The sequence below is a fragment of the Nesterenkonia sp. YGD6 genome (assembly GCF_022565895.1).
GTDB lineage: Bacteria > Actinomycetota > Actinomycetes > Actinomycetales > Micrococcaceae > Nesterenkonia.
In genome coordinates this window covers 170,298-227,968 of sequence record NZ_JAJOYY010000005.1, presented here as the reverse complement: position 1 = coordinate 227,968, position 57,671 = coordinate 170,298, and the positions used below count along the sequence as shown (strand labels likewise).

Sequence of the window (57,671 nt, the reverse complement as noted above, 5' to 3'; positions counted from 1 at the left end):
CCGCGCCAGAGATCCGCAGCAGTCCGTGCTCGTGGGCCGCGGGAACCTCGATCTGAAGCACCGTGCCGGGCTCGAGCCGCAGCTGGGCCCCGGTCAGCGGGATATAGGTCTTCACCGGCGAGCGCCGGCCCAGCAGCTCACCGAGGAACACCTGAGCCTCCCAGCCCGGCCCTTGGACCGGCTCCGGGCGATGGGTCTCCAGCGACGGCTCCACGAATCGATGCGCATCGGGGAAGGCGTACCAGAGCTGGGCGCCGTGCAGGACTGCGGTGTCCGCAGAGGAGTACTCCGAATGGCTGATCCCGCTGCCGGCGTTCATCAGCGCCACTTCGCCGGGGCGCACGGTGGCCCAGTTTCCGGCGGAGTCCATGTGGTCGATCCGGCCTTCGAAGAGCCAGGAGACGGTGGCCAGCCCGGTGTGCGGATGCCGCGGCACCCGCATGGGCGTGGCCTCGGTGAGATCGTCGGGGCCGTAGAAGTCAAGGAAGCACCATGCCCCGACGAGTGAGCGGGCTCGCTGCGGCAGGGTGCGGCGCACGGTCATCGCCCGCGGACCGCCCAGCGGGACCGTGCGCGGCTCGAGCAGCTCGACTCCGTCCTGGGCGCGGGTCACACCGTCACGCAGACCCTCGAAGGTGTAGGGCCCGTTGATGCAGACCTGTTCCTGGGGCTCGCGCTCGGTGGTGCTCATCGCCGTCTCCTCATCCTGATGACCGGGTTCGAAGTCGAGTATTTCAATATTGAATCAATAAGCCCAGAGTTTCCGCTCCAGGCGCAGGGCGTCAGTCGTCGGTGACGGTGACCTCGACCTTGGTGTTGCCGCGGGCGGCCTTGGAACAGGGGCAGAAGGCGTGGGCCTTCTCCGCGATCGCCTCCGGCTGCCGCGGCGAATCCGCGGCACCGCCGGTCATCCCCATGGAACACCAAGCCACTGTTACTGGCACAATGGAACACCGTGCGAACTACCGATGCCGTCTGGCTTGCCCCTGGCGAGCCACAAGAGATCCAATCTGACCTGGTCAGCCGCTTCCAGCAGGAGTATGGCCGGGCAGCTTCTGGTACCTGGTTCGCCCCGGGCCGAGCCAATCTCAACGGCGAGCACATCGATTTCCACGCCGGCCGCTGCCTGCCGATGGCCCTGGCCCACGGCACCTACGTCGCCGCGGCTCCGCGCACCGACGGCCAGCTTCGGCTGCGCACGCTGGACGCCTCACTCGACGACGGGATCACCACGGTGACCCCGGACCAGATCGGACCCGCCGCGGCCGCCTCCGGACAGGATGCTTCGGGGCATTGGAGCCACTACGTCTCCGGGGTGCTCTGGGCGCTGCGCGAACTGGGCAGGTCCCAGCCGGCATTTGCGGTCGATGCGGACTTCGGCGCCGATCTGCTGGTGGTGTCCACGCTGCCCATCGGCGGAGGGCTCTCCTCCTCGGCTGCCCTTGAATGTGCCTCGATCCTCGCGTTCCTCGCTCTGGGCACTCCGTTCGGCCAGGACAATCCTCTGCAGGATCTCAACGCCGCGCTGACCCGGGAGAACCGCAAGGACCTGGCCGCCGCCTGCGTGCGGGCCGAGGTGGAGGTCGTCGGCGCCGGCACCGGAGGCCTCGATCAGACCGCAGCGATGCGCGCCCGCCCGGGCAAGGTGCTCTCGCTGGACTGCCGGGACTTCAGCGTCACCCCGCTGGACATCGGCTGCATCCTGCGCGGCTACCGACTGATCGCGGTGGACACCGGAGAGGCGCATCGGCTTGCCGACGGCCAGTTCGGGGATCGTCGGGCAGACGCCGAGGCCGCGACGCGCCTGCTGGGTCTCGACCGGCTCCGTGATGCGCTGCCCGAGCAGCCGCGCAAGGCCGATGTCTCCCACGTGCTCGAGGAGTTCGATCGGCTCGCGGAACAGCTGGAGACCCTCGACGGTCGCAGCGTCGAGGCCTGCCGGCGTCGGCTTCACCATGCCCTGACCGAGATGGTGCGATCCGAGAAGCTGCATCACCTGCTCTCGGGGGAGGCCTACGGCGTGCGTCACATCGCCTCCACGGTCGGAGACATCCTCACTGCCGGACATATGAGCATGCGCGACGACGCGGAGGTCTCCTTCGACATCGCCGACCTCGTGGTGGAGACCGCGCTGGCCCAGGGCGCCGAAGGCGCCCGGCTGATCGGCGGTGGCTTCGGCGGCTCGGTGCTGGTGCTGATCACCCCCGCGGCGATCCCCAAGCTCACCGCGGCGCTGGAGCGCATCAGCCGCCGCATCCGGCTGCTCGACGTCGCACCCTCCGCCGCGGCCCAGGCACTGTGACCTCGCCCCAGACCGCCCGCGGCACCGGAATCGCCGGTCGCGCCGCTGATCCGTGCGCCCGATGAACTCCACGCGCACGGTGCTGCTGACCGGTTTCGAGCCCTTCGCCGGGATGGACCACAACCCCTCCTGGGACGTGGTCGCCGAGCTCTCCGAGGCCGCTGGGCGAGGCGCTCTGCGGGCCCAGGAGGTCCACGGCGACGTCACGGTGCGCACGGCGCTGCTGCCGGTGGAGTTCCACGTCAGCGCCGAGCTCCTGCTCGAACAGATGGCCGTCGCCGCACCGGACCTGGTGATCTCCGTGGGCCTGGCAGCCGGCACGGAGGCGGTGCGGCTGGAGCGGGTCGGCCTGAATCTGCGCGACGCCCGGATACCGGATAACGCCGGGCATCAGCCCACCGAGGAGCCCGTCGTGCCGGGCGGGCCTCCGGCCTTGTTCGCCACCCTGCGGCTCAAGGCCGCCCACGCCGCGATCAGCGGCGCAGGAATCCCCGTGGCGCTCTCGCTCAGCGCGGGCAGCTTCGTGTGCAACAGCCTGCTCTATACGCTGCTGCACGCGGCCCCGGCATCCGTGCCCGCCGGCTTCGTCCATGTCCCGGATCTGTCCCGCGCGGGATCCCCGGTGAGCCGCGCGCAGGCCGCGCGAGCCGTGGACCTGCTCATCACCGAGTCGCTGCACCAGGGACCCGATCTCCAGGTGCCCGCCGGCCTGCTGCACTGAGCTCCGGCGCTGCCCGGCCAGGGTTTACCTCCTGCCCAGCTCATTTTCAGAGATACTTCCTAGACTCCAGGTCAGGACGCATTTCCCATCCACCCGGTACGGCTCTGCCAAGCGAGGTGCACGAATGTCATCTCATCCCGCACGTCCCACTCACCGGGAGCTGGATCACCCGGCCCCCGAACCCGCATCCGCGCGCGCCCCTGAACTCGGACGGTCCAATTCCGACGCCACCGTAGCGATCACCTTGGGCGTCGGCATCGGGGTGATCGTCTTTCTCCTGGTCCTGCCCTACCTCGGCGGCATCTGACCCAGCGCCGGGCAGCCGCTGTGAATCCCCCGAGGATCCCGGTGGATTCACCTCGCCGCTTCGGAGAGTCCCCTGGTCACGACTGACTGCCGGTACGCTGACAGGCTGTGAGCACCAGCAAGAAGTCCGCGGCCAAGAAGCCTGTCGGCAGATCCTCGGTTCCGACCAGGAAGAAGAGCGCGACGGCGGCGCGACGACCCTCCTCTCCCGCTCCCCGGGCCGGCACAGGATCACGGGCCGGCACAGCCTCGCGAAACGGTGTGAGCTCGCGCAGTGTGGGCTCGCGCGGCGGGTCATCCCGTGCTCCGTCTCGGCCCTCGGGGAAGTCCGGCTCCCGCAGCACCCGACCCAACGGCAGCCCGAGGCCCAACCGAGGCCCCCGGTCAACCGGCAGGACCCGGTCCGCGTCCGCACAGCGGAAGCAGCCCAGCGCCCTGCGGCGCATCGCCGGGGACTGGGGCCGGTATCTCTGGGCAGCGGTCGTCACCGTGGTCATCGCCGCGCTGCTCTTCGAGTTCACCATGATCTGGACCATCGGGGTGGGCTTCTACATGCTGGCCCTGGGTGAGTTCACCGGCCTCTGGATGTTGGTGGGCGGCTACGCGATGGCCTGCACCCCGGCCGCCTTCGGACTGCTCATCGCCACCGGCCAGTTCTGGAAGTCCCTGACCCATTCACTGTGGATCGGACTGCTCTACGGCACGCTGGGATTCACCTTCATCGATGTCATCCTCGGCTCCTTCTGAATCCTCGTCCGAGTCAGCAGAACCCTCGGCGGAGAATCTCGGGAATCCCTGAGACCCTGACAGTCACCAGATCACTTCTCCGGGAGGCCCGTCATGTCCGCACGATCCACATCGGCTGCTGCATCCCCACGGTTCGACCTCTCCGGGCGGGTCGCGCTGGTCACCGGGGCCACTCGTGGCGCCGGACGCGCAATCGCTCGTGAGCTCGCCGGCGCCGGGGCCGTTCTCTACTGCACCGGCCGCTCGTCCCCAGAGGCGCCGTCTGACTACGGCCGTTCCGAGACCGTGGAGGAGACTGCGCGGCTGATCTCCGACGCCGGCGGGACGGCGCATCCGGTGATCGTGGATCACCTCGAGATCGAGGCGGTCCGCGCCCTGATCGCGCGGATCGACGAGAATCACGGGCGTCTGGACATCCTGGTCAATGACATCGGCGGGGAAGCCTATGTGGAGTTCGGCAAGGCGCTGTGGGACTACGACCTCGCGGCGGGGAAGAAGCTCTTCGACACCGGATTCACCACTCATCTGAACACCAGCCACAGCGCCCTGCCGCTGCTCATCCGCAATCCCGGCGGCCTGGTGGTGGAGGTCACCGACGGGACCCGCCGCTACAACGCCTCCCACTTCCGGGAGAACGCCTTCCTCGACCTGACCAAGACCGCAGTGGATCGACTGGCTTTCGCCCAGGGCCATGAGCTGGCGCCCCATGGCGGGACCGCCGTCTCGGTCTCCCCCGGCTGGCTGCGTTCAGAGATGATGCTCGACGGTTTCGGGGTGACCGAGCAGACCTGGCGCGCCGCCGCAGAGGCCAACCGCGGGAAGACCGAGGTGGTGCCGCCGTATGAGTTCGTCATCTCTGAGACCCCGGCGATGCTCGCCCGCGGCATCACGGCCCTGGCCGCAGACCCGGCGCGGGCCGGGTGGAACACCAGGTCGACCAGTTCCTTCGAGCTGGCTCAGCACTATGAGCTGACCGACGTCGATGGGTCCCGGCCAGACGCCTGGAGCTTCATCACGGAGATGGAGACCACCGACGCCGCACAGCTCGAGGCCTCGCAGTACCGCTAGAAGTCGCGGGCCATGTCCTGGAAGCGGGCATAGTGGCCCTGGAACGCCACCGTGATGTCCCGGGTGGGACCGTTACGGTTCTTCGCCACGATGATGTCGGCCTCGCCGGCGCGCTCGGTCTCCTTGTCATAGACCTCAGGGCGGTGCAGCAGCATGACCATGTCCGCATCCTGCTCGATCGAACCGGATTCACGCAGATCGGAGACCTGCGGCTTCTTGTCCGGACGGGACTCGGACCCGCGGTTCAGCTGGGAGAGGGCGATGATCGGGACATCAAGCTCCTTGGCGAGCAGCTTCAAGGTACGGGAGAACTCGCTGACCTCCTGCTGGCGCGACTCGACACGTTTGCCCGAGGAGAGCAGCTGCAGATAGTCCAGCACCACGAGCTTGAGGTTGTGACGCTGCTTGAGCCGGCGGCACTTGGCCCGGATCTCCATCAGCGACATGTTCGGGGAGTCATCGATGAACAGCGGCACGTCATTGAGCCGGTCCACCGCCTCGGACATCTTCTCCCAGTCCTCATCACGGATATTGCCCTTGCGCAGGTCGGAGAACAGGATCCGGGACTCTGCGGAGAGCAGACGCATCGCGATCTCGTTGCGCCCCATCTCCAGGGAGAAGAAGGCTGCGGTCATCTTGTTGTTCACCGCGGCGGCGCGGGCGAAGTCCAGCGCCAGGGTGGACTTACCCATGGCCGGACGAGCGGCGATGATGATCATCTGTCCGCCGTGGAAGCCATGGGTCAGGTCATCGAGTTCGCGGAACCCGGTGGGGATGCCGGTGAGTCCCCCGTCGTGGGCGGAGTTGGTCTCGATCTCGTCGATCGTGGGGCCCAGGATCTCGGAGAGTGAGACATAGTCCTCGCTCTGCCGGTTCTCCGCCACGTTGTAGATCTCAGACTGCGCCTGGTTGACGATGCCCTCGACCTCACCGTCGGCGGTGTGTCCGAGCTGGACGATCTTGGTGCCGGCGTCGACGAGTCGGCGCAGGATGGCGCGCTCGCGCACGATCTCCGCGTAGAAGCCGGCGTTCGCCGCGGTGGGCACCGACTGGGCCAGGTTGTGCAGGTACGCCGGGCCGCCGATGCGCTGAAGTTCGCCGCGCTTGGTCAGGTGATCCGAGATGGTGACCACGTCGGCGGGCTCGCCGCGGCCGTAGAGATCGATGATCGCGTCGTAGATCAGCTCATGCGCGGGTCGGTAGAAGTCCGAGCCGCGCAGAACCTCCACGACGTCGGCGATGGCGTCCTTGGAGAGCATCATGCCGCCGAGCACTGACTGCTCCGCCACCATGTCCTGCGGGGGCGTGCGGGAGTCCACCCCCGCGGGGGATCCGGTGTTGTAGAGCTCGGTAGTCACCCCTCCACGATACTCGGTGCACGCAGTCCTTCGACCACCGCATCCAGCCAGGTGCGCATCGTCTCGCGAGCCTGTGGAGTATCGGGATAGCGGCAGCGCAGATGCAGTCCTGTCTCGTTGACCACGAACCAGATCATCACCCCGTCGGTCTGGACCACCGCGGAGACGTGCTGAGCATTGAGCGCCTCGTCCACATTGATCGGCAGTCGGCGATGATCCAGCCAGCTCATCGCGAACATCCCCGGCTCGGCGGGCATCCCGCCGTAGGGCCGCATGATCGGTGCCATCGGATGCGAGCCCAGCCGGATCGCCTCCTTGACCGCCTGATAGCTGCCGCGCAGGCTGTCGTCTTCGTTCTCCAGGACCGCATTGGTGATGAACCAGCCCACCGAGTCGAACCAGCGCGGCTCATCGCGGCTGTGCACCGGGAAGACCGTGCGCAGCGGCTGGTCGCCCAGCTCGCGGAAGATCCGGGTCATCACCGAGACCGCGACGGCGATCAGCCTGACCCCCTCTTCCCTGGCATGGGCCTCGAGCTTGTTGAGCTCCGCGGAGTCCAGCACGTCGCGGACCTCGACCTTCTCACTCACCGGCAGCGAGATATCCCCCAGCGGCAGCGGGAAGGTCGGCATCACTCCACCTCCGGCCTCCAGGATTTCTCGCCACCGGGTGACGATCTCCTCTGGGGGAAACGGCTTGGCCTCCATCGCGGTGGTGTGCGCCGCGAAGGACTCCGGCACCGGGAGCTCATGTGCCGCGGGACGGCCGGCCCGCAGGTTGTTCAGAACGGCGTTGAAGTCCCGCACCAGCACCAGCAGGGACCAGGCGTCGACGTGGGCGTGGTCAGAGCCGATGACGATCTGTGGTGACCCGGCGGTGTCCCGCACAGCCGCGGATTCTCCGTCGTCGATCACGCAGAGCCGGTGCGACGGCGTGCCGAATGGATCGCAGACGGCGTCGAAATGAGCGCGCAGGGCGGCCTTGACCTCCGCCGCGTTGAGCTGGTCGCTCGGCGCGGCCAGGTGTGCGGTCTTCAGCGCCGCACCGCGATCCACGCTGAAGCTGATCGGGCGGCGCGGCCGCTCGGGAGCAGAGAGCTGCTCCCAGGTGCCGGGCAGCATCGCGACCTCGCGCAGCAGCAGGTCACTGACCGGTCCGCCGGAATCTCCGCCAGGCCCGGTGTTGGAGTGATGCGTGTCACTGCGGCGCGGGGAATGCTCGGGCCGCCAGTCGAAGACCGTGCGCAGCGTCCCGTGGCGCTGGATCACCACCTGCCAGGCGGCGGCGATCTCGTCCAGGGAAGCCGGACCGTCGAGCTGGAAGGACACCGCCATCCAGGATCCGGGTCTGGACCCGAAGCTGACATGGCGGTTCTGGTCGAACGACACCGGGAGCCCGCCGGGGGGATCGGCGGCCGGCACCCCGGCCCCCGGGAGTCCCGCCCCGAAGCCGACGTCGGAGGTCCGCCTCGCCGCATCGTCGACGGCGAGCTGGGCCACCACCGAGTAGCTGGACAGACGTCCGGGCCTGGCGTGCATCTGTGCCACATTGGTCAAGCGCATACGGCGTAGTGTAGATGGCGTTCAGTTCGCCTGGATGTTTCCAGCGCAACTTGTTGTTCACCTGAGACTCAGGAGTCGAAGACCGTGGGGCTTTTCCAGACAGCCGGGGCGAAGCTCGCCTATGAGATCTCCGGCGACGGTCCGATCTTCGTCCAGCTGCACGGGCTGACCTCTTGTGCCTCGCGCGAGCAGCGCGCCGGTCTGGACATGACGCTCAGCCTCGAAGACTGCCGAGTCCTTCGCTACGACGCGCGGGGACACGGCTCCTCCACCGGGCGCGCCGTGCCTGAGGACTATGTCTGGCCGCGGCTCGCCGATGACCTGCTCGAGCTGCTCGATGAGCTCGCCCCCGGACAGAAGGTGCACGCCGCGGGACCCTCGATGGGCGCCGCGACGCTGCTCTATGCCGCGCTGCGCGATCCCGACCGTTTTGCCACGCTGACCCTGATGGTGCCCCCCACCGCGTGGGCCACCCGTGCCGGGCAGGCGGCGACCTACCAGAAGTCGGCCGAACTGGTGGAGGATCACGGGATCGGGGCCTTCGTGCGGGTGGGCCGACAGGTGCTTCCGCCGCCCGCCCTGGCGGACCGGCCGAAGGAGCGCGTCCCGGCAGTCAGCCAGGAGCTGCTGCCCTCGATCTTTCGCGGGGCCGGGGTCAGCGATCTTCCCGGTGCTGAGCAGATCGGCGAGCTCTCGGTTCCCACGCTGCTCCTGGCCTGGGTGGATGACTACGCACACCCGGTCTCCACCGCTGAGAAGCTGCACCAGCTGATCCCGAACTCGCAGCTGCAGATCGCCGAGACCCCGGAGGAGCTGGGTACCTGGCCGCGCCGGGTGTCACGGTTCATCGCCGCACACCCCGTGTGAGGCCCAGGCCTGTGGCGGAGATCGGATCGCCGGGGGACGCAGCAGGATCACGAGCCATGAGCGCGTGATCCCCTTCCCTTGGCCGGTCTCCCGGCGACCCGATGTGCCTTCAGATCCTGCCGCTCGGCCTCCTGCAGCGGAGCGCAGAGGTGCGGGGACCAGGATCTCCTCGGATTCTCCGAGGCCTCGGACACGTCGACCACGGGACGGCCGGCGAAACGCTTCCCGGCCCCGTGTCTCCGCTCCCGCCGCTGACTGCGGCGCCGCGTGAATGCGCGCTGGGCGGGGCCCAGCCAATATTCACGTCCGAGGGACTTTCCACACTTTAGGTCCCGAGCCCGGCAGGGGCAATAGAGCGAAATGCTGCTGCCTGTGGAGTAAATGTGGACTATGCGGCGTGTCTTGTGCACAACATGTGCAGGAAGCTGTGGATAACAGTTGGATAACCCGTGGATATCTCCACTGAGGTGCAGTTTTGTAGCAACTCACCTGTGCACGGAGGAATAGAGATACCAGTTTTTCCACCATTCCGTCGCCTTGCCGTAACCCCGCCGTTAGGTGTATGGCCCCTCCGTCGCCCTGTTTTCCACAAGTTGTCCACACCCTGGTGAGAACCCGTCCAGCAGATCCCCAGCTCCCAGCGGGTAGCGTGGGGAGACCAACCCCCGAGGAGCCACCCGGTGCAAGAATCGATCAACACGTACCTCCGCGAGGTCCTCAAGGAGTCCAGCGCGGATGTCAGCGGCAAGCTTGCCGCCTATATCCCCCGGCTGCGCGACGCCGATGAGAACCTGCAGGCGCTGGCCCTGGCGACCGCAGACGGCCAGGAATGCTCCGCCGGCGACGACGAGCACCTGTTCACCATCCAGTCGATCTCCAAACCCTTCGTCTATGCCCTCGCGCTGGATGACATCGGCCTGGACCGGGTACGCGAGATGGTCGGCATGGAGCCCTCCGGGGAGGCCTTCAACGAGCTCTCCCTCGAAGGCGGCACCGGGCGCCCGCTGAATCCGATGATCAACGCCGGGGCCATCGCGACGCACCACCTGGTGGACCACACCAGCCATGAGGAGCATCCCGGTGGCCGGGACAGCGCGTCGCGCACCTCAGAGGTGCGCAGCCGGACCACCCGGATCCTCGACGGCATGTCGGCCTTCGCCGGACGCGCACTCGAGATCGACTGGGACGCGGCGGAGGAGGAGTACTCCACGGCATACCGCAACATGGCGATCGCCCACATGCTGAAGTCCCACGGCTCGCTGGACACCGAGCCCGATGAAGCCGTCCGCGGATACATCGACCAGTGCTCGATCCTGGTCAACGTCAAAGACATCGCCCGGATGGCCGCCACGCTGGCGAACAACGGAATCAACCCGGAGAACGGTCAGCGCGTGGTCTCGGCCGAATCTGCCCGCACCACCTTGGGGATCATGGCGACCTGCGGCATGTACGACGCTTCGGGACGCTGGCTGACCCAGATCGGCATTCCGGCGAAGTCAGGGATCTCCGGCGGCATCATCGGGGTGCTCCCCGGCCAGGTCGGGATCGCCTCCTTCGCGCCGCGGCTCAATGACGAGGGCAGCAGCGTCCAGGGCGTGGCGATGTTCCAGCACCTCTCCAACGAGCTCTCGCTGCATCTGATGAGCAATGAGCGGATCAACGTCATCGAGGAACTGGAACGCCGCAGCTGAGCTGAACCTTCAGGCTCAGCCGCCGCCGGCCACCCCGAGTCCTCGGGCTCGGACCAGGGTCAGGCGGCGGCCCCTCTGCCGCCTCCTGGGACGGGGTCTCGGCCTTCAGCGCGCCGTCGGACCAGCACCGCGTGCGTAGGCGCCTCAGGGGTGCTCTGCGGGGCGCGGGCGGCCACCTCTCGCCGCAGGACCGGGACGACCTCCTCCCCCAGCAGGTCGATCTGCTCCAGCACGGTCTTCAGCGGCAGACCGGCGTGGTCGATGAGGAAGAGCTGACGCTGATAGTCCCCGGCGTAGTCGCGGAAGCTCAGCGTGCGCTCGATGACCTGGTCGGGGGTGCCCACGGTCAGCGGGGTCTGCGCGCTGAAGTCCTCCAGCGAGGAACCGCCGCCGTAGACCGGCGCCCGGTCGAAGTAGGGCCGGAACTCGCGGATCGCATCCTGGGAGTTCCGGCGCATGAAGACCTGACCGCCGAGTCCCACGATGGCCTGCTCGGCGGGCCCGTGGCCGTAGTGCGCGTAGCGGGAGCGGTAGAGGTCGATCATCCGCCCGGTGTGCTCCTTGTTCCAGAAGATGTTGTTGTGGAAGAAGCCGTCCCCGTAGTACGCCGCCTGCTCCGCGATCTCCGGGGATCGGATGGACCCGTGCCAGACGAAGGGCGGGATGTCGTCGAGGGGACGCGGCGTGGAGGTGAATCCCTGCAGCGGAGTGCGGAAGCGCCCGGAGAAGTCGACCTCGGTCTCACGCCAGAGCCGGTGCAGCAGCGCGTAGTTCTCCACCGCCAGCGGGATCCCTGCGCGGATGTCCTTGCCGAACCAGGGGTAGACCGGGCCGGTGTTCCCACGTCCCAGGGTCAGGTCGACCCGCCCCTGGGCAAGATGCTGGGCAAAGGCGTAGTCCTCGGCGATGCGCACCGGATCGGTGGTGGTGATCAGCGTGGTCGCCGTGGAGAGCTGGATCCGGTGCGTCTGCGCCGCCAGGTAGGCCATGAGGATCGGCGGGTTGGCCGGCGCCACGAAGGGCGGGTTGTGGTGCTGGCCGACCGCGAAGACGTCGAGTCCGACCTCTTCGGCGCGTCTGGCGATGGCCACCAGCGAGTTGATGCGCTCGTGCTCGGTGGAGACCCGACCGGTGCTCGGATCCGGTGTCATGTCGCCGATGCTGAATACGCCGAACTGCATGGCTGCTCCCTGCGCCGTCCTGGGTGACCCTGCCGTGCCGGCCACTGATTGAAATTTGTACGACATCAACCATAACCGGCACCCGCCATTCGGCATTCCCCGCTCCGGAGGCCCGCCAACCTTCGGAGAATGCGCCCGCGGCGCGAGAAAGCCCCGGCCTCCTGAAGGAGTCCGAGGCTTTCTCAGGTCTCAGCCGCGAACGGCTGGGATGCTGCGTGCTGCTTACTTCGAGCCGACGACCTGAAGGTCGAGGGTCGCTGAGACATCAGCGTGCAGGCGGACAGTCGCCTTGTAGTTGCCGACTGCCTTGATGCGTGCGGGGATCTCGACGGTGCGCTTGTCGATGGAGCCCAGGCCGGAGGCCTCGACTGCATCGGCGATCTGTGCGGAACCGACGGTTCCGAACAGGCGACCGGAGTCGCCGGTCTTCACAGTGATCTTCACGGGGGCAGACTGCAGCTTGGTGGCCACTGCCTGTGCTTCCTCGACCGTTGCGATCTCGCGAGCCTTGCGAGCGGAGCGCAGGCGCTCCACATCCTTTTCGCCGCCCTTGGTCCAGGCCATTGCGAAGCCACGCGGCAACAGATAGTTGCGTGCGTAGCCGCTTTTGACGTCGACCACATCTCCGGAGGCGCCGAGACCGGTCACTTCCTGAGTCAGGATGAGCTTTGCCATGGGTTGTTCCTTTCCTTCCCAGTCAGTCCTGGATCAGCCGCGGCCTGCGCCGGCGTACGGCAGCAGTGCGACTTCGCGAGCGTTCTTGATCGCCTGGGCGATCTTTCGCTGCTCCTGGACAGTCACGCCGGTCACCCGGCGTGCGCGGATCTTGCCTCGGTCGGAAATGAACTTCCGCAGCAGAGCGGTGTCCTTGTAGTCGATGACCGTGATGTCAGCAGCCTTCAGCGGGTTCGCCTTGGGCTTTGGCTTCTTGAGTTCAGCCTTTGCCATCGTGGTGCTCCTTTTCATTCTCGGAGCCCGCACCTGTGGGATGCGGGATGGTGAATAGTGTGTGAGTTCAAGCCGCTGTTCGCGGGCTTGAGGAGCGCGTGGCGCTTCTCAGGCTCAGAACGGTGGCTCGTTGTTGTCAGGGGTGCCCCAGCTTCCGCCGCCGGAGGGCTGGCCGCCCCACGGATCCTGCGGAGCGGAGTCGTTGCTCCACCCGCCGGAGCCGCCGGATGACGCGCCGCCGCCGGAGCCTCCTCCACCGAAGCCGCCGCCGGAGGCCGCGCCGGCGTTGCCGCCGGTGTTGCCTCCGCCGAAGCCGCCTCCGCCGCTCGGACGGCCGCCTTGGCCGCCGCTCGAACGCTGGACGCTGGCAGTCGCAAAGCGCAGCGAGGGACCGATCTCATCGACGTCGAGCTCCCAGGAGGTGCGGTTCTCCCCCTCCTTGGTCTGGAACGACCGAGCCTTCAGGCGGCCCTGCGCGATCACGCGGGTGCCCTTGGTGAGTGACTCAGCGGCGTTCTCTGCGGCTTCACGCCACAGGGAACAGCGGACGAAGAGAGTCTCTCCGTCCTTCCACTCGTTTGCTTGACGGTCGAAGAACCGCGGCGTAGACGCGATGGCAAAGTTGGAGACCGCGGCACCCGAAGGGGTGAAGCGGAGCTCTGGATCTGCCGTCAGGTTGCCTACAACGGTGATGATGGTCTCGCCGGCCATGGAAGTGCTCCTTGGTTGCTGGTTCGCCCTGACAGGTGGATGGACCACCTGGAGGATTATTCGATCTTCTGTTCCTCGGGGCGGGTGATCTTGGTGCGCATGATCGTCTCGTTCAGGCGCAGCAGTCGGTCGAGCTCGGCGGCGGCGTCGGGAGTCGAGTGGAAGTTGACGACGGCGTAGACCGCTTCCGTCTTCTTCTGAATCTCATAAGCCAGGCGGCGACGGCCCCAGACATCGACGTTGTCCACGGTGCCGCCGTCCTTCTTGACGACCTCCATGTACTTGCCGAGAGTCGGTTCCACGGTGCGCTCGTCAACCTCGGGGTCGACGAGCACCATCAGTTCATAGTGACGCATTGTGTTAACCCACCTCCTTTGGCCTTGCGGTCACGGGATTTCCGTAACAGGAGGGTCTATCTGCATCTGCATCTGAGCCCGTCCGTCCGACCCTCGGCATGAGGGCAGGATGAAACCAGGTCAGACAACCTGCATCATGATACCGGCTTTGCGCCAGCGTGACGAACGGGCCTGTTCAGCTGTGGAGATCGCGTGTGGGGTCGAGGGCGAGCTCAGCTGTTCAGCTCGGTGGTGAAGAAGCTCGCCACCGCGTCCCGCAGATGCTCGACGTCCTCGACCCCACACATCTCCCGGGCCGAGTGCATCGAGAGCAGCGCGATCCCGACGTCGACGGTGCGGATCCCCAGCCGGGTAGCGGTGATCGGGCCGATGGTGGAGCCGCAGGGGAGGTCGTTGTTGGAGACGAACTCCTGGGTGGGGACGCCCGCGGCGCGGCAGACCTGGGCCCACATCGCCGCCCCCGGGGCATCGGTGGTGTAGCGCTGGTTGGCGTTGATCTTCAGCAGCGGACCGCCGTTGGGCAGCGGGCGGTTCGCCGGGTCATGTCGTTCGGAGTAGTTCGGGTGCACCGCGTGTCCGGCGTCGCTGGAGAGATGCCAGGAGGCGCTCAGCGCCTGCGCCCGCTGGGTGGCGGTGGCGCCGGGCTGGCCCGCCGCACGGCCGAGCCCCTCATAGATCCGGCCCAGCACCTCTTCCAGGAACGGCCCGGCCGCACCGGAGCGCGACGCCGAGCCCAGCTCCTCGTGGTCGAAGGCGGCGAGCATCGGAATGACCACACCGGTCTCGGCCTCCTCGGCGGTCCCGATCAGGGCGCTGAGCCCGGCGTGGACCGAGGAGAGGTTGTCGAGTCGGCTCGAGGCGAGGAACTCCTGTGCCGCACCGAAGGTCGCCGGCGCCTGGGCGTCGGCGAGCACCACGTCGTAGCCGTCCACCTGGGCGGGGTCCACCCCGGCGGACTCCGCCAGCAGGGCCAGCACGTCGGCGGCCGCGGCCTGCTCGGTGGAGCCGGCGAGCCCCAGGATCGGGCTGGTGTGCGCCTGCTTGCCCAGCTTCAGCCCCTCGTTGACCTGACGGTCCAGGTGGATGGCCAGCTGCGGGATCCGGGCGACCGGGCCGGTGGCCGCCAGGTGAGTGGCCCCGTCACGGGTGACCAGGCGCCCGGCCAGGCAAAGCTCACGGTCCAGCCAGGAGTTCAGCAGCGGTCCGCCGTAGACCTCGACGCCGGCCTGCAGCCAGCCATTGCTGATCAGCGTGGACTTGGGCTTGAGCTTGAACCCCGGGGAATCGGTGTGCGCACCGAGGATCCGCAGCGGGGTGGTGGGTGCGGCGCCGGTGGGCACCACCCAGGCCAGCACGGCGCCGTCACGGACCACCACATGGCGACCCGGCTCGGTGGGCCAGTCCTGATGCTCGCCCAGCTGCGTGAATCCGGCGCTGACCAGGCGCTGCGCCGCCACGGCCGCCGCGTGATACGACGAGGGCGAGGCGCTCACGTAGGCGGCCAGATCTTCGATGAGCTCTTGTGCTGTCATGCCCGCCATCCTAATCAGCGGCCCCGACTCCGCGGAGCCGGAGCGGCACTAGAGCGGCCCGAGGAGTCCGGTCTGGAACACATAGACCACTGCCTGCACCCGGTCTCGGAGCTGCAGCTTGGTCAGGATCCGGCGCACGTGGGTCTTGACCGTGGCCTCGGAGAGGAAGAACTTCGCCGCGATCTCAGCGTTGGAGAGGCCCTCCGCGACGGCGAAGAGCATCTCGGTCTCACGCTGGGTCAGCGGCTCGCGCGGGATTCCGTCATCCATCGCCTCAGCGATCGCTCGCCCATCGGGCAGGGGTCTGGCGGCAGCGCCGGCAGCCCCGACAGTCCCGGAAGTCCGGGAAGTCCGGGAAGTCCGGGCACCGCCGCGCGCTCCGCGAGCCGCCCCGGCGCCGGGGCGCTCCGGTGCTGCAGGTTCGGTCGGGGCCCCGCCGCGCAGATAGACCTCCAGCAGCCTCTGGGTGATCCGCGGGGCCACCACCGCGTCGCCCTCTGCCACCACCCGTACGGCGTGGACCAGGTCCTCCGGGGTGACGTCCTTGAGCAGGAAGGCACTGGCGCCGGCCTGAAGCCCGGAGAAGGCGTACTCGTCCAGGTCGAAGGTGGTCAGGATGATCACCCGGGTCTGCGGGAACTGCGCGACCACCTTCGTGGTGGCCTCGATGCCGTCCATCCGGGGCATCCGCACGTCCATGAGCACCACGTCTGGACGTTGCGCCGGGGTGAGCGCCTGCAGCACCTGCAGCGCCTCGAGCCCGTCCGCGGCCTCGGCCACGACCTCCAGATCCTCCTCGCCCTCGAGGATCAGCCGGAAGCCCATCCTCAGCAGGTGCTGGTCATCGACCAGCATCACCTTCAGCGGACCCGTCCTGGGCTCCGCCTCGGGCGGTGCGGCCTCGGTGCGCGGTGGGCGTGCGGCGTCGTCGTCGATGTTTCTCACCTGGTCATCCCTTCTGCGGCGGTTCCAGCACCGCGCGCACCATCCAGCCCCGGCGCGCTGCCGGGCCTGCGTAGACCGAGCCGTTGTAGAAGCCGGCGCGCTCCTCCATGCCGTGGATTCCCTGCCCGCTGCCCACCGATTCGCGGCGCTCCCCATGGGTGGGGTGCACTCCGTCATCGGTGATCGTGAGCACCACCTGCCCGGCGGCGGGCATCCCCAGCGCGGCCTGGTCCGCGGCGCTGAGTCCCTCGCCGCGCAGCCGCCGAGCCTCTTCCGGATCCGGGCCGGGGCGGTGCTCGATCTGCACCGACACCTCGGTGACCTGGCGGCCATAGCGCAGCACATTGGTCAGCGATTCCTGGATGATCCGGTGCACGGTGAGGCCGAAGCCGGCGTCCTCGGGCAGGGAGGGTCCGGTGAGGCTCACGGTCAGCGGAAGGCCCGCCTGGCGGAAGTTCTCGTAGAGGTCCTCCAGCGATTCTCCGATCGGGCGCCGGGCGGCCCCGACGTCCTGACCCTCGCGCAGCACCCCGATCACCCGACGCATGTCCCCCAGCGCGGTGCGGCCGGTCCCGGAGAGCTCCTCCAGGACCTCTCCGGCGCGGTGCGGATCCTTGCGCGCCACGATCCGGGCACCGTCGGCCAGCGAGATCATCACCGAGAGGGAATGGGCGATCACGTCATGCATCTCCCGGGCGATCCGATTGCGCTCGGCCACCTGGGCCAGCTGCTGGCTGCGTCGGGCCCACTCCAGGACCTCCTGCTCATGGCTGCGGCCGCGGCGCACGGCCGCGCCGATGCCGGCGGAGCTTCCGACGCTGAAGAACATCGTGACCGCCAAGATGCTCAGCGACTCGAACTCGCTGAGTCCCATCGGATGGTAGTAGTTCTCCATCCACCAGCTGGGCCCGTGGCTGGAGGTCCAGATGTCGATGCGCAGAAACGACAGATAGCCCAGCACGGTGGCGGGAAGCCCGGTGATCAACCCCACCAGCAGCCCGCGCTGGAGCGCCACGGCGTAGGCGGCGAAGCACAGTCCCAACATCTGCACGCCCTGCCAGGGGTAGAAGAGCAGCAGCGCCGCCTCGGCCCCGGCGACGACCGCGAGCACGGTGAGCGGGCGGGAGCGGCGGAAGCACAGGGCCGCCGCGATGACGCCGTAGCCGCTCAGCAGCCACAGCGCGCCGCTGCCCAGATCGTAGAACGCGTAGGGGTAGACCCACAGGGTCAGCAACACATAGACACCGACGACCACCGCGTTCATCCACTTCGGATGCCGCCGGAACCATCCGCGCAGGCCGCGCCGGCGGACGATGGCGAGCTCCTCGAAGCCAGGCGGCATCGACTGCCCTGCGGGGGATTCAGACAGCGCCGGGGTGATCACGGCATCGACTCTACCGAGCCGGGCGACCCCGGGCTCAGGCATCACGTCGGGTGAACAGCAGCCATCCCGGGATCAGGACCACGCCGGCCCAGACCAGCAGCAGCGTGCCGGCCAGGGGCACCGACAGGTCTGTGGCCATCGAGGCGCTGCCGGCGATGAACTGACGCTGCAGCGCGAAGATCTCGAAGCGCATCAGCTCCTCGACCCAGCGGGCACCGTCCGTGAGCGCCAGCAGCAGACCCAGCATGATCGGTCCGCTGAACAGCAGCAGGCAGTAGCCGACCACCGCCCCGGCGGTGCTGCGCAGCAGCGCGCCGAGACCGAACCCGATCGAGGCGATGATGATCACCACCGCCCAGTGGCTGAGCACCATCCACCAGAGCTCGGGCTCCAGCAGCGCGGGCATCACGTCATGGAAGCCGGCGAGCGGCAGCAGGACCAGGAGGCACAGCGCCATCAGCGCGGCGGTGATCGCGGCGATGAAGCCGCAGACCGCGAGCAGCTTGGCGGTGAAGAACATGGTGCGGTTCGGCACTGCGGCCAGCGAGGACCGGATCGAGCCCGAGGCGTGCTCGGTGGTGATCGCGACTGCGGCGAGCGCACCCATCAGCAGGGTGACCAGGGTGAAGCTGGAGAAGGCGTTCTCGAAGAGGCCGAGTCCGGTCAGCTGGGCACCGGCGCCCTGGAGCGAGGGATCGGAGAGCAGGTAGCGGGTGCTGAACACGGTGGCGATCAGCGTGATGATCATCAGCCCGAAGGCGGCCAGGCAGAGCCACCAGTTCAGCCGCAGGCTGGTCAGCTTCAGCCATTCCGCGCGCAGCGCCCGGGAGAAGCTCACCTCGGCGGAGCCGAGCGCCGCGGCTGCGGCGTCTGCAGCCGGAAGGTCCTCGGTGGCGGGGTCGGCGCTTCCCGGGGCGCGGGAGGTGTTGGGGTTCATCTGAGTCCTCCGGAACGGTGTTCGACGTAGTCCCCGGTCAGCTTGAGATAGGACTCTTCCAGGGAGGAGTGCAGCGGGGCCAGCTCGTGGAGCACCACGCCCAGCTCCAGCGCCCGACGGCCGATGCTTCGGGCATCCATGCCGCGCACCTCGAAGGTCTCGGCATCCTGGGAGACCAGGGTGATGCCGGCTCCGGCCAGGGCGGCCATGAGCGCCTGGGAGTCCTCGGTGCGCACCAGCACCCGGGTCTCCCCGGCGGCGTCGATGAAGTCTCCCAGCGGCTGATCGGCGATGATCCGCCCCTGCCCGAGCACGATGAGGTGATCAGCGGTCAGTGCCATCTCTGACATCAGGTGCGAGGAGATGAACACGGTCCGGCCCTGGGCGGCGAGTCGGCGGACCAGCTGGCGGACCCAGCGCACACCTTCGGGGTCCAGACCGTTGATGGGCTCGTCGAAGATCAGCACCCCGGGGTCTCCCAGCATCGCCGCGGCGATGCCGAGCCGCTGACTCATCCCCAGGGAGTAGCTCTTGATCCGCCGGGAGGCCACGGAGCTGAGCCCGGTCATCTCGATGACCTCCTGGACCCGGGTCTTCGGGATGGCGTGGGTGGCGGCCAGGATGCGCAGCTGCTGCTCCCCGGTCCACCCCGGATGGCTCGCTCGGGCGTCGAGCACCGCCCCGACCTCGCGCAGCGGTGAGCGGTGTTCGGCGAAGGGTCTGCCGTTGATCGTGATCTGCCCGGCGCTGGGGCGGTCCAGCCCCATGGCCAGCCGCATGGTGGTGGACTTCCCGGCCCCGTTGGGACCCAGGAAGCCGGTGACCCGGCCCGGCTCCAGCGCGAAGCTGATCCCGTCCACCGCGGTTCGCTCACCGTAGGTCTTGCTCAGTCCGCTGGCTGTGATCATGCCTCCACGCTAGGTCCGCGCGGTGCGGGGCGCATCAGGCTGAAGGATGACTCTGCGCCGGTTTCACGGGAAACGCTGTGACGGCGTAGGTCCAGGCGCGCAGCGGAGCTTCCACGGGTCCGCGGTCGAAGAATCGCAGCCACAGGTGCGAGAGCCCGAGCTGTCCCAGCCAGAGCACGACGACGACGGCGCCCACCTGGCTCGCGCTCAGCTCTCCGGCCAGTCCCAGGCCCAACGGCGAGCCCAGCGCGGAGAAGAGCAGCGCCAGCACCAGGGACTGGCCCAGGTAGTTGCTCAGCGACATTCGCCCGGCCGGGGCCAGCACGCGCACCAGCCAGCCGAATGCCCGGTGGCGCAGGATCAGCAGCGCCGCGAGCACATAGCCGGTGGCCTGTATCGGTCCGGCGAGGAAGATCAGCCCGGCGCTGAGGGTGTCGGTGCCCAGTCCGCCGGCGCTCGCGTCCCCGCCCCAGACCATCCAGGCGGCGGTCACGCTGAGCGCACCTCCCACCACGAGAGCGGGCAGCATGATCGAGACGAGCCGCGTCGTCGTGATCTCTCCGGCGATGATGCGTTCGAGCATCCGGGCCCGTCCGATCACCAGTCCGAGCAGGAACGCGGCGAAGGCGATCGGTCCCTGCACCAGGAGCATCGAGGGCGCCACCAGCGCGTAGGCGCTGAGCTGGAAGGCCAGGTAGCTGCCCAGCCCGCCGGCATAGGCCCCGCGGGCCTCCTCGCCGGCCAGGATCAGTCCGGAGCTCTCCATCGCCTCGGGGCTCATCGCGGCGGCGTCCATCATCGGGGAAGACTCCAGCCACCAGGTCAGCGCGCCCAGGCCGAGGATCGCCAGCGCCACCACGGCCCAGAGCGCGGCGGCGAGCAGCACCGCCGCGCGGGTGCTGATCCTGCGCATGCCCAGCAGCGCGAAGCCGAGCACGGCATAGGCCAGCAGGATGTCGCCGACGAAGAGGAAGATCCCGTGCAGCACCCCGAGGATCGCCAATGCGGTGAAGCGACGCTGCGAGCGGGAGACCTCGCTGACTCCGGCGCGATGCGCGGAGCTCCACTGCAGCACGAAGGAGAGTCCGAAGAGGAAGGAGAAGATCACATAGGACTTGCCCTCGAAGATCGCCGTGGCGGCGAAGGCCACCCACTGGTCAGCACCGGCGAGCGCCCCTGCGTCCGCTCCGGTGGCGCCCTCGGTCAGCCCGGCGGAACGCCCGCCGCCGGTGAGGTTCTCCGGAAAGGCGAAGTACCAGATGTTGACGGACAGGATCCCCAGCAGGGCCAGGGCGCGCAGCGCGTCGACGGCGTGAAGTCTCTCCATCCCCCCAAAATACCGGGACCTGCGCGTATCACCCCACCTGAATCCGCTGGACACGATCCTTCTGGTGGAGCACGCAGGCCCGGAGGAGGACGTGGGGCTATAGGGTCACCAGACACCATCAAGTCTCAGGAGTTTCTTTGGGCACCATACTGACCATCACCGGAATCGTCGTGATCCTGGTGGGCCTCTGGGACATGTTTCACGAGCTTCTGCACCCCCGCGGGTCAGGTCCGCTGAGCAGCCTGGTCTTCTCCGCAACATGGAAGATCGACCGGGCGACCAGACGCCGACTGAGCTGCGCGCTCGGTCCGGGCACGATGGTCGCCGTGATCATGCTGTGGGTGCTGATCCAAGGGGTGGGCTGGGCGCTGATCTACTACCCGCATGTCCCGGACGGGCTCCTCTATGCCGATGGCGTGAACCCCGGCGACTACTCGACCTTCGCCGAGGCGCTCTACATCTCGCTGGTCTCGCTGGCGACGCTCGGATTCGGCGATGTGGTCGCCGTGGAGCCATGGCTGCGGCTGGTGGCTCCGATCCAGGGACTCACCGGATTCGCTCTGCTCACCGGAGCGCTCACCTGGTTCATGCAGATCTATCCGCCGCTGCTCCGTCGGCGGACGGCAGCACTGATGCTCAACGCGCTGGAAGAATCCGGATTTCTGGAGAAGCTCTCCGCGCTGGCCCCCTCTGCGGTCCAGACCGAGCTCGACAGGTTGTCGGAGCAGATCGCGCAGATCTGTGTGGACCTCACCCAGCACAGCGAGACCTACTACTTCCGGGTCGACTCGGCCGCCGTGTCGATCTCACAGCACCTGCCCTATGCCCTCGCGCTGAGTCGAGCCGCGGCAGACAGCGGCTCGCTCGAGGTGCGGATCAGCGCAGCCAGGCTCGACTCACTGCTGGACCAGCTGGGCTCCACGCTGAGTCCCAGCTTCGTCCCCGGCAGGGACCTGGATGAGATCTTCGCGGCCTATGCCGCAGACCACTCCAACGGCCGCTGATCGCCGTCGGAGGCCTGCCGGGACCCGAGCTGACAGGTTCCTAGCGGTCGATCTCGCCACGGATGAAGGCTTCGACCTTCTCGTGGGCGACGTCGTCATGGAACTGCTCCGGCGGGGACTTCATGAAGTAGCTCGAGGCGGAGAGCAGCGGTCCGCCGATCCCGCGGTCCAGCCCAATCCTCGCCGCCCGGATCGCGTCGATGATCACCCCGGCGGAGTTCGGCGAGTCCCAGACCTCCAGCTTGAGCTCGATGGACACCGGGGCGTCGCCGAAGTTCCGGCCCTCCAGGCGGATGAAGGCCCATTTCCGGTCGTCGAGCCACTGGATGTAGTCGCTGGGCCCGATGTGGACATCACGGTCGGCCAGCGGCGCGGAGGTGTTGGAGGTGACCGCCTGCGTCTTGGAGATCTTCTTGGACTCCAGCCGGTCGCGTTCGAGCATGTTCTTGAAGTCCATGTTTCCGCCGACGTTGAGCTGGTAGGTGCGGTCCAGGTGGACCCCGCGGTCCTCGAACAGGTGGGCCAGCTCGCGGTGCGTGATCGTCGCACCGATCTGAGACTTGATGTCGTCACCGACGATCGGGACCCCGGCGTCGGTGAACCTCTGCGCCCATTCGGGGGTGCCGGCGATGAACACCGGCAGCGCGTTGACGAAGGCCACCCCGGCGTCGATCGCGGCCTGGGCGTAGAAGCGGGCCGCGTCCTCGGAGCCCACGGGCAGATAGCAGACCAGCACGTCGGCCTGGGCCTGCTTCAGAGCGGCCACGACGTCCACCGGCTCGGCGGCGGACTCCTCGATGGTCTCCCGGTAATACTTCCCCAGCCCGTCCAGGGTCGGACCGCGCTGCACGGTGACCCCCGTAACCGGGACCTCGGCGATGGTGATGGTGTTGTTCTGCGAGGCGGTGATCGCCTCCGCCAGGTCCAGTCCGACCTTCTTCGCGTCCACGTCGAAGGCCGCGACGAAACTGACGTCTCGCACGTGATACTCCCCGAAGCGCACATGCATCAGCCCGGGGACCCGCTGATCATCGGGGGCGTCCTTGTAGTACTCCACGCCTTGGACAAGTGATGCCGCACAGTTTCCGACGCCGACGACGGCGACTCGGATGGGTTGTTCTGCCAAAGGTTTTCTCCTTGCGGGTCTTGCAGCTCGGTGGGCGTGACCCACCGGCAGCTAGAAGGTGATCTCAGTCATGACGGTGTCTCTGATCGAGAAGCCTATAGCCAGTCTGGGTCGGAGGTTATCGTGGACCCGATGATCCAGTCCCCGAAGGACGGACCCCCGGTCGCTGCGACCCGGGATGATCCGCTGCTGCGGCACCTCTCGGAACGCTTCGGCGGACCCGCGGGGACACGGCTGCGCCCACGGAACTCTCCGGCCCAGGTGCTGCTGGGCCTCACCGTGCTCGGGATTCTGCTCTCCGCGCTGACCAGCCAGTACTGCCGGATCAACGGCTGGGGCGGGGCGGAGGTCTACCACGCGGGCTGCTACTCAGACATCAGTGCGCTCTTCCACCAGCGTGACCTCAGCGATGCGCCATGGGCCCCCCTGCTCGGCCCGGGCTACTTCGAGTACCCGGTGCTCACCAGTCTGGTCGCCGCAGTCCTGGCGGCCTCGACGCGCTTCCTGCTCGCCCAGGACGGGACCGCGGCGCTGGGCTGGTCCGCCGACCGCGCCTCGCTGCTGTATTGGGATCTCAGCTTTGCCGCCGCCGCCGTGGTGTGGCTGGTCCTGGTGCTGGTGGTGATGAAGGCCGCCGGGGCACGGCCCTGGGATGCCGCGATCGTGGCGCTCTCCCCGGCGATCATCTTCGGCATCGGGATCAACTGGGACATCTGGGCGGTGACCGCGCTGGCCCTGGCGATCCTTGCCTTCCACCGCGGAGCCTGGGTCAGCGCCGGGGTGATGATCGGCGTCGGGGTCTCCTTCAAGCTCTTCCCGCTCTTCATGCTGGGCGCCGTGCTGATCCTGGTGCTGCGCCGGGACACCGGGCTGGGGTTCGACGTCTTCCTGCGCGCCCTCGCCGGCGCGGCGGCCAGCTGGCTGGTGCTCAATGTTCCCGCGATGGTGCTCAGCTTCACCGCCTGGTCCCAGTTCTTCGAGCTCTCGGTCGAGCGTGGCGCAGGGTATTCCTCCCCGTGGCACATCTGGCAGCTGATCGCGGAGGGCCGCGGGGGCTCCGGGCCGAGCCCCGAGACGATCTCGGGATTCTCCCTGGGACTCTTCGCCGCCGCCTGCGCGGGCATCCTGGTGCTGGGACTCCGGGCGAAGCACCCCCCTCGCATGGTCCAGCTGCTGTTCCTGATCGTGGCGGCGTTCCTGCTGCTCAACAAGGTCTATTCGCCGCAGTTCATGGTCTGGCTGATTCCGCTGATCGCCCTGGCGGCGCCGCGGTGGCGGGACGCGCTGGTCTGGCAGGGATTCCAGCTGCTGCACTTCTGGGCGGTGTGGATGTACCTGGCGGGCATCGTGGGGGATCACGATCCGCAGCATTCCTTCGACACCGCGCTCTACATCGCTGCGGTGCTGGGCCATATGGGCGCCACGATCTACCTGATGGCCCAGGTGGTGCTCGACATCCTGCGCCCGGACCGAGACCCAGTCCGACGTGCCGCGCGGGTCCCGCTTGGCCGACGCTCCGGGAGAACCTCGCAGACCTCGGCACAGACCCGGACCCAGGCCTCAGAGTTCCGCTGAGGCCCACTCCTTCAGGATGTCAACGGCTTCCGCCTCGGCCACCGGCCCGTGCTCCATGCGGTGTTCGAGCAGGAACTTGTACGCCCGGCCCACCGCAGGGCCCGGCGGGATCTGCAGCACGGCCATGATCTGTTCCCCGTCGAGGTGCGGACGGATCCGGTCCAGCTGCTCACGCTCGGCCAGCTGCGCGATCCGCTCTTCGAGATCGTCATAGGCATGATCGAGCCGGGCGGCCTTCTTCTTGTTCCTGGTGGTCACGTCCGATCGGGTGAGCCGGTGCAGCCGCTGCAGCTGGTCTCCGGCGTCGGTGACATAGCGGCGCACCGCCGAGTCGCTCCACCCCTGATCGCCGTAGCCGTAGAAGCGCATGTGCAGCTCCACCAGCAGGCTCACCGCGGCGATGCTGGCCTTGTCGAAGCGCAGCTCCTGCATCCGACGGCGGGTCTGCTTGGCGCCGACCACGTCGTGATGGCGGAAGCTGACCCCGCCACCGGGTTCGAAGCGCCGGGTCTTGGCCTTGCCGACGTCGTGCATCAGCGCCGCGAAGCGCAGCACGAAGTCCGGGCCGGGCACCGGGCCTTCAGTCCCGGTCTCCAGCGCGCAGGCCTGCTCCAGCACCTGCAGCGAGTGCTGGTAGACGTCCTTGTGCCGGTGGTGCTCATCGTCGGTGAGCTTCAGCGCGGGCACCTCGGGGAGCATGATCTCGGCCAGGCCGGAGTCCACCAGCAGGTCGATCCCGGCGCGCGGGTCCGCGCCGCAGATCAGCTTGACCAGCTCCTCGCGGATCCGCTCCGCAGAGACGATGCTCAGCCGCTGCGACATCTCGGTCATCGCCGCGCGCACCTCAGGGGCGACCTCCATGCGCAGCTGGGAGGCGAAGCGCGCCGCCCGCATCATCCGCAGCGGGTCATCTGAGAAGGACTCCTGCGGGGTGGCGGGAGTGCGCAGCAGCCTCAGATGCAGGTCTTTGACGCCGCCGTGCGGGTCCACCAGTTCGAAGCTGGGCAGCTTCAGCGCCATCGCGTTGACCGTGAAGTCGCGCCGGACGAGGTCCTCGTCCAGGTCGGTGCCGAAGTTGACCTGCGGCTTGCGCGAGCCCGGGTCGTAGGCCTCGGCCCGGTAGGTGGTGATCTCGATGGTGTCATCACCCTTGCGGATGCCGATGGTTCCGAAGTCCCGGCCGATGTCCCAGTGCGCCTCGGCCCAGCCGGAGACCGCCTCGATGATCTGATCCGGGGTGGCGGCGGTGGTGAAGTCGAGATCCGGGGAGGTCCGGCCCAGGAAGAGGTCCCGGACGGGACCGCCCACCAGGGACAGCTCGAAGCCGCGGGCGGCGAAGCGTTCGCCGAGTTCGACGACGACGTCGGGCAGCCAGGCGCCGTCAGGGAATCCAGAGGGAAGGTAAGGCATAGCGGAAACAGTGTCCCATATGCCCCGCCGACAGAAGCCCGCATCCGCGCCAGCACCGGCATGCACGCTCGGCGAAGTCCACCGCGACGGGATCTTCGCGGCACTCCGATTAGAGTGTTCGGTATGAACAGACCGGAGACCGGCGATGAACGGCGCACCCCATTGACAGTGTCAATGGGTGCCCGGCGCATGCCGGCTCGGCAGACCACGCGGCAGCAGGGGAGCCTTCCGACGGTCGAAGAGGTCAGCGCCGGCGGGGTGATCATCCGCCCGGCCTCCAACGGCTTCGAGGTCGCCATCATCGCCCGCTACAACCGCGGCGGACGCCTTGAATGGTGTCTTCCCAAGGGCCACCCCGAGGGCACCGAGACCTTCGAGGAGGCCGCGCTGCGCGAGGTGGCCGAGGAGACCGGCGTCGAGGGCGCCATCCTGACCTCCCTGGGCAGCATCGAGTACTGGTTCACCGTCCCCTCGCACCGGGTCCACAAGACCGTGCACCACTACCTGATGGAAGCCGTGGGCGGGGAGCTGAGCATCGAGAACGATCCCGATCATGAAGCCGTCGACGTCGCCTGGGTGAGCATGGACGCGCTGGATCGCACCCTGTCCTTCCCCAATGAGCGCCGGATCGTGAATCTCGCCCGAGCGGTGATCGATGAGTCTGTGCAGTCCAGCTGATCCGGCTATAGTCCACTGACGATGACTGCCGCTTCCCCCGGTCAGACCGAAACCGGTCCACCGCCGCCTCCGCCCTCGACTCCCTCGACCCCGGACCCCACGGCCGATCAAGGCCACCTTCCCGCCAAAGGCCTTGCCCGGGCCAGCGCGATCATGGCAGCCGGAACGCTGGTGTCCCGGGTGCTCGGCATCGTGCGCACCGCGCTGCTGGCGGTGGCGATCGGCTCGACCACGCTGGTGGGCGATGTCTTCGAGAAGGCCAACACGGTCCCCAACGTCGTCTACCTGCTGCTCGCCGGCGGGATGTTCAACGTGGTCCTGGTCCCGCAGCTGATCAAGGCCGCGCGGCGCTCGGATCGGGGCGCCGACTACACCTCCCGGCTGCTCACGCTGACCATCACCGTGCTGGCGGCGTTCACCGTGCTGCTCACCCTGGCGGCATATCCGATCATCCTCACGCTGACCCGCAACTGGACCGAACCGATGCTCGCGCTGGGCACGGCCTTCGCGATCTGGACGCTGCCGCAGATCTTCTTCTACGGGCTCTACGCGGTCACCGGCCAGGTGCTCAACGCCAACGCCCGCTTCGGCTGGTACATGTGGGCTCCGGTGCTGAACAACCTGATCGCCATCGGGGTGATCCTGAGCTTCATCATCACCTTCGGCCAGTACGCCGCCAGCGACGATCAGCTCACCGAGTGGACCGCGCAGCAGACCATCTGGCTCGCGGCCGGCCACACCGTGGGCATCATCGCCCAGGCGCTGCTGCTGCTGTGGCCGCTCTCCCGGCTCGGGCTGCGGCTGCGCCCGAAGTTCGGACTCAAGGGCATGGGCCTGGCCTCCACGGGCCGGATCGCCGGGTGGACCCTGGTGACGATGCTCATCGGCAACGTCGCCAACCTGCTCTACATGCGGCTGATCTCCGGTGCGACGGCCACCCGTGAGGAGATGGGAGAACTCGGCGCCTCGGTGCCCGGGGAGTATGCCGCCAACGTCGCGGAGCTGATCGCGATCCTGCCGCACTCGGTCTTCGTGCTCTCGATCGCCACGGTGCTGTTCAACCAGCTGGCCCGCGCCATGGATCTGGGCCGCTACGGCAGGGCCCGGGAGATCATCAACGAGGGGCTGCGGATCTTCGCCATCCCGGTGATGTTCTGCATGGTGGCGGTGCTGGTCCTCGCCGGCCCGCTGGGGCGGATCTTCGGCGGCGCCGCGGCCGACGCCAACCTCGCCGGCGCGGCCATCGGGCAGCTGCTGGTGCTCCTGGCTCTGGGCATGCCCTTCCGCTCAGCCAGCTTCTACCTGATGCGGGTCTTCTACTCGGCCGAAGACGCCAAGACCCCGATGTTGATCTACGCGATCATCGCGGTGGTGGGGCTGACCACCGCCTACGGCCTGGCCGGGGCCATCCCCGAAGAGCAGATCCCCTACCTGGTGATCGGGCTCTTCACCGCGCTGCACATGCTGCAGTACCTGATCTGCCACCTGTTGGTGGTCCGGCGCTGGGGCGGCTTTGACTTCGCCTCCGTGCTCAGCGCGTATCTGCGCTCCGGAGCCTGCGCGGGTGTGGCTGGACTCGCCGGCGCCGCCGTCCTCTGGCTGCTCGGCGGCTATGACTGGGGCTTCGCCTGGGACTCCATCTTCACCGCGGTGATCAGCTGCGCCGTCGTCGGTGTGGTGATGGCGGTGGTCTTCGTGCTGATGCTGCGCTGGCTGCGCGTGAATGAGTTCACCGCGGCGATCGCGCCGCTGGCCAGGCGAGTTCCCGCACTGTCCCGCCTGGCCCGGTAGGCTTGACCACGATGTGAAGCTGGTCGCCTGAGTTGGGCGCCAGGATGTTTCCCGGACCGAGGAGGACTTGTGGCGCAGCCTTTCGGCGTCGGAGATGTAGTTGGTGGGCGGTACCGCATCACCCATCACGTGGTGACGTCAGCTGATCAGGACATCGTCTTCCAGGCGAGCGACGAGGTCCTCGACCGAGACGTCAGCATCCTGCTGGCCTCACGGTCCAACGCCAAACAGGTGGCCACCTCCGCGCGCGAACTGGCGATGGGCTCCCGCGACTCCGACGTCCAGGTGCTCGATCTCGGCCTGGCCGAGGAGCGGACCTACCTGATCTCCTCGCTGGTGGATCCAAACACCCTGCTGGATCTGGTGGTGCCTGACACCGCGCCCTATGTGGAGCCCTTCTTCACCGATTCGCTGGGCTCCGAGCTCTTCGGACAGTCCCGCGTGATGGAGCCGGAGACCTACGAGGACGACGACGAGTACTACGCCGGACTGCATGTGGGCTCCACCGATGACCGGCCCGAGGATCACGCCCGACGCTTCCGCCGGCGTCGGCCCGCCTTCCTGGACAAGGTCTCTGACTCGCTGAACCGCCGGCTGAACACCGAGACCGACGCCGCCGCCCTGGCAGTCGCTGAGGGACAGGCTGAGCAGGGCCGTGCGGCCGCCGCAGCGTACCTGCGCAGCGACATGGAGGTCACCAGCGCAGACCCCGCAGCGGACACCCAGGAGGACTTCTCCGGCACCCGGGACACCGCCGCCCCCGCCGCCTCGGGTGCTTCTGCCGCAGCTTCCCCCGCCCCAGGCTCCGAGTCCACGGTCTCGGACGACTCCAGCGCCGCCGCGGGTGCGCCCACCGAGGACGAGGCCGCCTGGGTCGCCGAGCACGGCGACTCAGCCGCTGCCGCCGAGCCCGCGGAGATGCAGGCCTCGGAGCTGCAGGCCTCGGAGCTGCCCGACGGTGACGAGGTCGTGGACAACCCGCCGGACTCACTCGTCGATGACTACGACCTGCCACCCGCCCCGGCCCGCGCCCCGCTTCCCGGGCCGCCCAGATCCCGGCGACTCAGCGATTCGGTCTCCTTCACCGGACTGATTCGACCCGTCCCCCGCGTCGAGGACGAAGCGGCCATGCAGGCCTCCGCAGCGGCCGCTCCTGCGCTGGACCTTTCCGGCGCGGCGCGCGTCGAGCGCCCCGGCTCCGAGTCCGCAGGCCCTCCTGCTGCGGCCGCCTCCGGCGCAGCCGCAGGTCCGCCGGCCGAAGAGCCCAGCGACACAGACTTCAAGGACGAGAAGCCCGGCATCGGCCGCTGGGTCACCGCAGCAGCGCTGGCGGCGCTGCTGGTGGTCGCCGCGGTGATCGTGTTCCTGAACCTGCGCGGCGGCGAGACGCCCGACACCGCCGCCGGGCAGGATCAGGTCGACGGGACCGAGGACGCCCCCGCGGAGGAGAATGGGGACGCAGAAGGTGACCAGGAAGGCTCCACCGAGGAGTCCGCCCCTGACGAAGACGCCGGAGTGGAGCCGGAGATCGCGAACATCACCCGCGTGGTGCCCGACTCTCCAGACCTCATCGCCGACCGCGACGCTCAGCTGGCCAATCTCTTCGACGGGGACACCTCCACCACCTGGGTCACCCTGTCCTTCGCTACCGCTGATTTCGGTGGATTCAGCTCCGGCGTCGGCCTGGTGGCTGAACTCGAGGAGCCCGCAGAGGTCTCCGCGGTCACGCTCACCCAGGAGGGCGGGTCCTCCGGGGGATCCTTCGAGGTCCTGGTCAATGACACGCCGAGCTTCGAGGGCGCAGAGCAGGTCGGCGGCGGCACCCTGAACTGGAACGAGACGACCGTGGAGGTCGAGACCGAGGGGGAGGCCGCCTACGTGATCATCAACATCACCGAGCTGCCCAGTCAGGACGACCCCAACGCCGCTGGACTCCCCTTCAGCACCGAACTGGCCGAGATCAGCCTCGACTGACCCCGGTCCGCTCAGTGGGGTCCCGCGCATCGCTCCAGTAGGCTGGCGGGTGATGGAATAGGTTGAACATCGATGATGTTCAATATTCCAGACACCACGACCGTTGCTAAGGACATGTGATTGTGACTGAACAGACCCCTGACCAGGTTCACGACGTGGTCATCATCGGCTCCGGCCCTGCTGGCTACACCGCGGCCGTCTACATGGCTCGCGCAAACCTCAAGCCCATCATGCTCACCGGCTCTGTGACCGCCGGAGGGGAGCTGATGAACACCACCGACGTGGAGAACTTCCCCGGCTTCCCCGACGGCATCATGGGCCCGGACCTCATGATGAACATGGAACAACAGGCCCGACGCTTCGGAACCGACATTCGCCACGAGGACGCCACCGAGCTTCTCCTGGACCGGCCGATCAAGCAGATCACCACGGGCGCCGGAGACGTGCTGCATTCCCGCGCGGTGGTGCTCGCCACCGGCTCGGCCTACCGTGAGCTGGGCGTGCCCGGCGAGAAGGCGCTCTCCGGCCACGGAGTCAGCTGGTGCGCGACGTGCGACGGGTTCTTCTTCCGGGATCAGAACATCGCCGTGGTCGGCGGCGGCGATTCCGCCATGGAAGAGGCGCTGTTCCTGACCAAGTTCGCCTCCAAGGTCACTGTCCTGCACCGCCGACAGGAGCTGCGCGCCTCACAGATCATGATCGATCGGGCCAAGGCCAACGAGAAGATCGAATTCATCTGGAACACCGAGGTCACCGAGGTCCAAGGTGAAGGCAAGGTCAGCCGCCTGATCCTTCGCGACACCACCACCGGCGCACCCTCATCCCTGGATGTGACAGGTCTCTTCGTCGCTATCGGTCATGACCCACGCACGGAGCTCTTCAAAGATCAGATCACCTTGACCGAGGACGGCACGGCATGGGTCGACGGACGCAGCTCCAGGACCTCGCTGCCCGGCGTCTTCGCCGCCGGCGACGTCCTCGATCCGACCTATCGTCAGGCGATCACGGCCGCAGGTTCTGGCTGTGTGGCTGCCCTCGACGTCGAGCACTGGCTCGCGGACACGCTGAACTCCGACGCGGCCGAAGTGCCCTCCCCCCAGACTCACACCTCACCTGTACCGCTCTAAGGAAGGAGATCTCTATGTCAGATCTCAAGAACGTCACCGATGCAAGCTTCGAGCAGGACGTCCTGAAGGCCGATAAGCCGGTCCTCGTGGACTTCTGGGCCGAATGGTGCGGCCCTTGCCGCATGTTGACCCCGATCCTCGAGGAACTGGCCGCTGAGAACCCCGAGAAGATCGAGGTCGTCAAGGTCAACGTGGATGAGAACCCAGGCACCGCCGCGAAGTTCGGGATCACGTCGATCCCCGCTGTCTACGCCTTCAAGGGCGGCGAGCATGTCCAGTCCTCCATCGGCGCCAAGCCGAAGCAGGTCCTGGAGCAGGAATTCGCCGACCTGCTGAAGTAGGCGCTCGTCGCACTTCGTGAGGCCGAACAGGTGGGGCCCGGAACGCATCAGCGTTCCGGGCCCCACCTGTTTCACGTGAAACCCGGCCGGCTCATCAAGACTCGGACTTCATGAACGAGAACCGATCATCTCCATCAAGCGGTGCAGATCGTCGATGGAGCCGAAGTCGATGGCGATCCGGCCCTTCTTCGCCCCCAGGGTGATCTTGACCTGGGTGTCCAATCGATCGGTCAGGGCGTCGGAGAACTCCTCCAGCTGGCGCACCCGCGGACTCTTCGCCCGCTCACGGCCGAGATCGCCGCTGCCCAGATCGCGCTGCGCAAGCGTCACGGCTTCTTCTGTGCCGCGCACCGAGAGTCCCTCCGCCACGATCCGTCCGGCCAGCTGATCCATCTGCTCCTGAGACTTCAGCCCCAGCAGAGCGCGCGCATGTCCCGCGGAGAGGACCCCGGCGGCGACTCGCCGCTGCACGCCGGGGGGGAGCTTCATCAGCCGAAGGGTGTTGCTGATCTGCGGGCGAGACCGGCCGATGCGCTCGGCAAGTTCGTCCTGGGTACAGTTGAAATCATCGAGAAGTTGACGATATGCAGCTGCTTCCTCCAAGGGATTGAGCTGTGATCTGTGGATATTCTCTAAAAGAGCGTCGCGGAGAAGGTCGTCGTCGGCGGTCATCCGGACAATCGCCGGGACCGTCTCGCGGTCTGCGGCCTTCGAGGCTCGCCAGCGTCTCTCGCCCATGACCAGTTCGAAGTGATCAGGACCCGCCGGACGCACCACGATGGGCTGCAGCACACCGATTTCGCGAATGGAGTGGATCAACTCATCCATGTGCTCTTCGTCGAATTCCTGACGCGGCTGACGCGGGTTCGGCACGATGGCGTCGACCGAGATGGATCGAAACTCTGCACCGTCGACAGATCCGCCGGTTTCACGTGAAACAGAGCTGGTCCAGGCCCCCTCCGGCACAGATGCGGTCTCGACTGCGGCTGTGGGACCCGTTTCCTCGCCGACGTGCTGCTCAGCAGTCGAGCGTGGATCCGTGGCTGCAGCAGGCTTCGCGGCGGCAGGCTTGGCACCCGCTCGGGACAGCACATCTGGCATCGGTGCCCGCTGACCAGCCGTCGCGCGACGCGACGTCGTGCCTGGCTTGGAGATCGTGGCTGATTCCCGGGCAATGACCTGTCTATCGAGGTCTGCCTTCGCCGAGAAGAACACGTCGATGGGGCGAGGAGCAGCGGGGCGCGACTCGCGCGTTTCACGTGAAACCTGCTGGGCAGGTTCCCATGAGTCGCTCGGAGCGACCGATTCCGCGTCTTCAGTCGCCTCCGTCTCCCGAACCGGTTCGACGACCTCAGCCGGCTGGGCCGGCTGGGCCGGCTGGGCTGCCTGGGCTGCCTGGGCTGCTTCCGCTTCCTGAGCGTCACTATTGATCAGTGCGCCCAAGCCTCGACCAAGACCGCGCCGCTTTCGTTCTGCCATTCGGCAGCCTCCTAGGAGATAGAACTGGAACCGCTCAGTGTGAATGGCGGCGACATCTATTCTACGGAGCAAACAGGTGCGGATGGGCCAAGCGAGGGGTAATGGGTGGGAGTTTCACGTGAAACGCCGCGCATCGGCGGAACGCGGCGTTCGAGTCGAGAAGGTCAGCTGTATAGCCCCTGTTCAGACCCAGCTGATGGCCTTCTTTGCGCTCAGCAGTCCATCCGTCGGCCTGACAAGACCCTGGCATCCATCATCCGGTCGGCGTGTTCCACGTGAAACACCCCATTGTCGCTGCAGTTATGGGAAACGAGTGCGCTGCGGGGCTGGTTTCACGTGAAACGCCGCCGAATACCGGATCGCAGCGTTGCAGTCAGAGATCCGGGTGGCAGAACCCTTCTCGACGCCACCAATGGAACCTCCTGGACTCCAGTGCGTCGACCCTCGGACGAATGAGGCTCAGCCGTCCGAAGAATCTTCGGCATGTTCCACGTGAAACGTATTCGCGGCGGGACGGTCGAGAGAGTAGAACACTTCCACGGGCTGGTTTCACGTGAAACGCGCGCAGGCGCCCCTGGCGCGGCACGATCGTCAGCGTCTTCTGCTGTTCTGCCCGGGCGGGTCGCTGGTCGCGAGCCAACCGGTGGTCACGGCAGCGAGGATCCCAGCCGAACAGTGACGCCGGTCCAACTTGCCGTCTGCGTGTTCCACATGAAGCCACACCGCCCATCGACTGCCTGAGACAGGGCAGCCTGGCTCAGACATGCATGGGTTTCACGTGAAACGAACGCAGATCGCATCGTCGTGGGCACAAGAGCCGCTGATTCTCGGCCTCCAAGACGCGCGAGCTGATCAGTGTCGGTTGATGATTCGCCAGACCGCCCGGCTGACTCCTTGGAGACACACCGACGGTCGTCGGGGTCCCAGGGATCCACGGTGCACCGCAGTGACCAGCGCAGGAACTAGAGCATGCGCGTGAGGGTCAAAGGGCGTTTCACGTGAAACAGGGTAGTCGAATCGCCGCGCCACGAGCGCGAGATTCGGTCACGCACCACAGTAAAGACTGCTCAGAAACAACAATCGTTCCAGGTCAGGAGCGTTGCACGAGCTCAGCAGCGGCCTCAAGGTAGGCCAGGGCGCCGGTGGAGGAGCGGTCGTAGGTGATCACCGTCTGCTGGTACGAAGGAGCCTCGGAGATGCGCACACTGCGCGGAATGACGGATTTCAACACCGACTCGGGGAAATGCTCGCGCACTTCTCCCGCGACCTGGGATGCCAGGTTTGTGCGACCGTCATACATCGTCAGAAGAATCGTGGAGACCTTCAGAGGCGGATTCAGGTGCTTCTGGATCATGCCGATGTTGTTCAACAGCTGACTCAGCCCCTCCAGCGCGTAGTACTCACACTGGATCGGAATCAGGACTTCCTGGGCGGCGACGAAGGCGTTCACAGTCAACAGTCCGAGGCTGGGGGGACAGTCGATGAAGACGAAGTCGAGTCGCTCGAGGCCGTTCTCCTCGCGATACCGGTAGTACTCGGCGAGCGCGCGGGCGAGCCGCTGTTCCCGAGCAACCAGGGAGACCAGCTCGATCTCGGCACCGGCGAGGTGGATCGTGGCCGGCACCACTTGGAGTCGAGGCACGTCCGGGCAGTCAGCGACGACATCGGCGAGGGCGAAATCCTCGATCAGCACGTCGTAGACGGAATCGGTGTCCGCCGAGTGATCCACGCCCAGGGCTGTGGAGGCGTTTCCCTGCGGGTCGATGTCGATCACCAGCACGTTGAATCCCTGATCGGCCAGTGCGGCGGACAGGTTCACGGTGCTTGTGGTCTTGCCGACCCCGCCCTTCTGATTGGAGACGGTGATGGCCCGGGTGTGGCTGGGGCGGTTCAACTCAGTGGTCGTGAGTTTCTTGCGTCGGCGATTCTCGTCCGCGAGTTCAGCGGCCAGGGGAGAGGACGCGGCGAGGGACTCCAGGATCGAAGAGCCCTCTGCAGTGCTCGCGGCTGCTTCGGCGGCCTTGGCGGCACCACTGGTTTCACGTGAAACGCGCTTCTCCTGCACGGGCCATCCTTTCCTCGTCATGACTGGAGCACCTGGCGGTGCCCATCACCCCGGAGAGACCGCGGCGTGGGCACAGATACGAGTCTAGGCCACTGCCGTCACCTGGCACCCCCCGCGCCTTTGGAGCGGCATGGGGTCGAGCAGGACCCTGGATGAGCCGAAGCTAGCGCGGTCCGGCGGACCGACGGCGGCAACGCACCACCGTGCTGGGCTCCTCAAGGAGGCCCTCGCCGAGAAGCTCGACGGTGGGGTTTGCCAGCTTGTGCTTGCTGAAAGACTTTCCGGCCGCGGCGATCTCCCCACGGGCGCTGCGTCCCTTGATGAGCATCAGCTCGCCGTCGTCATCGAGCAGCGGAACCGTCATGGGCAAAAGCTTTTTTAGTGCTGTCACGGCGCGAGCGGTGACCACATCGGCCATGACCTCGTCAGTGACTTCCTCAGCGCGTGCCCGGATGAGCTGGACGTTGTCGAGCTCGAGATCCTGGACCACGGTGCTGAGCCACTCGACTCGGCGTTCCATGGGTTCGATCAGAATGAACTCGACGTCGGGGCGCGCGATGGCCAGGGCGAGGCCTGGAAGGCCCGCCCCTGTGCCGACGTCGGCGACCGTGGTCCCTGCCGACAGCTCAGGGCCCAGCACAGCGCAGTTGAGCACATGCCGCGACCACATGATGGGTACCTCCCGCGGACCGAGCAGGCCATGCTCGATGCCGGTGGAGCACAGGTGTCCCACGTACCGCTTCGCCAGGTCCAGGCGCTCACCGAAGAGCGTCTCTGCAGCGCGCTGCTCCTGCTCGGTGAGCTCGGGAGCCTCGAGCGACGGTCCCTGTCCGGGGACCTCCGGCTCACCGAGCTGGGCGTCGTTGATCTGCTCGGCGATGGCTGCTTCGCGGTCGTCCTGGGGCTCACTCATGACTTGCTCCTTGGGGGAAGAACCGGATCCTCGGCTGTTCTGAGCTGCGGCGTATCAGACGCCAGCGGCAGATGGACGCGCTCAGGCCGGTGAGATGACCACGTGGCGGCGCTTGCCTTCACCCTCGGACTCGCTGATGAGTCCAGAGTCGGCGACGAAGTCATGGACGATCTTGCGCTCATAGGCACTCATCGGTTCCAGGTGCTCGTCCTCGCCCCGGTCCCTGACCTTGGCGATCGCGCTCTCGGCCTGCTCCTTGAGCTCCTCCTGGCGCTGGTCGCGGTGTCCCGCGATGTCCAGGATCAGCCGAGTCCGCTCGCCGGTGGCGGTGAGCACGGCGAGCCGAGTCAGCTCCTGCAGCGCATCGAGGACCTCGCCGCGGTGTCCGACGAGGTCATCGAGCTCTTCGCCGCCGTCTTCGGTCACGATGGAGACGTACGTGCGTCCCCCGCGGACCTCGATGTCGATGTCACCGTCCAGATCAACGATGTCCAGCAGCTCTTCGAGATAGTCAGCGGCGATGTCACCCTCGTCGGTGGCACCTCCAGCGGCGGGCTTGTCGCCCTCAGCATCATCCCTGGGGGCCTCTGCATCGTCGCTGGGGGCCTCGGCGGCCTCGTCGCTCACCGGAGCGGCTTGACCCGCTGCGGCGGCGCTGTGCTGCTGTTCAGACGGCGCATCCTGCTCGGGGGTCGAGTCCTGCTCGGGGGCGTCCGTCTCGCTCAGCTGGGTCTCGTTCTCGCTCATGGCTGCTACTTCTTCCTCTTCTTCTTCTTTGCAGGCTGGGAAGTCTGCCCCAGGTGCTTTCCAGTCGGCTTGGGCTGCTCGGCAGCGGGCTTGGGCGCCTCATTGAAGGGCGGCAGTCCGCGCGCCGCGCGGCGCAGGTTGAGTTCCTTCTCCGCCAGCGACCCGGGCGTCGGGTTGTTGCGGATGACCCACCACTGCTGACCCATGGTCCAGAAGTTGGTGGCCGTCCAGTAGACGAGCACGCCGACGGGGAAGTTCACGCCGCCGACCACGAAGACCAGGGGCAGCACGTAGAGCATCATCTTCTGGGTCTGTGCGAACTGTCCGGTCAGGGCCGCTTCGGACATGTTCTTGCTCATCAGCTGCTTCTGCGTGAAGAACTGCGTGGCGACCATGGCCACGATCATGACCGAGGTCAGCGCGATGACGTCCCAGCGTGTGGGGTCCACGTTGAAGGCCGGGAGGAAGATGTCCGACATCCCGACGCCGAAGATCTCCGAACCGTCGAAGCTCTGGACCTCTGCCGCGCTGAGCGCGCCGTAGCCCTCGGCCTGGTTCTGCTCCTCTCGCATCCGGTTGAGCATCCAGAACAGTGCGAAGAAGATCGGCATCTGCGCGAGCAGCGGCAGGCACGTCATGAACGGGTTCACGTTGTGCTGTTTGAACAGCGCCTGCTGCTCCTGCGCCATCTGCTGGCGCGAGACCGGGTCCTTCTTGCCCTTGTACTTGGCCTGGAGCTTCTGCACCTCGGGCTGGATGATCTGCATGCCGCGCTGCGACTTGATCTGCTTGACGAACAGCGGGATCAGGATGATGCGGATCACGAGCACCAGCAGGACGATGGACAGCACCCAGTTCCATCCTGAGTCGAACGGCAGTCCCACCGCGGTCAGAAGACCGTGGAAGGTGCTCAGGATGAAGGAGACGGCCCAGGTGAAGGGCCACATGATTGTGTCGAAAAAGCCCATGGATCTCTCAGATGTCGTGGCCAGGCGTCATGCGAAAGCAGCCTGCCGGCTCGAGGGCGACGATGGCATCAGTCATCGTCGCCGCGGGGTATAGGGGGGTGGTTTGTCTCTATGATCGTCGGTACTCCACCCTGCGGCCAAATCCTTGCCGTGGGTGGAACCGGGTCGACTCCACCACCGGTGAAGGGATTGCAGCGCAGAATCCGCCAGAGGGTCAGTGGAATGCCGCGGGTGACCCCGTGAGCGGTCACCGCTTCCAACCCGTAGGCGGAGCAGCTCGGATAGAAGCTGCACACCTGACCGTACAGGGGAGAGATGACTTTGCGGTATCCCCGCAGCAGCCAGGCCAGCACGATGGAGGGCGCCGCGCGGATCCACCCCCAGCATCCGCGGCGCAGCTCGGCCTCGGTGACTGTCGATGCGGGAAGACCGGGAGACTCCCCCTTGTCCACGTAGAAGTCTCGGTGTCGGACCCAGCCCGCGCTGCCTGCGCGGTGACCCTGGGGGCCCTCGTGGTCCGAAGCCTCCTCCGGGTCCGAAGCCTCGTCCGGGTGCGAGGTCTCATTCACATCTGGAGCATCGTTCACGTCCGGGCCGCCCTGCGCAGCGACTTCCGCTGGGCGCGCTGGGCTGCTCCGAGCACCTCGGCGCGCAGCTGCGGGTGGTCCAGGGCCGTGATCTCAGGGAAGGCGCGGATCACGATGTCCAGCGAGTGCCCTGAAACGGGCTCGAGCGCCTCTTGGCGCATCAGGTCCATCACGATGTGTCGCAGTCGTCGCTGGACGCGATGTCGCACCACAGCATTGCCCACGGCTTTGGACACGACCAGCCCGCAGCGCCAGGACCGGTGATCCACCGCAGCGTCATCCGGGCGCGGCAGGACCGAGACCATGAGCCCGCTGCCGCCGGCGCGCGACCCGTGTCGCATCGCGGCGCGATGATCTCGGGAGGAGGTCAGACGGTGTTCCTTGGGAAGCACAGCTGGTGACCTTCCTTCGGTGCGGACGATATGGTGCGCTGGATGTCCTCGGGCGTGCACCCGTGCGTGGATGCACGAACGGCCCGATCCCTGATTGATGGGACGGGCCGCGGTGTCGGTCCTGCAGCTGTGCGCTCGGACCGGCTGACCAATTGGTCAGCGTGAATTGCTCTGAATCAGGCCGAGAGTTCCTTGCGGCCCTTGGCGCGGCGGGTCGAGATGATGGATCGGCCGGCACGGGTGCGCATACGGGAACGGAAGCCGTGCTTGCGGCTGCGACGGCGGTTGCTCGGCTGGAAAGTCCGCTTGCTCACTGTGTACTCCCACTTGGATGGTTTGAAGTCATTGGGGCCCCGGAAAGTATCTGCGTGCAGGCACGGCAATACCCTGGGGCGACCTGCCAACACTAGGGGTTTTTTCCATCCGCCGTCAAGTCGGCCCCGATTCGGCCATCAACAGCTGTGCAGAACACTGTGCATAAACCGGGTTGTGACCCATTGGCCAGGGGTTCGGGCTGACCTATGGTGGACCTCCCGGCGCCGGTCGGGGTGCCGAAAGGATTGGGCATGACTGGTCATGATCCCGTGATCCAGGTGGAGGACCTCACAAAGTCATTCGGCGATGTCCTCGCCCTGGACAAGCTGTCGCTGCAGATCAACCCGGCCGAGGTCCACGGCTTCCTGGGGCCCAACGGGTCCGGAAAATCTACGACGCTGCGTGTGCTGCTGGGCCTGCTTCGTCCAGACTCCGGAACGGTCAGGGTCTTCGGCGGAGACCCGTGGCGGGACGCGGTGTCCCTGCATCGCCGCCTGGCCTACGTCCCCGGGGAGGTGCAGCTCTGGCCCAACCTCTCCGGCGGCGAGGTGATCGACGTGTTCCTGCGGCTGCGCAGTCGCGACGCAGGATCCAGGCATGTGACCCGGCGCCGCGACGAGCTGATCGAGCGCTTTGGTCTGAACCCTCGCAAGAAGACCCGCACCTACTCCAAGGGCAACCGGCAGAAGGTGGCGCTCATCGCGGCCCTGGCGGCCGACGTCGACCTCCTGCTCCTCGACGAGCCGACCTCAGGACTGGATCCGCTGATGGAGGTGGTCTTTCAACAGATCATCGCCGAGACCCGGCGGGAGGGCCGGTCGGTGCTGCTCTCGAGCCATATCCTGGCGCAGGTCGAGGCCCTCGCGGACCGGATCTCCATCATTCGTCAGGGCCGCACCGTTGAATCTGGCAGTCTCTCGCAGATGCGCCACATGACCCGCACCACGATCGAGGTCGAGACCCAGGGCTCCACCGCCGACCTCCAGCAGCTCGAAGGGGTTCATGATCTGCGCATGAAGACCACCGCCGGTGCCAGCCGCACTGTCCTGGAGGTCGACAGCGACCAGCTGGCGCAGATCACCGCGCACCTGGCATCCCTGGGCGTGCAGTCTCTCGTCGCCCATCCTCCGACGCTCGAACAGCTCCTGATTCGGCACTACGGAGTGATCCCGGAGTCCGGTCCTTCCGCCTCCAGCAACTCCGTCTCCAAGACTTCAGCACCATGACGACGGCGCAGGCCCGGTCCTCCAACAGGTCCGGCAACAGGTCCGGCAGCACCAGCGGTCAAACCCAGGCGAGCCTGGTCGGCACCGGCGTCCTGCTGCGGTTTCTGCTGCGTCAGGACCGGGTTCGGCTGAGCCTCTGGGTGGTGGGCATCGGGCTGATGAGCTTCTACGTGGCCAACGCTGTCCAAGCACTGGTGACCGACGAGGCGGAGCTGGCCCAGATGGCGGGGCTGTTCGCGGAGCCGGTCGGACGGCTGATGACTGGTCCGGCCTACGGCATGGAGTCACCCACCTTCGAGCGCTTCTATGCGGCCGGCTATGTGCTGTTCATCTACATCCTCACCGCTCTGATGAGCATGTTCACCGTGGTTCGGCACACGCGCGCCGAAGAGGCCTCCGGCAGGGCGGAGCTTCTGCGTGCCGATGTGCTGGGTCGGCACGCCACGCTCACCGCGGCGCTGATTCTGGTGCTGCTGGCCAATGCAGCGGCGGCGGCGCTGGTGCTCCTCGGTGCGCTCTCCGGTGGGTTCGCGCTGACAGGGTCGCTGCTGGTGGCCGGTTCCGGGGCATCCGTCGGACTCTTCTTCGCCGCCGCGGCGGCTCTCGCCGCCCAGCTGACCGAGACCTCCCGTTCGGCCTCCGCACTCACCGGTGCCCTGCTGGGGCTGGCGTACCTGATCCGGATGCTCGGTGACATGGCGGCCGTCGAGGGAACCACGCTGTCCTGGTTCTCCCCCCTCGGCTGGTCCCAGCAGACCGCCCCCTACGTCGAAGATCGCTGGTGGCCGCTGCTGCCCTGTCTGGCGCTGGCCGCCGCAGCAGTCCTCGGCGCGTACGAGCTGAGCACCCGGCGCGATCTCGGGGCCGGGCTGCTGCCCTCCCGGCTCGGCAGGTCCAGGGCTCGGCCCCGGCTGGCGACACCCCTAGGTGTGGCGACGCACACCCTTCGCGGCGGTCTGCGCGGCTGGGGGATTGCAGTCGTCCTCTGTGGAGCGCTCTTCGGCAGCTACGCCCAATCCATGGTCGACACCGCCGCGGACCTGCCCGAAGAGTTCCGCAGCTTCTTCAGCGGAGAGACTGTGCTGCTGGGATATCTGGCCTATATGGCGATGTTTCTGGCACTCTTCGTCGCCGCCGCGGGAGTCGGCGGGGTCCAACAGCTGCGTGGTGAGGAGAAGCACGGGCGAGCAGAGTGGATTCTCAGCGCTCCGCTGAGCCGGACTCGCTGGCTCGGTGCGCACCTCGCCGTGATCCTCGGCGGACTCAGCATCATGCTGGTGCTCACCGGCCTGGCCACAGGTGCAGCGGCCGTGGCCGTGCTCGCGGATGAGCCCGGTGATCACTTCACCGACATTCTGCTGGCCAGTCTGCATCAGGGGCCCGCCGTCCTGGCTGTGCTGGGACTGACGTTCGCCGCATACGGCTGGGCGCCTCGGTTCGCCGGGGTGCTGGGCTGGACCGTTCTCGGCTACGCGGCCGTGATCACAAACTTCGGTCCGCTCCTGCATCTGCCGGAGATCTTCTTCGAGCTCAACGTGTTCGGACACCTCGCGCAGTACCCGGTGGAGGCTTTCGAATGGGGTCCGGTGATCTGGCTCAGCGCCATCGGAGTGGGCGGGATCCTCCTGGGATTCACAGGCTGGCACCGCCGAGAGATCCCCAGCGGCTGACCTGCAATGACGCGGAAGCACAGAGTTGTTCCACAGGCCTCTCCACAGAAGCTGTGGAATACTATGGGCAGAATTTCACCGATGTATACGAGGGGAGCAGCGTGCCTGCTGAGTCAGAGATCGATGTGCCGCGCCAGTGGCAGCAGGTGCTCGCAGAGCTCCGTGAGAACCATGGCATCGGAGCCCTGAACCTCACTGATGTGGGACGAGCAGTCCCGCAGGGGGAACAGCTCCTCGGCGAGACGCTGCTGCTGACGGTGGCAGTCCCCCACGAGCGGGTTCGCGAACTGATGCAGGCGACTCTGACTGTTCAGCTCAGCGACGCGCTGCGCACAGTGTTCGGCAGGGAGGTCCTCTGCGCCTACGTGATCGATCCTGAGATGTCTCAGCGTCAGCGCGAACACACCATCGACAGCGCCGCTCCCTCGGCGCCCTCGGCCGCTTCTGCCTCCTCCACCGCCGTGGATGATCTCTACCCCAGTGAGACGGTCGTCGAACAGCCGCGGCGGGGACTCGCCGCAGACGCGGCGCCCTACGACCGCGTCGAGCGTGCACCGGAGCGCCGAGGCATCGGTTCGGGCCGCGAACGTGACGAGTTCGGTCAGCCGAGCTTCCCGCCCACGGATTATTCGCAGTATGAACGCCCCGAGCCGACGCAGCGCGAGCAGCGCCTCGTCGAGCGCCGTCCGAGCCGTCCGGCCCCGGCAGAATCCTTCACCGCCAGCGGCGGCGGTGAGTCCTACGAGACCTCCCGGCTGAACCCGCGCTACACCTTCGACACCTTCGTCATCGGCTCTTCGAACAGGTTCGCCCATGCGGCCGCGAACGCCGTGGCAGAAGCTCCCGCGAAGGCCTACAACCCGCTGTTCATCTACGGCGACTCCGGGCTGGGCAAGACCCATCTGCTCCACGCCATAGGGCACTACGCCCAACGGCTGTATTCCGGCATCCGGGTGCGCTACGTGAACTCGGAGGAGTTCACCAACGACTTCATCAACTCCATCCGCGATGACGAGGGCGCCAGCTTCAAGCACCTCTATCGCAATGTGGACATCCTGCTCCTCGACGACATCCAGTTCCTCGCCGACAAGGAACGCACGGTGGAGGAGTTCTTCCACACCTTCAACACCCTCTACAACAACAACAAGCAGGTCGTCATCACCTCGGACCTGCCGCCCAAGCAGCTCTCCGGCTTCGAGGAGCGGCTCCGGTCACGGTTCGAGTGGGGCCTGATCACCGATATCCAGCCGCCTGAGCTCGAGACGCGCATCGCGATTCTGCGCAAGAAGGCCACGGCGGAGAACTTCTCCTGTCCCGACGATGTGCTCGAATACATCGGTTCCAAGATCTCCACCAACATCCGTGAGCTCGAGGGTGCGCTGATCCGAGTCACCGCGTACGCCGCGCTGAACAAGCAGGCGGTGGATCTGTCGCTTGCAGAGCAGGTCATGCGGGATCTGATCTCCGATGACCACGCCCAGGAGATCACCTCCGAGCAGATCATCAATGCCACCGCGGACTACTACAACTTCACGGTCGAGGAGCTGACCTCGAAGTCACGCAATCGGACCCTGGTGACGGCGCGTCAGATCGCCATGTACCTGCTGCGCGAGCTCACCGAGATGTCGCTGCCCAAGATCGGTCAGGCACTCGGCGGCCGCGACCACACCACCGTGATGTATGCCGAACGAAAGATCCGTGAGCTGATGGCCGAACGTCGGGCCGTCTTCAACCAGGTCACAGAACTGACCAACAAGATCAAACAACAGCGCTGATCCACCCGCAGAATGACCTGAGTTAAGTCAAGCTCGTCCCTGACACCTGTGGAGAAGCTCCTGCTCCACAACTCACACCGTTGTCATTTCGTGTGCTGGTTGGGATTCAGGGAAGTTGACAGCGTCGATCTCCACAGGTTTTCCCACATATCCACAGGCACCGGTGGAGTTTTCCCGATTCTTGTTAACAGCTGTGGATAAAACAGTGCACGAAACGGTGCAGAAGCCGACTTTTCTGTGGATAACCGCGCTATACCTGGGGAACGGCCTCTTGGACCCTCTTCGAATCTCCACTGCCGGTGCACAGCGGAAGCGACGGCGGTCCACCGCTGGGTGCACAGAGGATCTCGGACAGGGCAGGCGAAGGAGGCGGTTATCCACAGATTCCACAGCACCTGTTAACACTTCTGACCCTTAACCCTTTAAATGACAGAGAACAATCACCTGGCTCGCTGAAACGAGGATCCAGCCGGAAAACACCCACCGCCACGATCTTTGAGATCCTCGGCCCCGACGATGTCTCGGTCTGATCCTCGGATCCCAGATCTTGTGGCTGATGACCCGCCATGGGGCTCATATGGTGGTCGCTGAGATCTTTGCTGGCTTCTGCCGCGCTCTTGCAGGTAAGCTCGACACTCGACACAGCCACCAGATGCTTGACATTGCGCACTGGGCTGTCGATGAGCCACAAGAAGGGCAGGGATCAGTGGAGTTCACTGTTGAGCGGGACGTTCTTTCCGAAGCAGTCTCTTGGGCTGCCCGTTCGCTGTCTCCCCGACCCCCGGCGCCGGTCCTGGCAGGGCTGCACATCACCGCGGCTGATCAGACCGTCACCATCTCCAGCTTCGACCATGAGATCTCCGCCCAGCTGCACATCGAGGCGGACGTGCAGCAGTCCGGGACGATCCTCGTCTCAGGGCGGCTTCTCAATGACATCGTGAAATCCCTGCCGAACGCCCCGGTCACCGTGCATCTGCAGGACGCACGCGTCCAGCTGACCTGCCGATCCTCGAAGTTCACCCTCTCCACCATGCCGGTGGACGAGTATCCTGAGCTCCCTGGCATGCCGGAGCTCGCCGGCACCGTGGACGGTGCGGCATTCGCCCGTGCGGTCTCCCAGGTGATCACCGCGGCGTCGAAGGACGACACGCTGCCGATCCTCACCGGCGTGAAGGTCGAGATCGAGGGTGACACCATCACCTTCCTGGCGACTGACCGCTACCGGCTTGCCATGCGAGAGATCAACTGGTCCCCGGCGGACCCCGAGATCTCGACCTCGGTGCTGATCAAGGCCAAGACGCTGAACGACGTGGCGAAGTCCCTCGCCGGGGCCGGATCCCTGCAGATCGCGCTCTCCGAGACCGCCGAGCTGGTCGGCTTCTCCTCCGGCGGGCGGCGGACCACCTCTGTGCTGGTCGACGGGGACTATCCGAAGATCCGGCAGCTGTTCCCGGAAGAGACCCCTATCCACGCCGTGGTCAACACCGCAGAGTTCATCGAGGCGGCCCGCCGCGTCTCCCTGGTCTCCGAACGCAATGGCCACGTGCGGCTGCAGTTCACCCAGGACAACGAGGTCATCCTCGACGCAGGAGTCGACGACGCGGCCTCCGCCTCCGAGGTCATCCCCGCCACACTCACCGGTGAGGCGATCACCGTCGGATTCAACCCGGCATACCTCAACGAAGGGCTCAGCGTCATCGACACCGAGTTCCTGCGCTTCTCCTTCGTCTCGGCGCCCAAGCCGGCGATGATCACCGGTCAGGCCGAAGCCGACGGCGAGAAGGCCATCGACTTCCGGTATCTGCTGATGCCGGTGCGGCTGATCAACCCGTAGCCCTGGCAGCCCAGGAGACCATGCGGATCTCACAGCTCACACTCACAGACTTTCGCAGCTACGCCCACGCGCAGCTGACATTGGAGCCTGGCCCCAACGTGCTGCTGGGGTACAACGGGGTGGGCAAGACCAACATCGCCGAAGCCATCGGCTACCTCTCCACGCTGAGCTCGCACCGGGTGAGCCAGGACGGGCCCCTGGTCCGACATGGAGAGAAGCAGGCCTTCATCCGGGCCGATGCGCATCGAGGATCTCGGCAGGCGCGACTCGAGGTCGAGATCAACCCGGGGCGCAGCAACCGGGCCCGGATCAATCGCGGAAACCCGGTGCGGGCCACCGATGTGCTGGGGATCCTGCGCACCGTGCTCTTCGCTCCGGAGGATCTGGAGCTGATCAAGGGGTCCCCCGCTGTTCGGCGGCGGCTTCTGGATGATCTCGCGGTGCAGCTGCGTCCGGCGCTCGGCAGGGTGCGCCTGGACTACGAGAAGGTGCTCAAACAGCGCAACGCCCTGCTCAAGTCGCTGCGCCATGAGGGGTTCACGGCCACTCATGAGTCCACGCTCGCGGTATGGGACCACCAGCTCTCCGAAGCAGGATCTCACCTGCTCAAAGCCCGTTTGGAGATGCTCACGGCGCTTCGTCCCCACACGGCGACCGCCTACGGGCAGCTCTCCGGCAGCGTCCGCACGGCGCGGCTGAAGTACCTCAGCTCCCTTGATGCCGCGGGCACGAACGACGAGGATCCAGACGTCGAGATGGCCGCTGCCCCGGACACGGAGGGGGCACCGGCCGCCGATGCGGCTGCCGGGAGCTCGACCGTGCCTGGGACGGCCGACGTCTCGGCCCTGGAATCGGCCTCCCGCGAGGAGCTGGCGGCGCTGATGGTTCAGCGTCTCGGGGCAGCCCGGCGGGAAGAACGGCATCGCGCCATCACCCTGGTGGGTCCGCACCGCGACGACATCGCCTTCACCCTGGACGAGGTGCCGGTCAAGGGCTTCGCCTCGCATGGAGAGACCTGGTCCTTCGCGCTGGCGCTGCGGCTGGCCGCGTACCGCGTGATGGTCGACGACGATCCCGGTGTAGGCGCCCAGCCGGTGCTGATCCTCGACGACGTGTTCGCCGAGCTCGACTCCCGGCGTCGACGGCGCCTCGCCGAACTCGCCGCCGAGGCGGAGCAGCTCATCGTGACTGCGGCAGTGGACGACGACGTACCGGCCAGCCTCATGCGCAACGCGCTACGGGTGGAATCGGTGGATCAGATCAGCCAGGTGACCGTCCATGAACGAGATTGAGGACCCGCTCCACGATCATGAGGACGCCGCCAAGATCCTGCTGGCCCGGATGCGCGCGGCGGCCCGCGGGCGCGGAGAGCATCGGATGCGCGGAATCCCGCGCGGCTCCTCGCTCGCCGGTGACCCGCGCAGCGGCGCCAAAGAGGCCCAGGCACGGGGGAAGAGCACCGGGGGATCGCAGTCCGGGGCGGACCGGCGTGATCCGAACCTGCTCGGCGGAGTCGTCGGGGGGCTCATCAAGACCCGCGGCTGGAGCTCTCCTGTCGCGGTGGGCTCGGTCATCGCACGCTGGGAGCAGCTGGTCGGCTCTGCCATCGCGCAGCACTGCAAGCCGGAGAAGTTCGAGAACGGGGTGGTGGAGGTCCTCTGCGACTCCACCGCCTGGGCCACGAACCTGAAGCTCATGCAGCCGCAGCTGATGGACGTGTTCAACACTCAGCTCGGCCCGGGGATCGTCACCGGTCTCTCGATCCGCGGTCCCGCGGCGCCGAGTTGGAAGAAGGGGCGCTATTCGGTGCGCGGTCGGGGCCCACGAGACACCTATGGCTGAAACGCCAGGCTGCGATATGCCGCGCTCGGGCCCACCCAGTGGAACCCAACCTCATCCGGGCATCCCCGAGATGGTCCCAGGCCGGTTCCCCGGCCGCTGACCATGAAGTCTGGGCGTCCACAGCGTCCAAAAAATACGATTCTGGGGCGATGGCGCGGTAGACTGGAGCGACGGCCCGAGCGTACCCACCACTCGGGCTGGTCTGTGTCATGACAAGGTCGACCTTCACGACCTTCCCGGCAACTCAAGGAGACGGCATAGCCCGTGACCTCGGCTAACGAGAACAAGCAGCACCAGGGCAACTACGGCGCCTCGGACATCACCGTCCTGGAGGGCCTGGAAGCAGTCCGGAAGCGTCCCGGCATGTACATCGGTTCCACCGGTGAGCGCGGTCTGCACCACCTGGTCTACGAAGTGGTCGACAACTCGGTGGATGAGGCCCTGGCCGGCTACTGCTCCCACATCCAGATCACCATGCAGGACGACGGCGGCGTCCGGGTCGAAGACGACGGCCGCGGCATTCCGGTGGACATGCATCCCACCGAGGGCAAGCCCACCGTCGAGGTCGTGATGACCGTGCTGCACGCGGGCGGCAAGTTCGGCGGCAGCGGCTACGCGGTCTCCGGCGGCCTCCATGGAGTCGGCATCTCGGTGGTCAACGCGCTCTCCCAGAAGGTCCGCACCACCGTGCGTCGACAGGGCTATGAGTGGAGCATCGGCTTCGGCAACGGCGGCGAGACCACCGAGCAGCTCAGCCGGGGCCCTGAGACCGATTCCACCGGCACCACCATGACCTTCTACCCGGACCCGTCGATCTTCGAGTCCATCGAATTCGACTTCGAGACGCTGCGCGCCAGATTCCAGCAGATGGCCTTCCTGAACAAGGGCCTGCGCATCACCCTGCGCGATGAGCGCAACATTCCGGGCAACGCCGTGGTCCACGACGAGGTGCTCGAGGAGCACCACGAGGAGACCGAGGCCGAGCTGGAGCCCACCGAGGCCGGCGGCGGCCATGACGGCATCATCGAGACTCCCAAGGGCCGCGTCGTCGTCTACCAGTACGACTCCGGGCTGCTCGACTACGTCAACCACCTCAACGCCACCAAGCGGGCCGAGGTGGTCCACGACGACGTCATCGCCTTCGAGACCGAGGACACCGAGCGCGGCATGGCCGCCGAGCTCGCGATGCAGTGGACGCTGTCCTACTCGGAATCGGTGCACACCTACGCGAACACGATCAACACCCACGAGGGCGGCACCCACGAAGAGGGCTTCCGCGCCGCGATGACCACGTTGATCAACCGGTATTCCCGAGACAAGCAGATCCTGCGTGAGAAGGACGACAACCTCACCGGCGAGGACATCCGCGAAGGTCTCACCGCGGTCATCTCGATCAAGCTGCGCGAGCCGCAGTTCGAGGGTCAGACCAAGACCAAGCTGGGCAACACCGAGGCCCGCGGCTTCGTGCAGAAGGTCGTCAACGAGAATCTCGGGGACTGGCTGGAGCGAAACCCCGGCCCGGCGCGCGACATCGTGCGCAAGGCCCAGTCAGCGGCTCATGCTCGCGTCGCGGCCCGCAAGGCCCGCGAGAACGCCCGCCGAAAGTCTCCGCTGGAGACCATGGGCATGCCCGGCAAGCTCGCGGACTGCTCCTCCAAGGACCCCTCCGAGTCCGAGATCTACCTGGTCGAGGGTGACTCGGCCGGCGGCTCGGCCAAGCGTGGCCGCGACCCCCGCACCCAGGCGATCCTGCCGCTGCGCGGAAAGATCCTCAACGTGGAGCGGGCACGGCTGGACCGGGCGCTGGGAAACCAGGAGGTCCAGTCGATGATCACCGCCTTCGGCACCGGCATCGGCGAGGACTTCGATCAGGCCAAGCTGCGGTATCACAAGATCGTGCTCATGGCCGATGCCGACGTGGACGGTCAGCACATCACCACGCTGATGCTGACCCTGCTCTTCCGCTATATGCGCCCGCTGATCGAACACGGCAACGTGTTCCTCGCGCAGCCGCCGCTGTACAAGATCAAATGGCAGACCGGTCCGCAGGATTACGTCTACACCGACGCCGAGCGTGATGTCGCGCTGTCTGAAGGTCGGGCCAAGGGGCGCAAGCTCCCCAAGGAGCTCGGGATCCAGCGCTATAAGGGACTCGGTGAGATGGACTACTCGGAGCTGTGGGAGACCACCATGGATCCGGATCACCGCACCCTGCTCCAGGTCTCCATGGAGGACGCCGCTGCCGCCGACGAGGTGTTCTCCATCCTGATGGGTGAAGACGTCGAGTCCCGCCGCGGATTCATCCAGCAGAACGCCAAGGACGTCCGCTTCCTCGACATCTGACCCGCTGCCAGCCCGTGCAGGGCGCAGCCGCGAGACGATGCCGATTTCCGCATAAGGGAGAACACCACACGTGAGTGACAACACCGAAGAACCGCAGGACCCGCAGGGCGGGCCGTCCGAGGCCGTTGAGGGCGTCGTCGTCGAAGAGGTCGTGACCACCGACCGAATCCGGCAGATCGACCTGCAGACCGAGATGAAGCGGTCCTACCTGGACTACGCGATGGCAGTGATCGTGGGCCGCGCGCTGCCCGATGTGCGCGACGGGCTCAAGCCGGTGCACCGCAGGGTGCTCTACGCGATGTACGACGGCGGCTACCGCCCGGACCGCTCCTTCAACAAGTGCGCCCGCGTGGTCGGCGACGTGATGGGCAACTATCACCCCCACGGCGACTCGGCGATCTACGACGCCCTGTCCCGGCTGATCCAGGACTGGGTGATGCGCTACCCGCTGGCCACCGGCCAGGGCAACTTCGGCAACCCCGGCGACGACGGCCCGGCGGCCCCTCGTTATACCGAGACCAAGATGGCCCAGCTGGCCATGGAGATGGTCCGGGACATCAACGAGAACACCGTCGACTTCCAGGACAACTACGACGGCAAGCAGCAGGAACCCGTCGTGCTGCCCTCGCGCTTCCCGAACCTGCTGGTCAACGGCTCCTCCGGCATCGCGGTGGGCATGGCCACCAACATTCCTCCGCACAACCTGCGCGAGGTCGCCGACGGCGTGAAGTGGTATCTGCAGAACCCGCAGGCCAGCCGCGAAGAGCTGCTCGAGGCGCTGCTGCAGCGGATCAAGGGCCCCGACTTCCCCACCGGCGCACAGATCCTGGGCACCCGTGGGATCGAAGAGGCCTATCGCACCGGCCGCGGATCGATCACGATGCGCGCAGTGGTCAGCGTCGAGGAGCTCCAGGGACGCACCTGCCTGGTGGTCACCGAGCTGCCCTACCACGCGAACCCCGACAACCTGGCCCGAAAGATCGCGCTGCTGGTCAAGGACGGCAAGGTCTCCGGGATCGCGGATCTGCGCGATGAATCCTCCGGACGCACCGGCCAGCGCCTCGTCGTCGTGCTCAAGCGCGATGCCGTGGCCAAGGTGGTGCTGAACAACCTCTACAAGCACACCCAGCTGCAGGAGAACTTCTCCGCGAACATGCTGGCCCTGGTCGACGGCGTGCCGCGCACGCTGAGCCTGGACGCCTTCGTCCACCACTGGGTCACCCACCAGATCGACGTGATCGTCCGGCGCACCCAGTTCCGGCTCGACAAGGCCCAGCGTGAGGCCCACATCAAGATCGGGCTGCTCAAGGCTCTGGACGACCTGGACCGCGTGATCGCCACGATCCGCGCCTCCTCCACCGTCGACGAGGCCCGGCAGAACCTGAAGTCTCTGCTGGAGATCGACGACGACCAGGCCCAGGCCATCCTCGACATGCAGCTGCGCAAGCTGGCCGCCCTGGAGCGCCAGCGCCTGCAGGACGAGTACGACGAGCTGATGAAGATGATCGAGGACTTCCAGGACATCCTGGCCTCAGAGGATCGCCAGCGCCGGATCATCAGCTCTGAGCTGGACACCATCGTGGACAAGCACGGCGATGACCGCCGCACCCACATCCAGCTGGGCTACGACGGTGACATGTCCATGGAGGATCTGATCCCCCAGGAGGACGTGGTCGTCTCGATCACCCGCGACGGCTACGTGAAGCGGACCAAGATCGACAACTACCGCGCCCAGCACCGAGGCGGCAGGGGAGTCCGCGGCGCCCAGCTGCGCACCGACGACATCGTCGAGCACTTCTTCGTGACCACCACGCACCACTGGATCCTGTTCTTCACCAACCTCGGCCGGGTCTACCGCACCAAGTGCTACGACCTGATCGAGTCCGGTCGCGATTCCAAGGGCCAGCACGTGGCCAACATCGTGGCGTTCCAGCCCGATGAGCACATCGCCGGCGTGCTGCCGCTGCGCACCTATGAGGATGCCCCTTACCTGGTGCTGGCGACGAAGCGCGGACTGGTGAAGAAGACCGTGCTCACCGACTACGACACTCCCCGCCAGGCAGGCGTGATCGCGATCAACCTGCGCGAGGACGACGAGCTGGTCTCCTCCAAGCTGATCTCGTCCGCCGATGATCTGATGCTGGTCTCCCGCAAGGGCCAGTCGCTGCGCTTCACCGCCACCGACGAGGCGCTGCGACCCATGGGTCGCGCCACCTCGGGCGTCACCGGCATGAAGTTCCGCGAGGAGGACGAGCTGCTGGCCGCCGACGTGGTGACCGAGGACTCCTATGTGTTCGTCGTCACCGAGGCCGGCTATGCCAAGCGCTCCGATGTCAGCGAATACCGGGTCCAGGGCCGCGGCGGCCTGGGCATCAAGGTGGGCAAGCTGGTGGAGGACCGTGGTGACCTGGTCGGCGCCATGGTCGTCGAGGACGACGACGAGGTCCTGGTCGTCATGGAATCCGGCAATGTGGTCCGGTCTCCCGTCTCAGGCGTGCCCTCCAAGGGCCGTGACACCATGGGGGTCATCTTCGCGAAGCCGCGCAAGAAGGACCGCATCCTCAAGGTCGCACGCAACTCCGGGGTGACCCTGGCCGCCACGGGTGAAGCCGAGGGTGCAGCTGAGGGTGCAGCTGAGGCCACGACGTCGGAGCCCGGGACACCAGGTGCTGCTGCCGGCGAAGCTGAGCGTCCCGCCGCGGTCGATGCAGTAGCGTTGGTCCCTGATGAAGCGGACCGGGATGAATCGGACCGAGACGATGCCTGATGGAGGACTTCAGTGAGCGCAAGCAACGGCGCAGGTAATTCAGGGAGCCAGACGGGCTCCTCCGCGGCGCGGCCGGCCAACCGGTTCCCCGCGCCTCGGCCGCGTGCCCAGGCCGCTGGCGGAGCCACCACATCCCCCCGTCCCCAGGCGGAGAAGGCCGGGGCCCCCAAGCCGCGACCGACTGCCGGGGCACGCCCCAGCGGGCAGGGAGCACGTCCGGCTCAGGGTCAGCGCCCCACCGGTAGTCGTCCCCAGCCCGGCCTGGTGCGACCGACGCCCAAGGCGAAGGTGCGCAAGGCGCGGCTGCTGATCTCCAAGGTCGACCCCTGGTCGGTGCTGAAGATGAGCTTCTTGCTCTCGGTGGCCCTGGGCATCATGACCGTGGTCGCGGCGGTCACGCTGTGGACCGTCATGGACGTCTCGGGGATCTTCAACCGAGTCAACGAGCTTCTCGGCCAGATCCTCGGCACCGAGGGCGGCGGCGGGTCCTTCCGGGTCGAGGAGCTTGTGACCATCACGCAGGTCGCGGCCTTCGCCACGATCATCGCCGTGGTCAACGTGGTGCTGCTGACCGTGCTCTCGATGCTCGCTGCAGTGCTGTACAACCTCTCCGCCTCCCTGGTGGGCGGCGTGGGAGTCACGCTCACCGACGACTGAGCGCTCCGGCTCCACGATTTGGCGGGGTCGCAGGGTGCAGGGTAACGTGTAGTGGTCGCCCTCGCGGGGGTGACGCACCTGAAACAAGGTGTCCGGGCGTATAGCTCAGGCGGTTAGAGCGCATCGCTGATAACGATGAGGTCGGAGGTTCAAGTCCTCCTACGCCCACCCCGGACTCCAAGGAGGGAAACATGAAACGCATCGTCTTTGTGGCTCTCTCCGTGGCGGGGATCCTCGGTTATCGCCAGTGGCGACGAGCCGAGGACACCCGGCAGGTCTGGTCTCAGGCCACAGACTCGCTCTGATAACCTGAGAAGCACCTTTGGGGGCATGGCGCAATTGGTAGCGCACCTGCTTTGCAAGCAGGGGGTTAGGGGTTCGAGTCCCCTTGCCTCCACCAGAGGATCTGAATCGGAAGAGGCTCCCCGCACTTGAAGTGCGGGGAGCTTTTTCGTGTCCTGGGCCGGGCCCGGCGACCGTGGAGCTTCCTGTCACCGCATGCGTCTCTCGGTGCGGTCTGGTGGTTCACGCTGGGGGCCCTGTCTCGATGTGTCTTCCGGCGAGGCGGACCACGGCGGCGACGAGATCGCTCACCCCGGGCTCCTCGATCGGGAAATGCCCGCATCTGCGCAGCATCACAGCCTCGGTCGGGGCCGCGATCCGCAGCAGGAACCGCATGCTCAGCTGCACGGGGGTCCAGGCGTCGTGTGTGGGGTGAAGGAGGGTCACCGGTGTGGTCATCTCCGCCCCGGGGACATGGTCATAGTTCAGGAATGAGCTGAGAAACCCCACCGGTATTCGGGCGCCTCCGCCCAGCGGATCCGAGGCGCACAGTTCGGCCAGGTCCGGGTCCCGGCTCATCTTTGCGAAATCAGCCACGGCGCGCATCGGCACCCTCATCTGTGCGGCTCCTCCGGGGATGAGGCGGGTGAGCTGAGCGCCGGCGACGGCCAGGGGACCGAAGCGGGTCAGCCTCGCCCGGACGCGCCAGTCCTGCGGATCCAGCAGGGAGGTCGCGCCGACCGCGGCCACGTGCGGTGATCTGGCTGCCGCCTCGTAGGCGAGCATCCCGCCCATGCTCGCACCGAGCAGGATCAGCGGTCGGTCGTCGTGCTCGGCGTCGAGAAGGTCGACCAGCAGCCGGACCCAGGTCTGATACCGCACGGCGCCCGGGTCCAGGCTGAGCGTCCTGCCATAGAGCGGGAGATCCACGGCGGCGACGTCCAGGCCCTGCGCGGCGAGCAGCGAGGTGATCGGCCAGAGCGCCCCGCTGTGCCCGCCGCCGCCGTGGATCACCAGCACCCGGACCGCCGGCCTGGGCGGCTTGGGCGGGTCTGCGCCGACGGACCCATCGGCCGGTGCGGCGAGAGCTGCAGCCAGCGGCGCGGGGCGGGCGATGTGCACCTGGTGATCCTGCCAGCGCCACCATGTGCTCACCCGCGGATGGGTGGCTGCCGCATGGTGTGCCGGATCGAGAAACACCGCATAGGCCTCGGTCGTCACGGGCACACGGTATCAACAGGAGACGGTCCTTCACAGGAGACTCCGGCCAGGACCTGCCGCACGCGGTCTACCCCCGGGACCCGATTGCGCTATAGTCTCGATCTATCGGTTGAATCTAGAGTCTGAAGAGGTGCCTGACACAGGTGTACGAGTTACAACGCGCAGTACTCCGCTGGCGACGATCTCGCCCCCCGAGTACTGCGAACGCAGGGCAAGCTGATCTCCGCAGGTGCACGCTGGTGGTGACCCGGTGATCGACATCTTGCTTCTGCTGCTGGGCATCCTCGTCATCCTGGTCATCATTGCCGCCAACGGCTACTTCGTGGCCCAAGAATTCGCGTACATGTCCGTGGACCGCAATAAGCTGCGGGCACTGGCCGCCGGAGGCGATAAGTCCGCACAGCGCGCGCTGGACGTCACCGGACGCACCTCCTTCATGCTCTCCGGAGCCCAGCTGGGCATCACCGTCACCGGTCTGCTCGTGGGCTATGTCGCAGAGCCGCTGGTGGGGGAGAGTCTGGGCGCTCTGCTGGGCGGCATCGGCGTCCCGGCGGCGCTGGGCATCGCGGTCGGCACGATCATCGCTCTGGCCGCCGCCACGATCGTACAGATGATCTTCGGCGAGCTCTTCCCGAAGAACTACGCGATCGCGAATCCGACCCCGTTGTCGCTGGCCCTGGCGCGGTCCACGAAGATCTATCTCGCCGCCTTCGGCTGGCTGATCTGGATCTTCGATGTCTCTGCGAACGCGCTGCTGAAGCTGTTGCGAATCGAGCCGGTGCACGACGTGGAGTCCAGCGCCACCGCGAAGGACCTCGAGCACATCGTGACCAGCTCGCATGAGAGCGGAGACCTGGCCGAGGAGATGTACCTGACCCTCGACAGGATCCTGGACTTCCCGGATCACGACGTCGAGCACGCCATGATTCCGCGGTCCCGCACCGGGCTGATCCATCCTGACACCACGCTGGGCGAGATCCGTGCGCTCATGGCCCAGGAGCACACCCGCTACCCGGTGGTCGACATGCATGACGAACCCGTCGGCGTCGTCCATCTCGTAGACCTGCTGGGCACCAAGTTCACCGATGCGGCCGCTGCGACCGAGATCATGCGCGCCCCGGTGATCGTGCCGACGTTGATGCCGCTGCCTGAGGCGGTGCGCACGCTGCGTGATGCCGACGCCAAGCTCGCCTGCGTCATCGACGAATACGGCGGCTTCACCGGTGTGGTGACCATGGAGGACCTTGCGGAGGAGATCCTCGGCGAGATCACCGACGAGCACGACGACGAGGCGCCCGCCGGCATCGAACATGTCGGCGAGAACCACTGGCGCGTCGATGGTGATCTGCACCTGGACGAGGTGGAGCGCGTCATCGGTCAGGACTTTCCCGAAGGCGACTACGAGACGCTCTCCGGGCTCCTGATGTCCCAGGAGGGCGCGCTGCTCACCGAAGGCCAGGAGGTCCGGATCGATCTGCCGGCTGAACCCGCCGACTATGGCGAGTCCTCGCCCCCGCAGCGCTGGGTCGACGTCACCGTGATCAGCGTGGACCGCCACGTTCCCGAGTCAGTGCACCTTCGCCTGACCGAACATTTCGAGGAGGAACGATGAGCGACTGGCTGATCCCCACCATTGCAACCATCGCCATCATTGCCATCTCCGCCTTCTTCGTCATCCTTGAGTTCGCGCTGCTGGCTGCCCGCCGCCACCGCCTGGAGGAAGAAGCAGAGCACAGCCGTTCGGCGCGCGCCGCGCTGCGCGGGCTCAACGAGCTCACGGTGATGCTCGCCGGAGCCCAGCTGGGCATCACGGCGTGTACCTTCGCGCTGGGCGCGGTCAGCAAACCCGCTGTCGACTACGCACTCACCCCGATCTTCGAGTCGTGGAACATGCCGCTGTGGGCCGCCGACGTGCTCGCCTTCGCGCTGGCGCTGTTCCTGATGACCTTCCTGCACCTGGTGGTCGGCGAGATGGCCCCGAAATCCTGGGCCATCGCGCATCCGGAGCGAGCCGCGAAGCTCGTCGCACTCCCGGCCCAGGTGATCCTCTGGGTCTTCCGGCCCTGGCTGCTCTGGATCAACAGCATCGCCAACCGACTGGTCGCGGCCAGCGGAATCATCCCGGTGGACCGTGCGGCTGCGGGCGGCTACGACTCCGACACGATCCGGCATCTGGTCGAGCACTCCACCCGGACCGGCATGCTGGATCAGGCCTCGGCCTCGCAGATCTCCCGGGTCATCGACCTCGAGACGCTCACCGTCGACGATGTGATTGCCGCGCGCACCCGTCAGGAGACCACTACGGTGCCCGCTTCGGCCACGGCGGCTGATGTGCAGGCCGCGGCCCAGCGCACCGGGCACCTGCGGATTCTGATCATCCCCGAGACCGGCACGAACCCGCTGGTGGTCCATGTGCGGGACACGCTCACCGTCGAGCCGGGGCACCCGGTCAGCGAACTGGCCCGCCCTGCGCTGGTCGTGTCCACCGGAGCTTCCGTCTATGACGCGTTCCAGACCATGCGTGAAGCCGGCGAACAGCTGGCAGTGGTGTACTCCGACGGCGTTCTTGCTGGGGCGATCACCTGGAACGACATCCTCAAGCGGATGTGGCCCACCATGGAGGAGCAGTGGAGCGAGTCAGAGGCCGCTGCCGACTCCGGTCCGCACGGGGCGGCCGCGCGACGCTGAGCAGCAGCAGCTCGGCGGCCCGG

Annotated in this window: 52 protein-coding genes, 2 tRNA genes and 1 pseudogene (1 of these 55 only partly in view); 28 read left to right on the top strand and 27 right to left on the bottom strand. The window is 66.9% G+C overall.

The features are described 5' to 3' along the window. Positions 1-691, bottom strand: the 5' portion of a protein-coding gene (locus LTI14_RS09925) for a pirin family protein (RefSeq protein ID WP_241476402.1). It extends 560 nt beyond the left edge of the window; only the first 691 of its 1,251 coding nucleotides appear in the window; it begins with the start codon at positions 689-691; the stop codon falls past the left edge of the window. Positions 692-782: 91 nt separating this feature from the next. After that, positions 783-917, bottom strand: coding sequence for a hypothetical protein (locus tag LTI14_RS09920; protein ID WP_304653871.1), 135 nt, complete (start codon positions 915-917; stop codon positions 783-785). 38 nt (positions 918-955) lie between these two features. On the opposite strand from LTI14_RS09920, the gene LTI14_RS09915 reads away from it, so the two are divergent. The 3 genes from LTI14_RS09915 (at position 956) to LTI14_RS09905 (ending at position 3,330) form a co-directional block, all read left to right on the top strand. Further along, entirely contained in the window at positions 956-2,302 is a 1,347-nt protein-coding gene (locus tag LTI14_RS09915; RefSeq protein WP_241476401.1) for a galactokinase, read from the top strand. Between the two features lie 61 nt (positions 2,303-2,363). Beyond that, positions 2,364-3,023 carry a pyroglutamyl-peptidase I family protein gene (locus tag LTI14_RS09910; RefSeq protein WP_241465709.1) on the top strand — a complete coding sequence of 220 codons (660 nt, stop codon included), beginning with the start codon at positions 2,364-2,366 and terminating at the stop codon, positions 3,021-3,023. Positions 3,024-3,147: 124 nt separating this feature from the next. Then, on the top strand, positions 3,148-3,330 hold the full coding sequence (locus LTI14_RS09905) for a hypothetical protein (protein ID WP_241465708.1): 183 nt from the start codon (positions 3,148-3,150) through the stop codon (positions 3,328-3,330). A 76-nt stretch (positions 3,331-3,406) separates the two neighbouring features. On the opposite strand, the gene LTI14_RS09900 is transcribed toward LTI14_RS09905, so the two are convergent. After that, positions 3,407-3,826: a hypothetical protein gene (locus LTI14_RS09900; RefSeq protein ID WP_241476400.1), complete on the bottom strand. Its 420-nt coding sequence runs from the start codon at positions 3,824-3,826 to the stop codon at positions 3,407-3,409. Here LTI14_RS09900 and LTI14_RS09895 point away from each other — a divergent pair. Next, positions 3,819-4,076 (top strand): hypothetical protein, encoded by a 258-nt coding sequence (locus LTI14_RS09895; protein WP_241476399.1) that lies wholly within the window; start codon positions 3,819-3,821, stop codon positions 4,074-4,076. The two genes, LTI14_RS09900 and LTI14_RS09895, sit on opposite strands and share 8 nt — an antisense overlap. A gap of 93 nt (positions 4,077-4,169) precedes the next feature. Continuing rightward, positions 4,170-5,144: an SDR family oxidoreductase gene (locus LTI14_RS09890; protein ID WP_241465705.1), complete on the top strand. Its 975-nt coding sequence runs from the start codon at positions 4,170-4,172 to the stop codon at positions 5,142-5,144. Here LTI14_RS09890 and dnaB read toward each other — a convergent pair. Both dnaB and LTI14_RS09880 read right to left on the bottom strand, forming a co-directional pair. After that, positions 5,141-6,502: a replicative DNA helicase gene (gene dnaB / locus LTI14_RS09885; protein WP_342357750.1), complete on the bottom strand. Its 1,362-nt coding sequence runs from the start codon at positions 6,500-6,502 to the stop codon at positions 5,141-5,143. The two genes, LTI14_RS09890 and dnaB, sit on opposite strands and share 4 nt — an antisense overlap. After that, positions 6,499-8,064, bottom strand: a complete 1,566-nt coding sequence (locus LTI14_RS09880; RefSeq protein WP_241465704.1) for a peptide synthetase — start codon at positions 8,062-8,064, stop codon at positions 6,499-6,501. Before LTI14_RS09880 ends, dnaB begins: the two co-directional genes overlap by 4 nt. A gap of 84 nt (positions 8,065-8,148) precedes the next feature. Between LTI14_RS09880 and LTI14_RS09875 the strand changes: the two genes are divergently transcribed. Together LTI14_RS09875 and glsA are read left to right on the top strand one after the other, a co-directional pair. Then, positions 8,149-8,931: an alpha/beta fold hydrolase gene (locus LTI14_RS09875; RefSeq protein ID WP_241476398.1), complete on the top strand. Its 783-nt coding sequence runs from the start codon at positions 8,149-8,151 to the stop codon at positions 8,929-8,931. A gap of 680 nt (positions 8,932-9,611) precedes the next feature. Next, on the top strand, positions 9,612-10,622 hold the full coding sequence (glsA, locus tag LTI14_RS09870) for a glutaminase A (RefSeq protein WP_241465702.1): 1,011 nt from the start codon (positions 9,612-9,614) through the stop codon (positions 10,620-10,622). A gap of 59 nt (positions 10,623-10,681) precedes the next feature. Here glsA and LTI14_RS09865 read toward each other — a convergent pair whose 3' ends face one another. From LTI14_RS09865 to LTI14_RS09815, 11 genes are all read right to left on the bottom strand, one after another. Continuing rightward, positions 10,682-11,803 carry an LLM class flavin-dependent oxidoreductase gene (locus LTI14_RS09865; protein WP_241476397.1) on the bottom strand — a complete coding sequence of 374 codons (1,122 nt, stop codon included), beginning with the start codon at positions 11,801-11,803 and terminating at the stop codon, positions 10,682-10,684. Positions 11,804-12,025: 222 nt separating this feature from the next. Then, positions 12,026-12,478: a 50S ribosomal protein L9 gene (gene rplI / locus LTI14_RS09860; protein ID WP_241465700.1), complete on the bottom strand. Its 453-nt coding sequence runs from the start codon at positions 12,476-12,478 to the stop codon at positions 12,026-12,028. 33 nt (positions 12,479-12,511) lie between these two features. Further along, entirely contained in the window at positions 12,512-12,751 is a 240-nt protein-coding gene (gene rpsR / locus LTI14_RS09855) for a 30S ribosomal protein S18 (protein ID WP_036475751.1), read from the bottom strand. 114 nt (positions 12,752-12,865) lie between these two features. Beyond that, complete coding sequence (locus LTI14_RS09850; protein WP_241465699.1) at positions 12,866-13,462, bottom strand: single-stranded DNA-binding protein; 597 nt, start codon at positions 13,460-13,462, stop codon at positions 12,866-12,868. A 56-nt stretch (positions 13,463-13,518) separates the two neighbouring features. Then, entirely contained in the window at positions 13,519-13,818 is a 300-nt protein-coding gene (rpsF, locus tag LTI14_RS09845) for a 30S ribosomal protein S6 (RefSeq protein ID WP_241465698.1), read from the bottom strand. Positions 13,819-14,030: 212 nt separating this feature from the next. Further along, the gene (locus LTI14_RS09840; RefSeq protein WP_241476396.1) at positions 14,031-15,350 is read right to left on the bottom strand and encodes a M18 family aminopeptidase; all 1,320 of its coding nucleotides are present in this window, start codon (positions 15,348-15,350) and stop codon (positions 14,031-14,033) included. 48 nt (positions 15,351-15,398) lie between these two features. Then, entirely contained in the window at positions 15,399-16,205 is an 807-nt protein-coding gene (locus LTI14_RS09835; protein ID WP_241476470.1) for a response regulator transcription factor, read from the bottom strand. 94 nt (positions 16,206-16,299) lie between these two features. Beyond that, entirely contained in the window at positions 16,300-17,721 is a 1,422-nt protein-coding gene (locus tag LTI14_RS09830; RefSeq protein ID WP_241470789.1) for a sensor histidine kinase, read from the bottom strand. Next, a complete protein-coding gene (locus tag LTI14_RS09825; RefSeq protein WP_241476395.1) occupies positions 17,714-18,616 on the bottom strand; it encodes an ABC transporter permease in 903 nt (300 codons plus the stop codon). The genes LTI14_RS09830 and LTI14_RS09825 overlap by 8 nt, the downstream gene beginning before the upstream one ends. Further along, positions 18,613-19,524: an ABC transporter ATP-binding protein gene (locus LTI14_RS09820; RefSeq protein WP_241476394.1), complete on the bottom strand. Its 912-nt coding sequence runs from the start codon at positions 19,522-19,524 to the stop codon at positions 18,613-18,615. Before LTI14_RS09820 ends, LTI14_RS09825 begins: the two co-directional genes overlap by 4 nt. A gap of 34 nt (positions 19,525-19,558) precedes the next feature. Further along, positions 19,559-20,851, bottom strand: a complete 1,293-nt coding sequence (locus LTI14_RS09815) for a DUF418 domain-containing protein (protein WP_241476393.1) — start codon at positions 20,849-20,851, stop codon at positions 19,559-19,561. Positions 20,852-20,988: 137 nt separating this feature from the next. On the opposite strand from LTI14_RS09815, the gene LTI14_RS09810 reads away from it, so the two are divergent. After that, positions 20,989-21,855, top strand: a complete 867-nt coding sequence (locus LTI14_RS09810; RefSeq protein ID WP_241476392.1) for a potassium channel family protein — start codon at positions 20,989-20,991, stop codon at positions 21,853-21,855. Positions 21,856-21,895: 40 nt separating this feature from the next. Here the strand turns inward: LTI14_RS09810 and LTI14_RS09805 are convergent, their stop codons facing one another. After that, complete coding sequence (locus LTI14_RS09805) at positions 21,896-22,981, bottom strand: inositol-3-phosphate synthase (RefSeq protein ID WP_241465691.1); 1,086 nt, start codon at positions 22,979-22,981, stop codon at positions 21,896-21,898. Positions 22,982-23,113: 132 nt separating this feature from the next. Between LTI14_RS09805 and LTI14_RS09800 the strand changes: the two genes are divergently transcribed. Next, entirely contained in the window at positions 23,114-24,556 is a 1,443-nt protein-coding gene (locus LTI14_RS09800) for a glycosyltransferase family 87 protein (protein WP_241476391.1), read from the top strand. Here the strand turns inward: LTI14_RS09800 and LTI14_RS09795 are convergent. Further along, positions 24,542-25,966, bottom strand: a complete 1,425-nt coding sequence (locus LTI14_RS09795; protein WP_241465689.1) for a CCA tRNA nucleotidyltransferase — start codon at positions 25,964-25,966, stop codon at positions 24,542-24,544. The two genes, LTI14_RS09800 and LTI14_RS09795, sit on opposite strands and share 15 nt — an antisense overlap. 123 nt (positions 25,967-26,089) lie before the next feature. Between LTI14_RS09795 and LTI14_RS09790 the strand changes: the two genes are divergently transcribed. The 5 genes from LTI14_RS09790 to trxA all read left to right on the top strand — a co-directional run bounded on the left by LTI14_RS09790 (position 26,090) and on the right by trxA (position 31,877). Beyond that, complete coding sequence (locus LTI14_RS09790; protein WP_370642739.1) at positions 26,090-26,644, top strand: NUDIX hydrolase; 555 nt, start codon at positions 26,090-26,092, stop codon at positions 26,642-26,644. Between the two features lie 21 nt (positions 26,645-26,665). Next, on the top strand, positions 26,666-28,435 hold the full coding sequence (gene murJ, locus LTI14_RS09785; RefSeq protein ID WP_241476390.1) for a murein biosynthesis integral membrane protein MurJ: 1,770 nt from the start codon (positions 26,666-26,668) through the stop codon (positions 28,433-28,435). Between the two features lie 69 nt (positions 28,436-28,504). Further along, positions 28,505-30,409 carry a hypothetical protein gene (locus tag LTI14_RS09780; RefSeq protein WP_241476389.1) on the top strand — a complete coding sequence of 635 codons (1,905 nt, stop codon included), beginning with the start codon at positions 28,505-28,507 and terminating at the stop codon, positions 30,407-30,409. A gap of 116 nt (positions 30,410-30,525) precedes the next feature. Beyond that, on the top strand, positions 30,526-31,536 hold the full coding sequence (gene trxB / locus LTI14_RS09775; RefSeq protein ID WP_370642740.1) for a thioredoxin-disulfide reductase: 1,011 nt from the start codon (positions 30,526-30,528) through the stop codon (positions 31,534-31,536). Between the two features lie 14 nt (positions 31,537-31,550). Beyond that, positions 31,551-31,877 carry a thioredoxin gene (gene trxA / locus LTI14_RS09770; RefSeq protein WP_241465685.1) on the top strand — a complete coding sequence of 109 codons (327 nt, stop codon included), beginning with the start codon at positions 31,551-31,553 and terminating at the stop codon, positions 31,875-31,877. A 108-nt stretch (positions 31,878-31,985) separates the two neighbouring features. On the opposite strand, the gene LTI14_RS13350 is transcribed toward trxA, so the two are convergent. The 8 genes from LTI14_RS13350 to rpmH all read right to left on the bottom strand — a co-directional run bounded on the left by LTI14_RS13350 (position 31,986) and on the right by rpmH (position 39,342). Further along, entirely contained in the window at positions 31,986-33,356 is a 1,371-nt protein-coding gene (locus LTI14_RS13350; RefSeq protein WP_241476388.1) for a ParB/RepB/Spo0J family partition protein, read from the bottom strand. 1,090 nt (positions 33,357-34,446) lie between these two features. Continuing rightward, positions 34,447-35,334, bottom strand: coding sequence for a ParA family protein (locus LTI14_RS09760; protein WP_274616131.1), 888 nt, complete (start codon positions 35,332-35,334; stop codon positions 34,447-34,449). Positions 35,335-35,584: 250 nt separating this feature from the next. Then, on the bottom strand, positions 35,585-36,334 hold the full coding sequence (gene rsmG, locus LTI14_RS09755) for a 16S rRNA (guanine(527)-N(7))-methyltransferase RsmG (RefSeq protein WP_241470797.1): 750 nt from the start codon (positions 36,332-36,334) through the stop codon (positions 35,585-35,587). A gap of 81 nt (positions 36,335-36,415) precedes the next feature. Then, positions 36,416-37,081, bottom strand: a complete 666-nt coding sequence (locus LTI14_RS09750) for a Jag family protein (RefSeq protein ID WP_241470798.1) — start codon at positions 37,079-37,081, stop codon at positions 36,416-36,418. A 5-nt stretch (positions 37,082-37,086) separates the two neighbouring features. Further along, positions 37,087-38,049: a membrane protein insertase YidC gene (yidC, locus tag LTI14_RS09745; protein ID WP_241465680.1), complete on the bottom strand. Its 963-nt coding sequence runs from the start codon at positions 38,047-38,049 to the stop codon at positions 37,087-37,089. 68 nt (positions 38,050-38,117) lie between these two features. Then, entirely contained in the window at positions 38,118-38,618 is a 501-nt protein-coding gene (gene yidD, locus LTI14_RS13345) for a membrane protein insertion efficiency factor YidD (RefSeq protein ID WP_446740387.1), read from the bottom strand. A gap of 14 nt (positions 38,619-38,632) precedes the next feature. Then, complete coding sequence (gene rnpA / locus LTI14_RS09735; RefSeq protein ID WP_241465679.1) at positions 38,633-39,028, bottom strand: ribonuclease P protein component; 396 nt, start codon at positions 39,026-39,028, stop codon at positions 38,633-38,635. Between the two features lie 176 nt (positions 39,029-39,204). Next, complete coding sequence (rpmH, locus tag LTI14_RS09730; protein WP_083504652.1) at positions 39,205-39,342, bottom strand: 50S ribosomal protein L34; 138 nt, start codon at positions 39,340-39,342, stop codon at positions 39,205-39,207. Positions 39,343-39,672: 330 nt separating this feature from the next. Between rpmH and LTI14_RS09725 the strand changes: the two are divergent. The 12 genes and pseudogenes from LTI14_RS09725 to LTI14_RS09670 form a co-directional block, all read left to right on the top strand. Then, positions 39,673-40,569, top strand: a pseudogene (locus LTI14_RS09725) (ABC transporter ATP-binding protein); the annotation flags it as partial. Then, on the top strand, positions 40,566-42,239 hold the full coding sequence (locus LTI14_RS09720; RefSeq protein ID WP_241476386.1) for an ABC transporter permease: 1,674 nt from the start codon (positions 40,566-40,568) through the stop codon (positions 42,237-42,239). The pseudogene LTI14_RS09725 and the gene LTI14_RS09720, both read left to right, overlap by 4 nt. Positions 42,240-42,340: 101 nt before the next feature. Then, positions 42,341-44,014 carry a chromosomal replication initiator protein DnaA gene (dnaA, locus tag LTI14_RS09715; RefSeq protein WP_342357748.1) on the top strand — a complete coding sequence of 558 codons (1,674 nt, stop codon included), beginning with the start codon at positions 42,341-42,343 and terminating at the stop codon, positions 44,012-44,014. Between the two features lie 706 nt (positions 44,015-44,720). After that, entirely contained in the window at positions 44,721-45,848 is a 1,128-nt protein-coding gene (dnaN, locus tag LTI14_RS09710) for a DNA polymerase III subunit beta (protein ID WP_241465676.1), read from the top strand. Between the two features lie 20 nt (positions 45,849-45,868). Further along, the gene (recF, locus tag LTI14_RS09705) at positions 45,869-47,140 is read left to right on the top strand and encodes a DNA replication/repair protein RecF (protein ID WP_241476385.1); all 1,272 of its coding nucleotides are present in this window, start codon (positions 45,869-45,871) and stop codon (positions 47,138-47,140) included. Next, positions 47,127-47,690, top strand: coding sequence for a DUF721 domain-containing protein (locus tag LTI14_RS09700; protein WP_241465674.1), 564 nt, complete (start codon positions 47,127-47,129; stop codon positions 47,688-47,690). Before recF ends, LTI14_RS09700 begins: the two co-directional genes overlap by 14 nt. A 264-nt stretch (positions 47,691-47,954) precedes the next feature. Then, the gene (gyrB, locus tag LTI14_RS09695) at positions 47,955-50,033 is read left to right on the top strand and encodes a DNA topoisomerase (ATP-hydrolyzing) subunit B (RefSeq protein WP_241465673.1); all 2,079 of its coding nucleotides are present in this window, start codon (positions 47,955-47,957) and stop codon (positions 50,031-50,033) included. 70 nt (positions 50,034-50,103) lie between these two features. Continuing rightward, on the top strand, positions 50,104-52,800 hold the full coding sequence (gene gyrA, locus LTI14_RS09690) for a DNA gyrase subunit A (protein ID WP_446740386.1): 2,697 nt from the start codon (positions 50,104-50,106) through the stop codon (positions 52,798-52,800). 264 nt (positions 52,801-53,064) lie between these two features. After that, positions 53,065-53,457, top strand: a complete 393-nt coding sequence (locus LTI14_RS13340; RefSeq protein WP_370642747.1) for a DUF3566 domain-containing protein — start codon at positions 53,065-53,067, stop codon at positions 53,455-53,457. Between the two features lie 94 nt (positions 53,458-53,551). Next, a tRNA-Ile gene (locus LTI14_RS09680) sits at positions 53,552-53,625 on the top strand. A gap of 23 nt (positions 53,626-53,648) precedes the next feature. Beyond that, on the top strand, positions 53,649-53,762 hold the full coding sequence (locus LTI14_RS09675) for a DLW-39 family protein (RefSeq protein ID WP_219886429.1): 114 nt from the start codon (positions 53,649-53,651) through the stop codon (positions 53,760-53,762). 19 nt (positions 53,763-53,781) lie between these two features. Then, positions 53,782-53,857: transfer RNA gene (locus LTI14_RS09670), tRNA-Ala, on the top strand. 125 nt (positions 53,858-53,982) lie between these two features. Here the strand turns inward: LTI14_RS09670 and LTI14_RS09665 are convergent. Continuing rightward, the gene (locus tag LTI14_RS09665; RefSeq protein WP_241470804.1) at positions 53,983-54,960 is read right to left on the bottom strand and encodes an alpha/beta fold hydrolase; all 978 of its coding nucleotides are present in this window, start codon (positions 54,958-54,960) and stop codon (positions 53,983-53,985) included. 250 nt (positions 54,961-55,210) lie between these two features. On the opposite strand from LTI14_RS09665, the gene LTI14_RS09660 reads away from it, so the two are divergent. Both LTI14_RS09660 and LTI14_RS09655 read left to right on the top strand, forming a co-directional pair. Beyond that, positions 55,211-56,572 (top strand): hemolysin family protein, encoded by a 1,362-nt coding sequence (locus LTI14_RS09660; RefSeq protein ID WP_241476384.1) that lies wholly within the window; start codon positions 55,211-55,213, stop codon positions 56,570-56,572. Continuing rightward, positions 56,569-57,648, top strand: coding sequence for a CNNM domain-containing protein (locus tag LTI14_RS09655; protein ID WP_241476383.1), 1,080 nt, complete (start codon positions 56,569-56,571; stop codon positions 57,646-57,648). Before LTI14_RS09660 ends, LTI14_RS09655 begins: the two co-directional genes overlap by 4 nt. Positions 57,649-57,671: the final 23 nt, after the last annotated feature.

Coding starts and splice junctions, on each gene's coding strand:
- LTI14_RS09920 (WP_304653871.1), bottom strand. CDS start 917: ATGGGGATGACCGGCGGTGCCGCGGATTCGCCGCGGCAGCCGGAGGCG.
- LTI14_RS09910 (WP_241465709.1), top strand. CDS start 2,364: ATGAACTCCACGCGCACGGTGCTGCTGACCGGTTTCGAGCCCTTCGCC.
- LTI14_RS09905 (WP_241465708.1), top strand. CDS start 3,148: ATGTCATCTCATCCCGCACGTCCCACTCACCGGGAGCTGGATCACCCG.
- LTI14_RS09900 (WP_241476400.1), bottom strand. CDS start 3,826: ATGACCACGGTGACGACCGCTGCCCAGAGATACCGGCCCCAGTCCCCG.
- LTI14_RS09890 (WP_241465705.1), top strand. CDS start 4,170: ATGTCCGCACGATCCACATCGGCTGCTGCATCCCCACGGTTCGACCTC.
- LTI14_RS09880 (WP_241465704.1), bottom strand. CDS start 8,064: ATGCGCTTGACCAATGTGGCACAGATGCACGCCAGGCCCGGACGTCTG.
- LTI14_RS09865 (WP_241476397.1), bottom strand. CDS start 11,803: ATGCAGTTCGGCGTATTCAGCATCGGCGACATGACACCGGATCCGAGC.
- rplI (WP_241465700.1), bottom strand. CDS start 12,478: ATGGCAAAGCTCATCCTGACTCAGGAAGTGACCGGTCTCGGCGCCTCC.
- rpsR (WP_036475751.1), bottom strand. CDS start 12,751: ATGGCAAAGGCTGAACTCAAGAAGCCAAAGCCCAAGGCGAACCCGCTG.
- LTI14_RS09850 (WP_241465699.1), bottom strand. CDS start 13,462: ATGGCCGGCGAGACCATCATCACCGTTGTAGGCAACCTGACGGCAGAT.
- rpsF (WP_241465698.1), bottom strand. CDS start 13,818: ATGCGTCACTATGAACTGATGGTGCTCGTCGACCCCGAGGTTGACGAG.
- LTI14_RS09840 (WP_241476396.1), bottom strand. CDS start 15,350: ATGACAGCACAAGAGCTCATCGAAGATCTGGCCGCCTACGTGAGCGCC.
- LTI14_RS09835 (WP_241476470.1), bottom strand. CDS start 16,205: ATGCTGGTCGATGACCAGCACCTGCTGAGGATGGGCTTCCGGCTGATC.
- LTI14_RS09830 (WP_241470789.1), bottom strand. CDS start 17,721: ATGCCTGAGCCCGGGGTCGCCCGGCTCGGTAGAGTCGATGCCGTGATC.
- LTI14_RS09825 (WP_241476395.1), bottom strand. CDS start 18,616: ATGAACCCCAACACCTCCCGCGCCCCGGGAAGCGCCGACCCCGCCACC.
- LTI14_RS09820 (WP_241476394.1), bottom strand. CDS start 19,524: ATGATCACAGCCAGCGGACTGAGCAAGACCTACGGTGAGCGAACCGCG.
- LTI14_RS09815 (WP_241476393.1), bottom strand. CDS start 20,851: ATGGAGAGACTTCACGCCGTCGACGCGCTGCGCGCCCTGGCCCTGCTG.
- LTI14_RS09800 (WP_241476391.1), top strand. CDS start 23,114: ATGATCCAGTCCCCGAAGGACGGACCCCCGGTCGCTGCGACCCGGGAT.
- LTI14_RS09795 (WP_241465689.1), bottom strand. CDS start 25,966: ATGCCTTACCTTCCCTCTGGATTCCCTGACGGCGCCTGGCTGCCCGAC.
- LTI14_RS09790 (WP_370642739.1), top strand. CDS start 26,090: ATGAACAGACCGGAGACCGGCGATGAACGGCGCACCCCATTGACAGTG.
- murJ (WP_241476390.1), top strand. CDS start 26,666: ATGACTGCCGCTTCCCCCGGTCAGACCGAAACCGGTCCACCGCCGCCT.
- trxA (WP_241465685.1), top strand. CDS start 31,551: ATGTCAGATCTCAAGAACGTCACCGATGCAAGCTTCGAGCAGGACGTC.
- LTI14_RS13350 (WP_241476388.1), bottom strand. CDS start 33,356: ATGGCAGAACGAAAGCGGCGCGGTCTTGGTCGAGGCTTGGGCGCACTG.
- rsmG (WP_241470797.1), bottom strand. CDS start 36,334: ATGAGTGAGCCCCAGGACGACCGCGAAGCAGCCATCGCCGAGCAGATC.
- LTI14_RS09750 (WP_241470798.1), bottom strand. CDS start 37,081: ATGAGCGAGAACGAGACCCAGCTGAGCGAGACGGACGCCCCCGAGCAG.
- yidC (WP_241465680.1), bottom strand. CDS start 38,049: ATGGGCTTTTTCGACACAATCATGTGGCCCTTCACCTGGGCCGTCTCC.
- LTI14_RS09720 (WP_241476386.1), top strand. CDS start 40,566: ATGACGACGGCGCAGGCCCGGTCCTCCAACAGGTCCGGCAACAGGTCC.
- recF (WP_241476385.1), top strand. CDS start 45,869: ATGCGGATCTCACAGCTCACACTCACAGACTTTCGCAGCTACGCCCAC.
- LTI14_RS09700 (WP_241465674.1), top strand. CDS start 47,127: ATGAACGAGATTGAGGACCCGCTCCACGATCATGAGGACGCCGCCAAG.
- LTI14_RS09675 (WP_219886429.1), top strand. CDS start 53,649: ATGAAACGCATCGTCTTTGTGGCTCTCTCCGTGGCGGGGATCCTCGGT.
- LTI14_RS09655 (WP_241476383.1), top strand. CDS start 56,569: ATGAGCGACTGGCTGATCCCCACCATTGCAACCATCGCCATCATTGCC.